52 protein-coding genes, 13 tRNA genes, 1 rRNA gene and 1 riboswitch (1 of these 67 running past the window's edge) are annotated in these 57,671 nt (G+C 47.6%); of the genes, 48 read left to right on the forward strand and 18 right to left on the reverse strand.

Annotated features, from left to right (window positions below; translation table 11 throughout):
* The 13 genes from rrf to EKM71_RS00060 form a co-directional block, all read left to right on the forward strand.
* Positions 1-85 (forward strand): 5S ribosomal RNA (gene rrf / locus EKM71_RS11325); the annotation flags it as partial.
* A gap of 6 nt (positions 86-91) precedes the next feature.
* Positions 92-164: transfer RNA gene (locus tag EKM71_RS00005), tRNA-Asn, on the forward strand.
* Between the two features lie 9 nt (positions 165-173).
* A tRNA-Ser gene (locus tag EKM71_RS00010) sits at positions 174-264 on the forward strand.
* 12 nt (positions 265-276) lie between these two features.
* Positions 277-349 (forward strand) — tRNA-Glu (locus tag EKM71_RS00015).
* 4 nt (positions 350-353) lie between these two features.
* Positions 354-426 (forward strand) — tRNA-Val (locus tag EKM71_RS00020).
* 20 nt (positions 427-446) lie between these two features.
* Positions 447-520, forward strand: a tRNA-Asp gene (locus tag EKM71_RS00025).
* 51 nt (positions 521-571) lie between these two features.
* Positions 572-644, forward strand: a tRNA-Phe gene (locus tag EKM71_RS00030).
* A gap of 5 nt (positions 645-649) precedes the next feature.
* Positions 650-732 (forward strand) — tRNA-Tyr (locus EKM71_RS00035).
* 4 nt (positions 733-736) lie between these two features.
* Positions 737-807, forward strand: a tRNA-Trp gene (locus tag EKM71_RS00040).
* A 14-nt stretch (positions 808-821) separates the two neighbouring features.
* Positions 822-894 (forward strand) — tRNA-His (locus EKM71_RS00045).
* 58 nt (positions 895-952) lie between these two features.
* Positions 953-1,023, forward strand: a tRNA-Cys gene (locus EKM71_RS00050).
* Positions 1,024-1,054: 31 nt separating this feature from the next.
* Positions 1,055-1,139, forward strand: a tRNA-Leu gene (locus EKM71_RS00055).
* A gap of 305 nt (positions 1,140-1,444) precedes the next feature.
* Entirely contained in the window at positions 1,445-2,161 is a 717-nt protein-coding gene (locus tag EKM71_RS00060; protein WP_125572655.1) for a hypothetical protein, read from the forward strand.
* Between the two features lie 812 nt (positions 2,162-2,973).
* Here EKM71_RS00060 and EKM71_RS00065 read toward each other — a convergent pair.
* Positions 2,974-3,537 (reverse strand): M57 family metalloprotease, encoded by a 564-nt coding sequence (locus EKM71_RS00065; RefSeq protein WP_125572656.1) that lies wholly within the window; start codon positions 3,535-3,537, stop codon positions 2,974-2,976.
* A 395-nt stretch (positions 3,538-3,932) separates the two neighbouring features.
* Positions 3,933-4,253, reverse strand: coding sequence for a heavy metal-binding domain-containing protein (locus tag EKM71_RS00070; protein ID WP_125572657.1), 321 nt, complete (start codon positions 4,251-4,253; stop codon positions 3,933-3,935).
* 315 nt (positions 4,254-4,568) lie between these two features.
* On the opposite strand from EKM71_RS00070, the gene EKM71_RS00075 reads away from it, so the two are divergent.
* Entirely contained in the window at positions 4,569-5,171 is a 603-nt protein-coding gene (locus EKM71_RS00075) for a hypothetical protein (protein ID WP_125572658.1), read from the forward strand.
* A gap of 47 nt (positions 5,172-5,218) precedes the next feature.
* Here EKM71_RS00075 and EKM71_RS00080 read toward each other — a convergent pair whose 3' ends face one another.
* Positions 5,219-5,563: a hypothetical protein gene (locus EKM71_RS00080; protein WP_125572659.1), complete on the reverse strand. Its 345-nt coding sequence runs from the start codon at positions 5,561-5,563 to the stop codon at positions 5,219-5,221.
* Between the two features lie 104 nt (positions 5,564-5,667).
* The gene (locus EKM71_RS00085; RefSeq protein WP_125572660.1) at positions 5,668-6,378 is read right to left on the reverse strand and encodes a hypothetical protein; all 711 of its coding nucleotides are present in this window, start codon (positions 6,376-6,378) and stop codon (positions 5,668-5,670) included.
* 126 nt (positions 6,379-6,504) lie between these two features.
* A riboswitch (SMK box riboswitch) is annotated at positions 6,505-6,623 on the forward strand.
* Here EKM71_RS00085 and metK point away from each other — a divergent pair.
* The 3 genes from metK to EKM71_RS00100 all read left to right on the forward strand — a co-directional run bounded on the left by metK (position 6,621) and on the right by EKM71_RS00100 (position 9,867).
* On the forward strand, positions 6,621-7,808 hold the full coding sequence (gene metK, locus EKM71_RS00090) for a methionine adenosyltransferase (RefSeq protein ID WP_125572661.1): 1,188 nt from the start codon (positions 6,621-6,623) through the stop codon (positions 7,806-7,808). Its footprint overlaps the riboswitch before it by 3 nt.
* A 187-nt stretch (positions 7,809-7,995) precedes the next feature.
* Complete coding sequence (locus tag EKM71_RS00095; protein WP_125572662.1) at positions 7,996-9,477, forward strand: MDR family MFS transporter; 1,482 nt, start codon at positions 7,996-7,998, stop codon at positions 9,475-9,477.
* Positions 9,478-9,543: 66 nt separating this feature from the next.
* Complete coding sequence (locus EKM71_RS00100; protein ID WP_057879091.1) at positions 9,544-9,867, forward strand: DUF960 domain-containing protein; 324 nt, start codon at positions 9,544-9,546, stop codon at positions 9,865-9,867.
* A gap of 111 nt (positions 9,868-9,978) precedes the next feature.
* Here EKM71_RS00100 and EKM71_RS00105 read toward each other — a convergent pair whose 3' ends face one another.
* Complete coding sequence (locus EKM71_RS00105; protein WP_125572663.1) at positions 9,979-10,626, reverse strand: deoxynucleoside kinase; 648 nt, start codon at positions 10,624-10,626, stop codon at positions 9,979-9,981.
* Positions 10,627-10,782: 156 nt separating this feature from the next.
* On the opposite strand from EKM71_RS00105, the gene EKM71_RS00110 reads away from it, so the two are divergent.
* A complete protein-coding gene (locus tag EKM71_RS00110) occupies positions 10,783-11,553 on the forward strand; it encodes a Cof-type HAD-IIB family hydrolase (RefSeq protein WP_125572664.1) in 771 nt (256 codons plus the stop codon).
* Positions 11,554-11,619: 66 nt separating this feature from the next.
* Here the strand turns inward: EKM71_RS00110 and pgmB are convergent, their stop codons facing one another.
* Positions 11,620-12,291, reverse strand: coding sequence for a beta-phosphoglucomutase (gene pgmB / locus EKM71_RS00115; RefSeq protein ID WP_125572665.1), 672 nt, complete (start codon positions 12,289-12,291; stop codon positions 11,620-11,622).
* Between the two features lie 13 nt (positions 12,292-12,304).
* On the reverse strand, positions 12,305-15,022 hold the full coding sequence (locus EKM71_RS00120; RefSeq protein ID WP_125572666.1) for a glycoside hydrolase family 65 protein: 2,718 nt from the start codon (positions 15,020-15,022) through the stop codon (positions 12,305-12,307).
* A gap of 267 nt (positions 15,023-15,289) precedes the next feature.
* Here EKM71_RS00120 and EKM71_RS00125 point away from each other — a divergent pair, with 267 nt between their 5' ends.
* Both EKM71_RS00125 and EKM71_RS00130 read left to right on the forward strand, forming a co-directional pair.
* Positions 15,290-15,559, forward strand: coding sequence for a hypothetical protein (locus EKM71_RS00125; protein ID WP_125572667.1), 270 nt, complete (start codon positions 15,290-15,292; stop codon positions 15,557-15,559).
* A gap of 298 nt (positions 15,560-15,857) precedes the next feature.
* On the forward strand, positions 15,858-16,532 hold the full coding sequence (locus EKM71_RS00130) for a CPBP family intramembrane glutamic endopeptidase (protein ID WP_225417964.1): 675 nt from the start codon (positions 15,858-15,860) through the stop codon (positions 16,530-16,532).
* A 34-nt stretch (positions 16,533-16,566) separates the two neighbouring features.
* Here the strand turns inward: EKM71_RS00130 and EKM71_RS00135 are convergent, their stop codons facing one another.
* Positions 16,567-17,046, reverse strand: a complete 480-nt coding sequence (locus EKM71_RS00135; protein ID WP_125572669.1) for a MarR family winged helix-turn-helix transcriptional regulator — start codon at positions 17,044-17,046, stop codon at positions 16,567-16,569.
* A gap of 475 nt (positions 17,047-17,521) precedes the next feature.
* Between EKM71_RS00135 and EKM71_RS00140 the strand changes: the two genes are divergently transcribed.
* From EKM71_RS00140 to EKM71_RS00160, 5 genes are all read left to right on the forward strand, one after another.
* A complete protein-coding gene (locus EKM71_RS00140; RefSeq protein ID WP_125572670.1) occupies positions 17,522-18,019 on the forward strand; it encodes a VanZ family protein in 498 nt (165 codons plus the stop codon).
* A 5-nt stretch (positions 18,020-18,024) separates the two neighbouring features.
* Complete coding sequence (locus EKM71_RS00145; protein WP_125572671.1) at positions 18,025-18,318, forward strand: heavy metal-binding domain-containing protein; 294 nt, start codon at positions 18,025-18,027, stop codon at positions 18,316-18,318.
* A gap of 52 nt (positions 18,319-18,370) precedes the next feature.
* Positions 18,371-18,454, forward strand: a tRNA-Leu gene (locus EKM71_RS00150).
* Positions 18,455-19,148: 694 nt separating this feature from the next.
* Complete coding sequence (locus EKM71_RS00155; RefSeq protein WP_125572672.1) at positions 19,149-20,897, forward strand: DUF5776 domain-containing protein; 1,749 nt, start codon at positions 19,149-19,151, stop codon at positions 20,895-20,897.
* Between the two features lie 288 nt (positions 20,898-21,185).
* A complete protein-coding gene (locus EKM71_RS00160) occupies positions 21,186-23,687 on the forward strand; it encodes an excinuclease ABC subunit UvrA (RefSeq protein WP_125572673.1) in 2,502 nt (833 codons plus the stop codon).
* A gap of 70 nt (positions 23,688-23,757) precedes the next feature.
* Here EKM71_RS00160 and EKM71_RS00165 read toward each other — a convergent pair whose 3' ends face one another.
* Both EKM71_RS00165 and EKM71_RS00170 read right to left on the reverse strand, forming a co-directional pair.
* The gene (locus EKM71_RS00165) at positions 23,758-23,997 is read right to left on the reverse strand and encodes a hypothetical protein (RefSeq protein WP_125572674.1); all 240 of its coding nucleotides are present in this window, start codon (positions 23,995-23,997) and stop codon (positions 23,758-23,760) included.
* 69 nt (positions 23,998-24,066) lie between these two features.
* Positions 24,067-25,476, reverse strand: a complete 1,410-nt coding sequence (locus tag EKM71_RS00170) for a C69 family dipeptidase (protein WP_125572675.1) — start codon at positions 25,474-25,476, stop codon at positions 24,067-24,069.
* A gap of 132 nt (positions 25,477-25,608) precedes the next feature.
* Between EKM71_RS00170 and EKM71_RS00175 the strand changes: the two genes are divergently transcribed.
* From EKM71_RS00175 to EKM71_RS00190, 4 genes are all read left to right on the forward strand, one after another.
* Entirely contained in the window at positions 25,609-26,313 is a 705-nt protein-coding gene (locus EKM71_RS00175; protein ID WP_125572676.1) for a Crp/Fnr family transcriptional regulator, read from the forward strand.
* A gap of 146 nt (positions 26,314-26,459) precedes the next feature.
* A complete protein-coding gene (gene asnB / locus EKM71_RS00180; RefSeq protein ID WP_125572677.1) occupies positions 26,460-28,343 on the forward strand; it encodes an asparagine synthase (glutamine-hydrolyzing) in 1,884 nt (627 codons plus the stop codon).
* 160 nt (positions 28,344-28,503) lie between these two features.
* Positions 28,504-29,760, forward strand: a complete 1,257-nt coding sequence (locus EKM71_RS00185; protein WP_125572678.1) for a carboxylate--amine ligase — start codon at positions 28,504-28,506, stop codon at positions 29,758-29,760.
* Between the two features lie 5 nt (positions 29,761-29,765).
* A complete protein-coding gene (locus EKM71_RS00190) occupies positions 29,766-30,479 on the forward strand; it encodes an aspartate/glutamate racemase family protein (protein WP_125572679.1) in 714 nt (237 codons plus the stop codon).
* Between the two features lie 146 nt (positions 30,480-30,625).
* Here EKM71_RS00190 and EKM71_RS00195 read toward each other — a convergent pair whose 3' ends face one another.
* The 3 genes from EKM71_RS00195 to EKM71_RS00205 form a co-directional block, all read right to left on the reverse strand.
* Positions 30,626-30,967, reverse strand: a complete 342-nt coding sequence (locus EKM71_RS00195) for a DUF1516 family protein (protein WP_125572680.1) — start codon at positions 30,965-30,967, stop codon at positions 30,626-30,628.
* 64 nt (positions 30,968-31,031) lie between these two features.
* Positions 31,032-31,562, reverse strand: coding sequence for a dihydrofolate reductase family protein (locus EKM71_RS00200; RefSeq protein ID WP_125572681.1), 531 nt, complete (start codon positions 31,560-31,562; stop codon positions 31,032-31,034).
* A gap of 162 nt (positions 31,563-31,724) precedes the next feature.
* On the reverse strand, positions 31,725-32,870 hold the full coding sequence (locus EKM71_RS00205) for a peptidoglycan recognition protein family protein (RefSeq protein WP_164504686.1): 1,146 nt from the start codon (positions 32,868-32,870) through the stop codon (positions 31,725-31,727).
* 320 nt (positions 32,871-33,190) lie between these two features.
* Here EKM71_RS00205 and EKM71_RS00210 point away from each other — a divergent pair, with 320 nt between their 5' ends.
* The 9 genes from EKM71_RS00210 (at position 33,191) to EKM71_RS00250 (ending at position 43,804) form a co-directional block, all read left to right on the forward strand.
* Positions 33,191-33,418: a DUF2187 domain-containing protein gene (locus tag EKM71_RS00210; protein WP_057879111.1), complete on the forward strand. Its 228-nt coding sequence runs from the start codon at positions 33,191-33,193 to the stop codon at positions 33,416-33,418.
* Between the two features lie 79 nt (positions 33,419-33,497).
* Positions 33,498-33,568, forward strand: a tRNA-Gly gene (locus EKM71_RS00215).
* A 315-nt stretch (positions 33,569-33,883) separates the two neighbouring features.
* On the forward strand, positions 33,884-35,575 hold the full coding sequence (argS, locus tag EKM71_RS00220; protein ID WP_125572682.1) for an arginine--tRNA ligase: 1,692 nt from the start codon (positions 33,884-33,886) through the stop codon (positions 35,573-35,575).
* Between the two features lie 157 nt (positions 35,576-35,732).
* Entirely contained in the window at positions 35,733-36,200 is a 468-nt protein-coding gene (locus tag EKM71_RS00225) for an arginine repressor (protein WP_057879113.1), read from the forward strand.
* A 170-nt stretch (positions 36,201-36,370) separates the two neighbouring features.
* On the forward strand, positions 36,371-38,464 hold the full coding sequence (locus tag EKM71_RS00230) for a PBP1A family penicillin-binding protein (RefSeq protein WP_125572683.1): 2,094 nt from the start codon (positions 36,371-36,373) through the stop codon (positions 38,462-38,464).
* Positions 38,465-38,555: 91 nt separating this feature from the next.
* On the forward strand, positions 38,556-38,900 hold the full coding sequence (locus EKM71_RS00235; protein ID WP_057879115.1) for a YlbF family regulator: 345 nt from the start codon (positions 38,556-38,558) through the stop codon (positions 38,898-38,900).
* A gap of 87 nt (positions 38,901-38,987) precedes the next feature.
* Positions 38,988-40,211: a metallophosphoesterase family protein gene (locus tag EKM71_RS00240; RefSeq protein ID WP_125572684.1), complete on the forward strand. Its 1,224-nt coding sequence runs from the start codon at positions 38,988-38,990 to the stop codon at positions 40,209-40,211.
* Positions 40,201-42,828, forward strand: a complete 2,628-nt coding sequence (locus EKM71_RS00245) for an ATP-binding protein (RefSeq protein ID WP_125572685.1) — start codon at positions 40,201-40,203, stop codon at positions 42,826-42,828. Before EKM71_RS00240 ends, EKM71_RS00245 begins: the two co-directional genes overlap by 11 nt.
* Positions 42,829-42,838: 10 nt before the next feature.
* Complete coding sequence (locus EKM71_RS00250; RefSeq protein WP_125572686.1) at positions 42,839-43,804, forward strand: 3'-5' exoribonuclease YhaM family protein; 966 nt, start codon at positions 42,839-42,841, stop codon at positions 43,802-43,804.
* Between the two features lie 71 nt (positions 43,805-43,875).
* Here the strand turns inward: EKM71_RS00250 and EKM71_RS00255 are convergent, their stop codons facing one another.
* From EKM71_RS00255 to EKM71_RS00265, 3 genes are all read right to left on the reverse strand, one after another.
* Positions 43,876-44,799 carry a peptidylprolyl isomerase PrsA gene (locus EKM71_RS00255; RefSeq protein ID WP_125572687.1) on the reverse strand — a complete coding sequence of 308 codons (924 nt, stop codon included), beginning with the start codon at positions 44,797-44,799 and terminating at the stop codon, positions 43,876-43,878.
* A gap of 112 nt (positions 44,800-44,911) precedes the next feature.
* A complete protein-coding gene (locus EKM71_RS00260; protein ID WP_125572688.1) occupies positions 44,912-45,232 on the reverse strand; it encodes a hypothetical protein in 321 nt (106 codons plus the stop codon).
* Positions 45,233-45,234: 2 nt separating this feature from the next.
* Positions 45,235-45,693, reverse strand: a complete 459-nt coding sequence (locus tag EKM71_RS00265) for an HIT family protein (protein WP_404819362.1) — start codon at positions 45,691-45,693, stop codon at positions 45,235-45,237.
* 133 nt (positions 45,694-45,826) lie between these two features.
* On the opposite strand from EKM71_RS00265, the gene EKM71_RS00270 reads away from it, so the two are divergent.
* From EKM71_RS00270 to EKM71_RS00310, 9 genes are all read left to right on the forward strand, one after another.
* Positions 45,827-46,561 (forward strand): ABC transporter ATP-binding protein, encoded by a 735-nt coding sequence (locus EKM71_RS00270; RefSeq protein ID WP_125572689.1) that lies wholly within the window; start codon positions 45,827-45,829, stop codon positions 46,559-46,561.
* Positions 46,558-47,784, forward strand: a complete 1,227-nt coding sequence (locus EKM71_RS00275) for an ABC transporter permease (protein WP_125572690.1) — start codon at positions 46,558-46,560, stop codon at positions 47,782-47,784. The genes EKM71_RS00270 and EKM71_RS00275 overlap by 4 nt, the downstream gene beginning before the upstream one ends.
* A 58-nt stretch (positions 47,785-47,842) precedes the next feature.
* Entirely contained in the window at positions 47,843-48,634 is a 792-nt protein-coding gene (locus tag EKM71_RS00280; RefSeq protein ID WP_125572691.1) for a phosphotransferase family protein, read from the forward strand.
* A gap of 61 nt (positions 48,635-48,695) precedes the next feature.
* Positions 48,696-49,343: a tRNA (guanosine(46)-N7)-methyltransferase TrmB gene (trmB, locus tag EKM71_RS00285; RefSeq protein WP_125572692.1), complete on the forward strand. Its 648-nt coding sequence runs from the start codon at positions 48,696-48,698 to the stop codon at positions 49,341-49,343.
* Between the two features lie 93 nt (positions 49,344-49,436).
* Positions 49,437-50,531: a competence protein CoiA gene (locus EKM71_RS00290; protein WP_125572693.1), complete on the forward strand. Its 1,095-nt coding sequence runs from the start codon at positions 49,437-49,439 to the stop codon at positions 50,529-50,531.
* Positions 50,532-50,593: 62 nt separating this feature from the next.
* Positions 50,594-52,411 carry an oligoendopeptidase F gene (gene pepF / locus EKM71_RS00295; protein WP_164504687.1) on the forward strand — a complete coding sequence of 606 codons (1,818 nt, stop codon included), beginning with the start codon at positions 50,594-50,596 and terminating at the stop codon, positions 52,409-52,411.
* A gap of 168 nt (positions 52,412-52,579) precedes the next feature.
* Positions 52,580-53,041 carry an FMN-binding protein gene (locus tag EKM71_RS00300; RefSeq protein ID WP_125572695.1) on the forward strand — a complete coding sequence of 154 codons (462 nt, stop codon included), beginning with the start codon at positions 52,580-52,582 and terminating at the stop codon, positions 53,039-53,041.
* Positions 53,042-53,044: 3 nt separating this feature from the next.
* Positions 53,045-53,791, forward strand: coding sequence for an FAD:protein FMN transferase (locus tag EKM71_RS00305; RefSeq protein WP_125572696.1), 747 nt, complete (start codon positions 53,045-53,047; stop codon positions 53,789-53,791).
* Positions 53,792-53,804: 13 nt separating this feature from the next.
* A complete protein-coding gene (locus EKM71_RS00310; protein WP_125572697.1) occupies positions 53,805-55,085 on the forward strand; it encodes an FAD-binding oxidoreductase in 1,281 nt (426 codons plus the stop codon).
* 59 nt (positions 55,086-55,144) lie between these two features.
* Here the strand turns inward: EKM71_RS00310 and EKM71_RS00315 are convergent, their stop codons facing one another.
* Both EKM71_RS00315 and EKM71_RS00320 read right to left on the reverse strand, forming a co-directional pair.
* The gene (locus EKM71_RS00315; protein WP_125572698.1) at positions 55,145-56,005 is read right to left on the reverse strand and encodes a DegV family protein; all 861 of its coding nucleotides are present in this window, start codon (positions 56,003-56,005) and stop codon (positions 55,145-55,147) included.
* A gap of 120 nt (positions 56,006-56,125) precedes the next feature.
* Positions 56,126-56,776 carry a DsbA family protein gene (locus tag EKM71_RS00320; RefSeq protein ID WP_125572699.1) on the reverse strand — a complete coding sequence of 217 codons (651 nt, stop codon included), beginning with the start codon at positions 56,774-56,776 and terminating at the stop codon, positions 56,126-56,128.
* Positions 56,777-57,092: 316 nt separating this feature from the next.
* Between EKM71_RS00320 and EKM71_RS00325 the strand changes: the two genes are divergently transcribed.
* Positions 57,093-57,671, forward strand: partial view of a GTP pyrophosphokinase gene (locus EKM71_RS00325; protein WP_125572700.1) — the 5' portion only. It continues 84 nt past the right edge of the window; 579 of the gene's 663 nt are visible here — the first part of the coding sequence; it begins with the start codon at positions 57,093-57,095; its stop codon lies beyond the right edge, outside the window.

Here is a 57,671-nt window from a genome sequence, read left to right on the forward strand (position 1 = left end):
TCCCATGCCGAACACGGAAGTTAAGCTTCAGCACGCTGATAGTAGTTGGGGGATCGCCCCCTGCGAGGATAGGACGTCGCTACGCGATTATTCCGGCATAGCTCAGTTGGTAGAGCACCTGACTGTTAATCAGGTTGTCGACGGTTCGAGCCCGCCTGCCGGAGCTTAATAATGGAGAGTTGTCCGAGTGGCTGAAGGAGCAGCATTGGAAATGCTGTAAACGGGTACTAACCTGTTTCGAGGGTTCGAATCCCTCACTCTCCGTTTTCAAAGTATGACCCGTTGGTCAAGTGGTTTAAGACACTGCCCTTTCACGGCAGTAACATGGGTTCGAATCCCGTACGGGTCATTTTGGAGGATTAGCTCAGTTGGGAGAGCGTCTGCCTTACAAGCAGAGGGTCACAGGTTCGAGCCCTGTATCCTCCATCAGTAACATAACTTATTATGGTCCGTTGGTCTAGTTGGTTAGGACGCCTCCCTGTCACGGAGGAGATCACGAGTTCGAGTCTCGTACGGACCGTTGTTATGTTATTATTAATTTAATACACAGCAAACATTATGATGGCAAAATGGCTCAGTAGCTCAGTTGGTAGAGCAATGGATTGAAGCTCCATGTGTCGGCGGTTCGATTCCGTCCTGCGCCATTTATGGTGGGGTAGCGAAGTCTGGCTAAACGCGGCGGACTGTAAATCCGCTCCTTCGGGTTCGGTGGTTCGAATCCACTCCCCACCATCATAGGGATATAGTTCAATGGTAGAACAACGGTCTCCAAAACCGTCGATGTGGGTTCAACTCCTACTATCCCTGTTTGTAATGTAATGGCGGTATTGGTGAAGTGGTTAACACACCGGATTGTGGTTCCGGCACGCGTGGGTTCGATTCCCACATACCGCCCTTAGGATTGGGCATCTTGATTTATTAGCTGATCCAATCAGATTGGATAGGCGATTATGGTGGTATAGCCAAGTGGTAAGGCAGAGGTCTGCAAAACCTTCATCGTCGGTTCAAATCCGATTACCACCTTTGACTGGGTGTATCCAATCAGTATTTTTTTGCCGGAGTGGCGGAATTGGCAGACGCGCTGGACTCAAAATCCAGTGACCGTTGAGGTCGTGTGGGTTCGAACCCCACCTCCGGTATCACAAGTAATACACGGCATATTTAAGAGGTCTCAGACGTTGATTTGTCAGCGTTTGAGGCTTTTTAGTTTGTATTCAGAATATCAATTCGGGTACAGCTTGATGGTGAGTGGTATGGTAAAATATGGGATGTAGCCCGTGGTGAGTGTATTTAAATCGATGCACCTGACAAATAACGATGAAGATCAGATATACAAATATCGGGATGTTAAAAATAGTGGCGATAAGATTGAAAAGAAATTGGTAGATAAATTTCAAAATCAACCTTAATTGGCTAAGATAATTAAGACAAAGAGGATTAAATAATGCGAATAGATTGCCGAGCGACAGATATTGAGATAGAACGTACACGCAGTATGACGGGGCAAATTGTCGCATTTGATTGTCCAGATATGCGATTGAAGGGGGATTTTCCGTCATATTTACGGTTAGCAGATTTTTTGTGGGATATTTTGTCTCAGCGAGCGTTACCATTAGGTATTAGGGACTTGGAAGACGCAGATTTTCAGGGTCCGTTCATTGAAGAGGGAGAGTATTTTCCGGCTACTATCACGACATTAGATGAGTTTACGGACGATTCCGCAGAATATTTAGTTACACGGATGTCTAAAGAAACCGGGACTATTTACCGGATCAGGTTCGATCTGGATAAAAATCGAGGAAGCCACTATGGGTTTATTCTTGATAATGCGACTGTCAGAATTAACGAAAAAGGTCAAATTCGCGAACTTAAACCCGAATGGGTTCAGGTCGATGGGTTTGAAATGTATGAAGACCTATCCAAAGTCATTCAATCCTTAGTTGACTGTGGTGTGACCTTAGAATTTTCCGGTACGGATGAAGAAGAGGATTCGATGGAGTATCTAATGCCATTATGGGTTGATAGAAGAAATCTACTGACAGACTTAAGAAAAGATGGGGAAGAGTATGAGCTATCGTACTGGTTGCCCGATGGTTCGTTCAGAGTGGATTTAACTTGTACGCTAAAGGAGATCACGGGTAAGGCTCTAAAAAGACTCTAGAAAGGAATTGTATCTTTACCATGGATAATCGAAATCTGTGCGTATTTAAGCATTTTACTCGAACTGTGGTTGGTCATTCCAGTTATAAATTGTCTGATTCCTTGGGGATTGGGCAATTTTTTTGAGTCTATAGGCAAATGGCTTCCAACTTTAAAGCTGGGGAACAGTCTAAATTCCCTGCAATTCGTTTGATGCGCCTTGATTACCAGCACGGCTAACTTATATAACAGTTTTAATACGATTTGGACGATTTCACTTGAGAGAAAGGCTATTTATCGTCTGAGTACCGTAAGTCACTGCGTAAAGTAGGTGACGCCAATTGATGGTTAAATTGGGGGGATTTTTGCAGCCGTCTGAGAGACTCCCTATACGGGCTGTATGAAGTAGGAGCAATGGCTATATGGTCGCCTCAACCGAAGCGCTATTCGCCGTCGTCGTTTTAACTTTTTTCTACATCGAATAACTTGAATGGATCTTGTAACGTTATTGGCAATAGCGATTTAACCGACGTGGGCACCATTGACTGCGCTATCAGGGACGGAGGAGAGATGCGCCAATAGTGAGTCAACTAGCCAGGTCAACGCCTAATATTTCAAATGTGCCAATTGGAGTGCCATAAAATGAACGTCTAAGGCGACTCTCGGGAATCGAGGATAGTTGATCATTCTAGGCCTCAGTAGACCGGCATGGTGGTTCGAGGGAGGAATGCGCCCAGTCCATTGACCACAGTCAGCAAAGTTAGACAAATAAAAAAACCTAGCTGGACTGGCTAGGCTTTTTGCAGGTTTTGTTCGAAAATTGTTTTAAAATGATTAGTCTTCGTAAGCTGATTGTAAACCGACTTTGTCTTGGTGGTCGATTGAAGCGTAACGGTCGGAAGCATACATCACGCTGTCTTCACTCTTGGAGTGGCTTAAACCAATGGCATGGCCAATTTCATGAGTGGCCACATTCGTCCGTTGGTTCTTGGAGTACTTGTACTTGGATAAGAGGCTCCGGTTAAGCGTAGACTTAGCAGAAACGATTTCGTTGTCGTTGCCACTCTTCTTTAAGTAAGAGTAGTTTGTGTAACCGGCAAGCTTACCGCTCTTGGTGCTCAATGACTTGGAAGAAGTTAATGTGATATCAGCTTTCTCGCCAGACTTGGCAGCTCTTAACTGAACCACACCGACCTTGTTCCAACGCTTAACGGCGTTCTTCCAAACACTCTTGTAATAGGAAGAAGTGTTTACGGTTTTGTATGTAATGGTGGTGTCGTCCCAATGACCCCAAGAAGGCGTCTTTGAAGCGGCGAGGATGGTGCTGGTAAAACTAGTGAGTGTTAAGACGATGGTTGCGATGACTAAGACTGTCCATTTAACAATTTTCTTTAACATGGTGATAACCTGCTTTCTTTTAATTCATTAATTTCCGAATAATCATTTTAAGTTGTTCGCTATCCTATTGACTATGGTTAGTATAAAACGAGTAGTGGATCAGTTGTTGAGACATATTGGTGAGTGTGGATAGTTTTCAGGGGACAATAGTGGCAATGTGGATATAAACAGGATATTTTAAAGAAGAAAGTCGTCTAAATGGTTACACAACAAGCTTTCTGGCTATACTGTTAAATCCGTGAAAAGCAGCGAAAACTCCGGAAAAGATCAAAAAAAGAGCCACACGAGTTGTCCGAAAATGGACGATTCATGTGACTCTTTTATGCTGTTGACGATCTAATCGGGTGATAGGCGACGAACGTTTATGGCGTTACACAACGTGAATGTTGTGGTAATTACCGAAATTTGACCGCGGTTCCATAGGCGGCTACGGATTGCATATCTGTGCCAATGGAACCGGAATCAAAACGCATCATGACGACGGCATCAGCACCCATTGTAACTGCATTTTGTCGGAGACGTTCGATAGCAATTTCACGTGATTCGTTAAGCATTTTCGTGTAATCCTTGATTTCACCGCCCACAACGTTCTTTAGTGAGGCACCAATATTTCGAAGAACGTTCTTGGACTGAGTGGTCAAACCAAAGACTTCGCCTAGAACCTCGTAGTCTTGACCGGGAATCTTTTCGGTAGTGGTAATTAAGATTTCTGACATGATGACTCCTCCTCTTGTGTTACCTTCTAATATACGCGACCTGATGAGAGAAGTACATCTGAGCGACGCGATAAAAAATACCAGCGGCATAATACTTATTTTTTAATATTAAAACCTGCATAAAGTGGCGATAAGTGGCTGATTATACGTTGCTTCAGCGTTGTATCCAGGAAACATTGTATGTTTTCAGTCGGGCATGCAACGACCACTGACCTATACCACACGGCTTATAAATAATACGGACTATGCATTTGATCGGCGATGTGCTAAGGTACCCTTGGATGGCCAACAAGGGCCACCAATAAGGAGACTTTAATGTCCGACAAAGAAAATGTGACGCCAACTTCAACAAAATGCCAACACGTTTTTCAAGAAGCAATGATGGATCCCTTGACGCGTAGTCAACGTGAACAGATTGCGAAGTTCCTGGTTTCCCACGAAAGTCACTTGGACATGACACATCATCTTGAAGATATTTTGGAAATGCCAGTCTATGATTATCGATTAAAACACTTGTTTTACAGTGATGTGAATGATTTGATTCATTTTCGACGTCAGTTCTTCTGCTCATTAGGAAACTTTTTGGTTCGAATGGCCGAGGCACGATACCAAATCGAGCTTTGGGACCGTGAGAGCCATCAGAAGCACAGTTTTCCAATCAACGAATTGAGTGAGGCTGACCACGTCACTGTCAGAAAAGGGACAGCTGTTGAGACATTAACCTATGAATTATATGGTCTCAAGTTACGCCGAAAGTTTGACATTGAACAGGGCAGGCTTTATCGGATTAAGACACAATTCTACGTGGCTGGCAAAGAAGTGGCTCTCATTGATGGCCTCATGTCACTGCAACAACGGTTGGATGAGAGTACCCCATGGCTTCAGGCAGGGCTGGTCGGCATTCAAGATTTTACGTAATTTACACCAAACAAAAAATCCAACCGCACTTAATGGGTTGGATTTTATTAATTTGGTGACGATTGAGCTGACAACACAGCCACCAGCTGCTCTTGAGTAGCACCTATTTGGCCGTGTAAGAGCTCAGCATGACTAACTGGAATCACGTTAGCTAATCGGTTTTGATGGCCACTGGCTGCCAGAATTTGCGAATCAATCACATAGACCTTTGTGGGATCGATGGTGAGGTCCCAGTGATGTTCCGCTTGTACGGAATTTGGAGTGAGTGCGAGCGCGGTGATGAGGCTTTGACAAAACCGATTGATGAGCGCCGCATCAACGATTGGGTTACCAGTGAGGGTGGGCTGAAACTTTCCGCTAAGAATATCGCCGATCACTCTGATTTCGGGCATATTTGAATTCCTCCATTGCTTGATGGGCCCATTCTAACACAGCCAAATCGTAGGATTTAACAATTGCTGGGAGTTTAGCGAAACTTTAAGTTTATATCAACAGATTAATCGAGAACCAGCAGTCCCAGAATGAGTTGGATCACGCTGGTGGTGACTAAACGGTAACGAACGTTGATACGTCGTTGTAACCACCAATAGCCAGCAACGAGTAGAATGGCGACAGCAATTTGCCAGGAGAAGGCCTGCGTGATCAGTAGCACTACGATCAAGAGTGCTGGGGTAATCAAAGTCAGACGCCAATCCCAGGTCTCGGGGATAAAGTGAAATTCATAAAATGCTAGGTAACTAAAAATAATAGGAAGTAATGGCAACATGAACTGCCATGCAAGGTAGTGATTCCTCAGATAAAATAGGATGACTGGCACCCCACAGCCACTGAGGGTACTGAAGACAATTAAGCCATACATAGACTGAAGTCCTAACTGGGGAACACAGACCAGAACGAGGAAGATACAGAGCAACAGGGCAAAGAGTTGGACCAGACGATTGTCTGGTGCCGCTAAGAAGCCCATCGTTGCGGCAGCCACGACCAAAATGGGACCGATGGTTGACCGGAAGTGATGATTGAGGACTAGGAAGCTTCCAGCTGCCAGAAACCCACCGTAGACTAATAGGTAGACTTTAACTGAGGTGGATAAGGGTGTTCCTGTAGCAGCGGTCGAACCAGCGACCCACCAGAGAATATTTTGAAAGACGGTATAAATAAACAATTGCTGGACCGTTCTGTTTTTTAAAAGGGCCATGAATTTAGTCATGGGATCGCTCCATTCGACGAATTATAGTATTGTCTTTAATCTTAGTAATTGTTGTACGCGGGGTCAATCATTCTTTCATATAAAGGGAAGCTTTCTTTTAAGGTTTAGGAATTTATGTTAGAATACTTGAGTTATGAGTCAATTCCCGATAGGATTCACGAACTCAGTGAAGCTGCCTTGTAACCGACTGGCGCGAGATTATCGGTCAACTCGTCGTCAACACTATCTAGGGGGAATATCCATTGCAAGAAAGACATTTATTTACGTCCGAATCCGTTTCGGAAGGCCATCCAGATAAAATTGCTGACCAGATCAGTGATGCGATTCTCGATGCGCTGTTAGCACAAGATCCAGACTCACGGGTAGCTTGTGAGACTTCTGTGACGACTGGGCTGGTCCTGGTCTTTGGGGAAATCTCAACGAAGGCTTACGTGGACATTCAAAAAGTGGTTCGTCAAACAATCAAGGATATTGGTTACACTGACGGTCAATACGGGTTCGACGGTGATAACTGCGCCGTATTGGTAGCGATCGACGAACAATCACCCGACATTGCCCAAGGGGTCGATGACTCCTTGGAAACGCGAAAGGGCGACGAAGATCCATTAGACAAGATTGGTGCCGGGGACCAAGGCCTGATGTTCGGATATGCCGTTGATGAGACGCCGGAACTCATGCCACTCCCAATCATGTTGAGTCATGCTTTAATGCAACGCATTGCCAGCCTGCGGAAGAATGGGGTCATTGATTACCTCCGTCCCGATGCCAAAGCAGAAGTCACTGTTGAATACGATGACGATGGCAAGCCAATGCGGGTCGACACGGTTGTCCTGAGTACGCAACACGATCCAGACGTTACACTGGACCGGATTCGTCAGGACGTCATCGACCAGGTGGTTAAGGATGTCATTCCTGCCAAATTCTTGGACGATAAGACCAAGTATTTCATTAATCCTACCGGCCGTTTCGTTATCGGGGGTCCTCAAGGGGATGCCGGATTGACGGGTCGGAAGATTATCGTGGACACTTATGGTGGGGCTGCTCACCATGGTGGTGGGGCCTTTTCTGGAAAGGACGCCACAAAGGTAGACCGTTCGGCTAGTTACGCCGCACGTTACATCGCAAAGAACATCGTGGCTGCTAAGTTGGCCACTGAATGTGAAGTTCAGATTGCCTACGCCATTGGGGTAGCGGAACCCGTTTCCGTTTCAATCAATACGTTTGGCACGGGGGTTGTGAAGGAAAGTAAGCTGGCTGAGGCTGTGCGTGCGATCTTTGACTTACGTCCAGCCGGTATCATTGAGATGCTGGATCTGAAGCGTCCGATTTACAAGCAAACAGCAGCATACGGTCACTTTGGCCGAACTGACGTCGACTTACCTTGGGAACATCTTGACAAGGTAGAGGCGTTGAAGGCTGCCTGCAAATAAACCCGATTAATGATAAAGATCCCGTTGCTGGAAATCTTCTGGCGGCGGGATTTTTGGGTTGGGGGTTGAAATTTAGACGCTCACCCTTGATAATATAAGGTATTACTGTTTTAATACAGACTTGGGAAGTAGCGCAATTGGCTACTCAGTTTCGTTGTGTGGTGGGGCCCAACGGTAGGAGGAAATTATGGTAAAGAAACAAACTAATGTCAAGGTTGTGACGGGGGCCGTCTTCGTCGCCACCTTTATGTCTGCGATCGAAGGGACTATCGTCTCAACTGCCATGCCCACTATCGTCGGTGATTTACAAGGGGTGGCCCTCATGAATTGGGTCTTCTCAATTTTCTTATTGACGAGCGCTATCGCAACACCCATCTACGGTAAGCTTGCTGATACTGTCGGTCGTAAGCTGGTTTTCTTAGTTGGTCTATTCATCTTTGTCGTGGGGTCGACGCTGTCGGGAATGTCTCATAGTATGGAGACATTGATTGCTTGGCGAGCCCTACAAGGGATTGGGGCCGGAGCCATTATGCCTGTGTCCTTCACGATTCTTGCGGATATCTATCCGGTAGAACAGCGAGCTCGGGTCATGGGACTTAATGGGTCCGCCTGGGGAATCGCCGCCGTTGTTGCGCCATTGTTAGGGGGCTTCATTGTTGATCATCTCAGTTGGCACTGGATTTTCTTCATTAACATTCCGATTGGAATTGTGACAATGGGGTTGATCTGGTTCTATCTGCAAGAGCGCACAGAACGAAAAAAGTTCAACATGGACTGGGCCGGTTGCTTCTGGTTGTCGCTGGGGCTGTTGGCTTTGATGCTGACGTTCCAACTATTGGGTGAAGGTCAATTGAATGTCCTATTCGTTGTCTTAGGTTTTTTAGTGTCTGCAGGTTCCTTCTGGGCTTTCTTACGCCAAGAGAAGCGGACGGACGATCCGTTGATTCCGTTATCTTTGTTTGCAAACCGAACGTTTGTCGTGCAAAATTTAATCGCCGCATTACTGAGTGGGTTTATTATGGGCTTTGAGGTCTACTTACCCACCTGGACGCAAGGCCTTCTAGGGTTAAAGGCTTCCGAAGCCGGGTTCGCGATTACACCTAGTTCATTGATGTGGATTGTCGGGTCGTTTATCGCCGGGAAGTTACTCTTGAGCCGATCACCTTATCAAATTGTGAATATCAGTTTAACGTTAGTTATGATTGGTGCCATTACAATGGCACTGTTACCGGCTACCACGCCGTTCTGGTGTTTCTTCGTCATTGCGGGGATTTGTGGGACTGGGTTTGGGATTACCATCACCACGACCACGGTAACTGTTCAGAGTCAAGTTGATGTTGACGAGATTGGAGTCGCGACTTCATTCAATACGTTGTCACGAACGCTCGGACAAACCATGATGGTGTCTATCTTGGGGATTATCATGAACCTTGCCATGACCCGCGGCGTGGCCAGTCATCATGGTACGAGTATGGCCATGATGAATAAGCTCATTAACCCGCAAACCGCATTGGGCTTGCCGGCTAACGTCTTGCCAACTTTACGTGGGATCTTGTATCAGGGCCTACACGCCATCTTTATTGCTGGGGTGATCCTGATTGTTATCTCATTTGCGGTTAACTTCTTTGACCGCCGTGAGACGCAACATCTGACCGACGACAAGGGGTAATTATTCCCGTTTTGAAAATAGTTACGGTATAATAGTTTTAAACGATCGAGAGTGGAGGCGAAGAAAATGTTTGAAAGTAATCATGCACGTTATGCCAGTTATGGTACCGTTGCGGTCCTACCCGGTGACATGATCGACGCCGTCTGGGATATCATTGACAATGACCTCCAGGGCCTCTTTCCGTTGGCAAACTTGCTAACGTTTAAGCTTCACAATAATCAGGGAATGACGACGTTTGAATATGTGCAGACGGACGATAAACGTGGGGCAGTCAGTGCCGGATTCGACACCGACTTTACCTACGCGCCTCAATTACCAGAAACCGTTCTGGCTTATGATGACGGTGATAGCCAAATCATTTTATTACCATCGGAAACGGCGGATCACTAAAAACCAAGGTGGCGAGAAGAGGGATGCGCTTAGGCATGCCTCTTTTTGTCGCTTCAAAGCACAATTAAAAACGCCACACCGCGCAATAGGGGGTGTGGCGTTTTTGATCGGTTAGATAGTGGCATCCGTCCGAATGTTCTTTAAGGCTTCATCAATTTGTTGGAGGACGAGTTCCGTGTTGCCGGGAACGTCCAGATCATATTTTTGTAAGTCGATCCGAACCTTAGGACTCACGTCGTAGTCTGCATACCAGCCTTGGTAAGCAGTCCACATCTTTTTGTAGTAAGCTTCCAAGCTTGGGTTATCGTCGAATTGTTCATAGTCACGACCACGCTTCTTGATACGGTGAAGAATAGTGTCAAAGTCGGCATCTGCATAGACTAATAAGTCAGGAGCCTTCTTTGGCAGTGCACTTAGTTCGTTCATCATATTATCCAGCAGGCTTAAGTAAACTTCCAACTCGGTATCCGTGATGTTCCCTTCAGCGTTATTTTCGCGCGTAAAGAGGGCATCTTCATAGATTGAACGGTCCAGAACGTTGTTGTCATCCGCCAACGCCCGCTTAATCATACTAAAACGTTTGTTGAGGAAGTAAATTTGCAATAAGAAACCATATTGTTTGGGATTTGCATAGTATAGTGGTAGAACCGGGTTGTCACCAACCGGTTCGAAAAATGCCTTTGTATCCAAGTGTGATGCAATCTTTCCAGTAAGAGTCGTCTTGCCGACGCCAATCATTCCAGCTGTAATTATCACCATGATAGCCCCTCTTTTATCAAATATACAAGATATAGTGTACCATAAAAAAGCTGGCTACTACATTTGCTTGACAGATATTTTTTCGCCATTTCGTGAAGTTTGGTCATTGTTGTATAATAGACTCGTTGGTATAAGTGGATTAGGAGGTTGAACGAGATGTATCAAGCAATCGTCTTTTTTGATTTGGATGGTACCTTATTTGACGATAACAAGAACGTTTTACCGACAAGTATCGCCGCCATTCACGAAATGCAACAACATCATATTCTACCAGTTATTGCCACTGGAAGAAACATTTTTGAAATTCAATATGTGCTCGATGCGACGAACATCGATGCTGTGGTCAGTGCCAATGGGAGTTACGTCCAGTATCAGGGGAAGCGGCTTACAGCCGCGGTGATTCCACAAGAGGAACTCGACGCGATTACCACCTTTGCAAACGAGCAGGGGGATCCGTTAGGTTACTTCAATAACCGGGGATTTCGGCTGAGTCAGGCTAACCAGGATACGAAGGATAACTTTAAGTTGTTACGGTTAGACGCACAAGTTGATCCAACCTGGTATCAGACCCAGGAGATTAATTTCCTCAATGTTTTCAATCGTGATAATGAAGCCCCATACCGGGAGAAATTTGCTGGGGAGCTGTCCTTTGTCCGCAACAACCCGCGGGCACTCGATACGATGGCAACAGGAATTAGCAAACAGACTGGGATCCGAACCTTCCTGAAGGAGGCTGGATTGCAGGATGTGAAGACCTATGCCTTTGGGGATGGGTTAAACGACTTGCAAATGTTTGATGAGGTCGACGTTCCAATTTCTATGGCTAACGGGGTTTTTCAGGCAAAGAACAAGGCAGCCTACGTGACGGGCAGCAACATGGACGATGGCATTGTCCAGGGGCTACGGCACTTTGGGCTCATTCAATAATTTTTACAGACTAAAAACGGCGTCACTACTTCAAAAAGTAGCGACGCCGTTTCGTTTTCACTGAGATTAACCTAATCTTTTTGCAATGTTTTCGAGAGTCACGCTGGCTGTGTCAGCAAAGACCATGTCAGCGGCGGCTAACTCGTGGGCATCCCCAATTCCAAGGGAGACCTCACCGGCGGCGTTGATGGCTTGGACACCGGCAGCAGCATCTTCAATGCCGATACATTGGGCGGGGTCCAGGCTGAGTAGCTGGGCACCCTTGGTATAGATTTCGGGATCCGGCTTGCCGTGAGTCAGGCTGGCTGGGTCAACAACTTGAGGAAAGTAGTCAGCCAATTGAAGCTTGTCGAGAACTCGTGGCGCATTCTTGGATGCTGAGGCAAGTGAGAGTTGGTAGCCTTTATCCCGGAGGTCATCTAAGAAAGCCTTCATGCCTGGCAAAATATTGGCAGGGGTCATCTTGTTAACCTCGGCAACATAATTGTCATTTTTCTGGGTAGCCAAGGCCACCTTCTGGTCTTGGCTATAGTCGTTTTCCTTGTGGCCCGCTTTAAGAATCATCTCGAGAGAATCCATGCGGCTGATTCCTTTGAGACCGTTGGCCAGGTCGTCACTCCAGCTCACGCCAAGAGAGTCAGCGAGTTGGTGCCAGGCATTACCGTGCAAGACGGAAGTGTCCGTGATGACACCGTCTAAGTCGAAGACAAAACCCTTAATATCCGCAAATTTAGTCATTGTTGAAAGCTCCTTAATATGAAATAGTTTGTGTTTGATTTGGTTTTAACGTGATCTCGTGATCGCCGATGGTTAAGACGGCGGTTTTATCTGCCGTGACCTGAACATGCTGGTGGTCAATCGTGAAGTGATACCGGATGCCACGAACCAACTGAGCGAAGTCTAATCGCTGCCATGTTGCTGGCAGATGGGGGTTAACCGATAGCGTCGGGGCTAAAATATCTACCCCTGCGTAATGCCGGGTCGTCATGAGGGTTACAGCCCCCATGACCCCCAGGTGAATCCCTTCGGCGGTAGTGCCGCCTTGAATGTCGTAATAGTCCGATAGGAGGGCCTGTGAGAAGAGTTTCCACGATTGGTCCATGTTACCCGCCATTGCCGTTAGAACAGCATAGACAATACGGGAGAGGGTAGATCCATGGGTGGTTCGGTCGAGGTAGAACTGAAGGTTCTTGTCGAAGGCGCCCTTCGGCAAATGATAACCCAGTTGGTCCAAGAGACCAAAGACTTGTTGTTCATCCAGACTGTAGAACGCCATTAAGGCATCCGCTTGTTTGGCAACCTGATAGGCGTCAGGCGTCTTGCCCTCGGCTTTTAAAATACGATCCATCCGGGAGATATCGCCGTACTTCTTCTGATACTTGGCGAAGTCGAGTCGAGGGAGCTTGAAGTACCCGTCAAACTGACCGATGATACCAGCTGAACTGATGTCAAGATGGAGATGATGACTGACGTCCGTCAGTTGATCGGTCGTCTTAGCCGTCCACCCTGTCTTTTGGTCACTTGCAGCGACCGCTTTAGCGGGGAGCTCATGGCGTAAAAGTTGCACTTGGTTGAAAAGCCAGGTGACCATGAGGTTTGTATACGCGTTGTCTGCTAGGCCGGTACTGTCAGCATTTGGGTAGTTTTCGTGAAATTCGTCAGGTCCCATGACCCGGTCAATCGTGTAGCGATGGGTTTGAGAATTTAGTTTGGCCCGGCTAAGCCAGAACTTGGAAATTTCACTCAACATTTCCAAGCCATAAGCGGTCATGAAGCTCTGATCACCCGTGATATGGGTGTACATGATGATGTTGTAGGCTACAGCTAGGGAAACGTGACGCTGGAGTGAGGAATAATCTGGATCCCAGGAATTCGTCAAAGGATTTAGGTGGACAACTTGTGATTGTTCGTCGCCAAATTCACCGGATTGCCAAGGGTACATAGCGCCGTCGTCACCATCAGCCTGAGCATTCTTTTTAGCTGCATCTAATCGACGATAACGATACATGAGGAGCTGCTTAGCCAACTCGGGGTCGTGAAGTGCGTAGATGGGAAGATCGAACATTTCATCCCAGAAAACGTGGCCACGATAGGCTTCTCCGTCGAGTCCTCGCGCATTGACTGAAGCATCGATTTTACCTGAGGCAATGGCTTGTGTCGCTGAGAAAAGATGGTACAGGTTGACTCGGGTTAGTTTCTGAGCGGTGATGTCGCCAGTGATTTGGATGTCGGCGCCGTGCCAACGTTTCTCCCAATAATGGCTATTGCTGGTGAGGGTGTCGGTGAAGGTTGCGGCATTAATTTCAGTCGTAGCCGCTTGATTCAAAGGACTAGTTGTTTCGCGCCCTGTGAAGAAGACCACGTTTTTTTCAAAGGTATAAGTCTGGTTTGGTTGAACTGCGACTGAACGCATCTGTTGAATATGCTGCTCGGCGTGAATTCGAGTGTCAATGGGGGCATCTAGCGCATCGCCAGGGCCAGTCAGTCGGGAACCGAAGATAAAAGGAACCTTTGACGACTGAGTCTGACCCTCTAAGAAGATCGTATCGGGTTGACGACTGGTACCGGTAACCTGAATGTGACGCTGATTGAAGGCCCGGTATCGTTCGACATTACCGTTAACGACGCTGCCATCGATTTCAGAATAGATCTGAAGCGACCCAGAAAAGTTGAGGGGGGTCACACTATAACGGATGGCCATGCGGTGCCAGTCTATCATATTGGCCAGCTTCGTGGTCTTGATTTGTAACGCATGGCCGGTGGAAAGTTGAACCAACATTGTTGTGGTTAACGCCCCGGTATGCAGATCAAGGCTACGATAGATGTCCTGGATGTCACTGGACCGAATTTGAAATGGATTTTGATGATCCACACCAAACGTTAAGGCCTGGGCATTTGGCAAATTGACCAAGTCTTCATTGACGACTTGACGGCCATTAATGTTGGTCGTCAGTTGGTCATACAGGCCCGCCGTGTACATGCCAGGATAGTTATCCTGGTCAGCGTGAGCCTCGGTATAGGCACCACGGAGGCCGAAGAACCCATTACCCACCGTTAACATTGCCTCTTGACCATAGTTTCGTTTACCCGCATATTGACCGTAGTAGTCCAAGTGCCAACTGAGGTACTCACGCTTGCTGGCGAGGGCATCTTCCAGGCCTTGTTCTGAGATAGCTTGGCTACTAACCACGGGAATATTCAGCATGTTGGTAATGGCTAAACCAATATCGATCCGTTGGTGATTAATCCCGACAACGGTGTCGGAGAAGGGATAACTCAGGGCGTTATCGACTACTGCGGCATCTACGTCGAGACCCACTAAGCGTACTCGTAAATTTTCAAGGTTTTCGCCGATGCTTTGGTCTGTGTTGTATGCGATAGTGAATTCGCGCTGTGCCTCCGGTTTTCCAGCAGGGGCATAGCTGACCTGCAGGGCGTCATCTGAAACGTGTAACGTAATAATTTTCAAACCCAATCGTCTTCCTTTCTATTAATTATTTGCACAATCATTCACTATTAATTTTAGGCTACCCCCTGGTAATTAGCAATTATTCTCCCCCTAGCAACGTAAAACAATCATCATTATAAATACCGATATTATGCAAATGCAAACGATTGCGCTTTTTGCTACTGGTTCGCTGAGTAACTATTCCAACGGGCGTGAAGAAAAGAGATTGTGAGAACGTATGAAAACGTGGTAAGATTTGACCAATGAGAACCGAGAGGGAGAGGCGACGTGGGAAAATTCATTCGAACGATGATTCTAATTGTGAGTTTGACTGTGGTGATTATTCTGGCGACGGTGTTGATCGCCGTGCACTGGGTCACCGGGATCTGGGCTCAGGCGGCCGTGAGCTTAGTGGGCTTTACTTTAGCAACGGCATGGGATTGCCGAATTCTCTTCAAACGTTGGGCAGTCATTGCACCGATTCTCCAACGCACCCCCAAGAAAAAAACGCCGACGGTTTCGGAAGAAAAAACGGCACAAAAAAAGCCATTACGATAAGTCGCAATGGCCAAAGAGTAAGGTTACAACATAATTGGGGGATTATGTTGTAAAGACTTCATCTACTTTGGGGGAGTAAAATGAAATCGTCTGTTGAATGAGGACAGAAGCCTCACGCGCAAGTCAAGTTTAACTCAAACTTGCCCGCAACCATATAGTAACTCATAATGAGAAAAAATGCCATTAAAAAATTAATATTGAAAAAAATGGCTTTTACTGACTAATTAAAAGTAACGGATCGTGAGATTCTGTGGGCTGTTCCACGGTTAGTTAAGCGAGCCAACAAAGGATGGGTATTGTGAATAGTGTGCAAAAACGAAACTTTATGAATATTGGGTGGTTTCTGGTCATGCTCATTCTGGTCACGATTGTCCAGATTCCATTGGCCTTCTTGAGTCGCGGCGCAAGCTGGCAACGCGGATTATGGGCCGTGGGTTATGTCGGCGGGTTCCTAGTGGCGATTGCTATCGGGTTGTGGATCTACCGCCGGCTGGTACCTGGTAGGTGGCAACGACTGACTGGCCAAGACTGGCGACTCATGGTGATAGGCTACGTCTTTATGGTGGTGGTTGAAATGAGTCTGAACATTGTGAATATGCTGCTTTTTAAGGAAACTAGTACGAAGAACAATGACCTCATTGCGACGGTTCTAGGCAGAAGTCCCTTATCCTTAATCATGTTGAGTCTGACAGCCGTGTTGGCATCACCCATTCTGGAGGAGTTGACCTTCCGAGGAATTTTGGTGAGCGGTTGTTTCTCTGAAGATCGCTTTTGGTTGCCAATTGTCGTGAGTGGGATCGTCTTCTCGTTAGTTCATCAAAGTGACAATCCGATTAGTTGGCTCATCTATGCCATCATGGGGGGGACCTTTGCCTACGTTTACCGGAAGACTGGCAAACTTCAAGCAACGATTTTTATGCATGGGTTTAATAATCTCATTGCCATGCTTCTGATGTTGACAACCATTCATTAAAAAAGGCTTAGCGGCTATCGACCGCTAAGCTTTTTTACTGGTGACTATCGATGTTCTTTGTAATCAGTCGCTGACGACTGACAGTATCTAATTGAGACTTAACAGTGGCCAATTCGGCCATTGTGTCGTCGATTTCCTTGTCGGTCATTCCCAATAAGTTTTGGCATTGGCCAATTCGAGCATAAACTTCTTCACGTTTGGCAGTAGCCATTTCGGTTAAGTGAATTAATACCTGACGTTCATCAGTTTGGCTACGAACACGACTCACCCAACCCTGTTTTTCCAGACGCTTCAACAGAGGTGTCAATGTGCCACTATCTAATTCTAAATGTTCACCGAGTTGATGAACGGTCAGGGGGGCATCCTCCCATAAAACCAACATCGCAATGTATTGCGGGTAGGTCAGGCCGAATGGGGCAAGGGCACTCTGATAGAAGTGATTAAACTTCTTACTAGCGGAGTAGATCGAGAAACAAAGTTGCTGATCGAGTAAGACTGGCGGAACCTTTGGCATGGCGCAGGCCTCCTTTCGAATGCTTTCAAAATATTGTATACAATTAAATTGTCATTATCAAGAAACTTACCTTGAAGAAGGACAATTAGGTCACGATCTGACCGTTAATCGACTAGAGATCGTCAGCTGCACGTCAGAATGATTATATAGCATGTAGACTGGTGAGTGCAATGATTATTGACGAATTGAGTTTTTTGCCCACCTAGAGGTTGGATAGAAAAACAACATGATTATGGGCTTAACTCGCTCAAGTATACCAGAAGACGTCTGTATAAAATGAAAAATTTTATGAGAATGATAATCGACAACTTAGAATTTGCTGAGTTTTCACTGGCAATGAAGAGGATTAGGTTCGAAAATCAGGTGTTACGGATTTGGTAAATTGCCTATAAGCTGGGACTCTTGTTGATGTCACAATAAGTATTGTCGCCGACGCCTAGAATCAGTATACTAAGGTTATCAAGGGGGCGATTCAATGGCACGGTGGTTACCATTTGTTCTGGTTAGCCTAGTTTGTTTAGGTCTAACGGTGCGGGATGGCCGTCGTCGGTCCTGGCCGCGAGTGGGTTGGTGGCTCGGATGTTGGAGCCTTGCAGCGCTAACTTGGATTCCCGTGACGGTGACGTTCGGATCACAGGTGGCAGGTATTCAGACCTTTCACTGGGCTAATGGTACCTGGGTCTTGTGGCCGCTTCAACCGGCGGGAATCGACGCCTCGTTTTGGTTGAATATTGTGATGACAATTCCGCAGGGGATGCTCTGGCAGTGGAACTTCAACGGTCGTTGGCCCCAATGGCTGAGTGCTGGACTCGTTACCGGGCTAACTTTGGAAACCGGACAGGCGATTGGCAACTATCTGGTTGGCCTGGGCCGTTGGGTTGATATTAATGATGTCTTGACGAATACATTGGGTGTCATCTTAGGGGCCCTTATCTTTGTATGGGGGCAGCGTCGAGCACAACTTAGGAGGTAAGTGTAATGTTTATGACAACTGGGGGGCTGAACCGGGCTCACGAGATTCAAGGGATTATGACGGCAACGCAACATGCGATGATGTGTTCTGAAAAACCGGATGAGTTTTCTTTGTTTGATGACTTATTTGATGCCGTTAAACAGAAACTAATGAAACAAGCCCAGGAAGCCGGCGCAGACGGTTTGATCGAAGTTCGTTTTAATACCGAAGTTGTTCGGATGAGCGTGGCTCCGAAATTTTTAGTCGTTCATGGCTATGGTACCGCGGTTAAATTCCCCAAGGCAAAAAAAACTGAATAAAAGGGTTCACATTTATTCACGGATAGTGTAATATATTACTTGTTGTTGAGTTGCCCCGATGGCGGAACTGGCAGACGCGCAGCGTTCAGGTCGCTGTTTGAGTGATCAAGTACAGGTTCGAATCCTGCTCGGGGCATAATTCAATAGTCTGGTTGACTCTAAAACCGTTTGAAACGTCTAGAAATAGACGTTTTTTGTTTTGAGCTAAATTAATTGTAATCAACTAAAATCATAGTTCGGTGAATAAATCAGGAACAAATCGACTTTTTTCGGTCTGTTTTTGACTGGTTCACCGAATTTTTTTGGCCCTGTATAAATGACGTCGTTTCCATTGCGTGGCACATGTAAAAGTAGATAGTCCTAGTCATCGTGTAATTGGCGTGACCTAATCGGTGAAAGACTAAAACGAGACGCTCTGATAGACGCAGTTGCATATCCAAGGTCGCAAGGCATGTGAAGATGACACGTTTGAGGTTGACTAATGGGGATGGCTATTACAGCGAATGAGGACCACGTCAAGAAATTGATGTAAGAAAGAGTCACCTCATCATTAGATGGAGTGGCTTTATTACGAGACGTGCTTGTGCGGAACATTAAGTGTTAATCGCGTCACTCGATGCCTTTAATCTTTAGAGGACGTTCCTTAGAGACGTGTTGCATCTTGGTCGTCAAATTACTGTAATCTGCCATGAGTGCCGATAGCCGTAATTTTCCAGTGGAATAGATGACATCTTGAAAAGTAAAAAATAATCATTAAATTGAAAAACTAATTGTATTATACTTACTAATACATAGGATGCGCGTTTTACTCAAAGTCGGGAGGAAATAAAATGCGATGGCAGCGTGGAATGATGGAAGTTGTTGCAACGATGTGTTTAGGAACTATAGTAGGGCTAACTGGTTCTGGAATGAAGGTAAAAGCTGATGATGGCGGACATGAATATAGTTTTCGCCTTGAACCAGTTGATGAAGCAACTGGTCAGCCATTTTATGTACCACTCGGTGATGATGGAAAACCATATATGGGAATTGGGACGGAAAATGGAATTTGGGCCAGTGATCATGGCACAATGGCAGACAGGAAAGCTATGATCTTACCATCCGGAATCGAGCCAACTTATCGAAATGCCCTGAAGGCAGAGGGGGATACCTTTGGCAATCGCATTGATTATGTTTGGGTTTATAAGTACTTATCTTTGGAAACGAATGATAGTCTCTCTGGGGGTAAATTGTCGGAGTTTGATTGGGAAGATTTAGGAGTTCCCGAAGGCAATGCGACTCAAAACCACGTTAATGATCTTTCAGGAAAGTTCGATGAGCTTGGTTCTACTTTTAATCAAGCCATCAGGTACACGTTGGATCTAGATAAATTTGAAGATAATTTGGATCAGACATTTAACTATGAGCCGACTTCGGATAAGGTCGATGTTATTCAAGTACCGTTTAAGCAAAGCACGGCGGCAATCAAACTAACGGTTGTTACTTATCCTGATAAGGGGGATAAGACAATACAAGCCGACTATGAAATGATTACCGGATTGAAAGGGAAAACAGTGCCATTTAAAGCAGACCTTGCCGATCAATACGATTTGAATCAATCATCAGTAACTTTCAATGGTTCCGCCGATCAGAAAGAAACGCTGGTCTTAATTGATAAGAATCGTCCAAGAACGGCCACCATTCATTTTGTTCATACCGATGGGACTCAGGCCGCTCCTGACCAAAAGGTAACGCGTGAAAATGGGCAAAAACAGACCGTTACATCACCAACTATCGCTGGAGAGACGCCTGATTCAAAAGAAACGTTCGTTGATTTTAGCGATGCTAAATTTAAAGAAGACCCTGACCAAGAAACGACGGTAACGTATACTAAGCCGACCGTACCGGCAACGAATACGGGGACAAGTCCAGTTCAAGGCTCATTTGTTCCTTTCCAGGTTTACGCTAAGCAGAAAATTTATCGGTATCAGCATATCGATTTTAAAAAGGGTGAACGCGTTCAAGGATACGTGAAAAAGCCACGAATCTATGCGCCTGTTTTCAAGGTGGTCGGAACCGCGACTTCTAAAGCTGGTAATCCGAGATATAAGTTAAGCGATGGCACTTATATTACGGCTAAAGAGTCACATATCGCTAAGCTGTTCTGGCAAGGTAAGACGTTCAAAAAACTTTATGTTGTCAATCCAAAGGGAATTTGGACGCATACGAAAACGACTTTTGATGACCAGTTAAAGCACTTGAACCAAGGAACAGTTATTTCAGTGGTTAAGCAAGTCAAGGATAAATCCATGACACGGTATCAATTATCAGATGGTACTTACATCACTGGTAATAAACGATATGTGACACCCAATAAGCCCAAGACTGTTACTAAAGTTCAGGCCAAGGGCGGTCGTAACCTATACAGCGACGTTAATTTGACCCGTCGACTTAAGCATTATAAAAGCGGACATGTTTTTGTCGTTGAAGGTTGGGATTATTCACATGGCAAGAACCCACAGATTTTTGGAACTAAACGTTATAAGGTTGCGGGTGGTTACATCACTGGTAATCAGGAGTTGGTCACTCTTGTTGAATAAATAGATGCGCTTTAGCCACTTAATCTTTTGACACAGGTGGTTTGGGGTTAAGGGGTGGTTGTGCTCAGAGTGGCTTAATATGATGAGCACTAAATTTTCTACACACCAGGGCTGTAAAAGCTACTGTGCCAGCATAATTCGTTAACAATTCGGAGAGGTTCGGTAAACATACTGTTTACTGAACTTTTTTTAGCTGCTATTGAAGAATACGGTATATCCGCTCCCTGAAATCTATGATGATCTGAGGTAAACTAGACCCATGACTCTTTGGAAGGGATTTGATTTTTCGTGACAACATTACCAACCAAGATTAAAGTTCGTGGCGCCAAGGTCAATAATTTAAAGGATCTGGACGTCGATATTCCCCTAAATAAATTCGTAGCGATTACCGGCCGGAGTGGTTCTGGTAAATCCTCACTGGCGATGGGGGTGCTCTACGCAGAGGGTGCGCGACGTTATTTAAATGCACTGTCGACCTTTACTCGTCGGCGAATTAACCAGATGGGGAAGGCCGCAGTCGATTCCGTTGCGTACTTGCCATCGGCTTTGGCCCTGCGTCAACGGCCACAGGTACCAGGTGTTCGGTCGACGGTGGGGACCATGTCCGAAAGTCTTAATGTCTTGCGGCTGGTCTTCTCACGGCTGGGATCGCCGGTATGTCCCAATGGTCACCGGATGACGCCAACTTTAGACGTCGCTGAAAATATGGGAAACCTGGTTTGTCCAGTCTGTGGCGTTCATTTTATGGCACCCGGTGCTGAGGATTTTGCTTTTAATTCCGGTGGTGCTTGTCCTGAATGTGGGGGATTAGGTGAGGTTCGCCAGCTCAATGCCAATCTTCTGATCGCAAATGAAGACCAGACCCTTGAAGAGGGCGCTGTGGGGTCCTGGCATCTTCCTGGACGAAGCTTTATGCCTTTAGTGGCTAACGCTATTGGTATTCCTATCGACGTGCCGTACAAAGATCTGAGCGATGCTGATAAAGAACGGGTACTCCATGGTCCCAAACAGACAGTGGAACTAAACATTGCTAGCAGCAAGGGTAAGATCTTCCATATGGATAACGCGGTTTATGAAAATGCTTTTGCTGCAGTGGAAGACAGTTTAGCCACCACAAAAAATGAACGAACGATTAAGCGGCTTAATCACTTTTACACTTTTACAACCTGTCCCACTTGTCACGGTACTCGGTTGAACCCAGAGCGTCTCAAACAGTTGTTAAATGGCCGAAATTTGGCGGAGGTTTGTGATCTACCGGTGGCGGAACTCCGTGAATTTGTCAAGACCATCGTGCCTTGGTTACCAAAGAAAATGAAGCATCTGGGTCAAGAATTAGTCGATGAGCTGGTGTTGAGTCTACAACCCATGATGGATCTGGGCTTGGATTATCTGACGCTGAGTCGACCGGGGGCAACTTTGTCCACCGGGGAACTTCAACGGATTCAACTTGGGCGAACGCTACGAAGTGCCACGACCGGCGTGCTCTATGTCCTTGATGAACCCTCGGTGGGGTTACACCCAGCTAACGTAGCGGGACTCATCAAGGCCTTCAGAGAACTGGTGTCCCAAGGGAATTCTGTAGTTGTTGTCGATCACGACACCAGCATTATTGGTGCCGCCGATGAGGTTATTGAGATTGGTCCTGGGGCTGGGAAGAATGGTGGAACTGTTGTCGATCAGGGTTCAGTCGCTGCCGTTGCGCAGAGTTCCCAGTCGCTGATTGCTCCATTTCTTAATGGAACGGCCACGTTACGCGAACGGCCCGTCCTTAGTGAGAAACAGTTGTGGGCCAAGGGCCAACTAGCGATTGAAGTTCAGCATCGATTTAATATTGATGATGTGAAGGTTCGTTTTCCGAAGAATCGGTTAACGACGGTGACGGGGATGAGTGGGGCCGGTAAGACGACCCTAGTGCTGGATAGCCTGATTCCCGGTATCGCGGCACAAGTGGCCCATCGACCCTTGCCAAATCACGTCACGTCATTGGACCGGGCCAAGATTCGCCACGTGGTTACCGTGGATTCCGTGCCAGTGGGGAAGAATGTGCGGTCAACTGTGGCCACGTATACGGATATCTTGAATCGTTTACGTAAGCTATTTGCTGCGACTCCTGAAGCCAAAGAACAGGGCTACACGTCTAGTCGTTTTTCTTATAATGTCACAGCGGGGGCTTGCCCGATGTGTAACGGAACGGGTCAGATCTCACTCGATGTTCAGTACTTACCAGATATCACCGAGGTTTGTCCCCAGTGTCACGGCCAGCGATACAATCGCGAAACGCTAGCTGTTAAATGGCATGACTATAGCATCGCAGATGTCTTAGCTTTATCAGTCGATGAAGCCTTACCGGTCTTTAACGATGAAAGTGGTATTGAAAGCACCCTACAAATCCTACACGATATGGGCCTCGGCTACCTCCTGTTAGGGGAGAGTACACCGGCCCTGTCTGGTGGTGAGGCACAACGGTTGAAGTTGGTTTCACGGATCGGCAAGCGTCAGACGGGGACGCTCTTCATCTTTGACGAACCAACCGTGGGCCTGCATCCGTTGGATATTCAACAATTGGTCAAGGTTTTTGATCGCCTGATTCAACAGGGCGCCACGGTCATTGCGATTGAACACGACCTCGATCTGATTGCTAACGCTGACTATGTCATTGACATGGGACCCGGCGGTGGGATTAACGGGGGCCATTTGGTGGCCACCGGGACACCACAGGAAATCAGTGAAACAGCAGATAGCGTCACGGGTCATTATCTTCATGACCATCTCACCCGATTTAAAAAGTAACAAAAAAGGAGGTCTGCCATTGGCAGACCTCCTTTTATAAGGATAAGTTTATTTCTAGTGGCGTGATTCCCTATAGTTTCTTAGAGATCGTGTAACGCTTGCTTGTGGACGGGTTCTTCTGTCCATTATCCAGCTGTCGCTCCGCTAAGAAAATATCGAAAGACGGCGCACCATTGTCGCTCTTAACAACGACGACATGACCGGATTCTGTATGGCGTTCTTGATAAATCTGCGCGGTCTGTACGGCCTCGTGATAATCGTGAAAATTCCCAATAGAGTCACCGGGATTGAAAAGTACAATTTCATCCATCATAACCATTCCTTTCGGGGCTAGCTGCTAAATTCATTATAGCGCATTTGTCTTTTGAGTGATACCAATTTACAGATTGGCGTCCATGGTAAAGGACAGATCTGAAAGGGCAGCGTTGGCCTGGACGAGTTTACCGGCCTGTGTCTGAATGGCTGTTGCGTAGACTGAGGCGGTTTCAACGTTCAGACTGCCAAGACTGGCAGGATTAGGTGTTGGTAGGGCATCCCCCGCGTGTAAACGCTGATAGCCTAAGGCCTGTGTTGACCCTAGAAAACTGTCAATGAGTTGGCGATTTTTGTGGTAGTGGTCTTCGCTGAGTACATCGAGCAGCTTGCTGGCCCAGTAGGGATTTTCACCCTGATAGTCGCTATTGTCGACGGCGTAATCGGCGGCAAGCTGGTCTCCCTGAGCATAGAAGGGGACGTAAGGATTGAAGGCAGGATTCCCGAAGCATTGCCAAACGATACCGGCTAACATTGGCACAACGTCGCGACGGAGTTGGAGAATGTGGGAGTTCTGTGTTCGTGACAAGCCCACTGCCCGGAACTGATGGCGTTCCGTATCGGTTCCGGTGCCCAGGGGATCGTAAGGTGTTTCCTGGTAATGGGATCCCAGAAAGTTGGCAATCTCAGGCAGGCTAATCTTCTTTTCGGCGTGTTGAATAAACGGCAATTCTTGGTCAGTTGGATTTTCAAAAGCACTTGGCGTAAAGAGCTTATGACCATACCAAACTCGTGGTGTGTTGTAGTGACTGTCCGTGGCGGTTGCCGTCCCAAAGATGTGTCGGGAGTTGAACCGATTGCCATCGGGATTGAGATGGTGGCCCTGGACGAATTGACGGATGTTAGTCGAGGTCATGAATTCTTGAGGGCGATCAAAGTCAATATCTTGAATAGCCAGTTGGTTAGCAACGACGGCATAGGCGTCATCTGGAATCCGCTGGGCAACCCAGTGGTGACCACTGACGATCTCCATGTACCAAACCTCGTTGGTATCGCCGAATAGGATACCGTTACTTTCTGCAGCGCCATTGGTTTCGACCAGGTGTCCTAGTCGTTGCACCCCAGCCTTAGCGGAGTCGATGTAGGGAAGCACGACAGTTAACATGGCATCTTCGGCGATCCCGTCCGCTACTAGGGGGTCGACGCCTAAGACGCGGCTATTGGCATACGCAGATTCAGTGGCACTCATGGCGACATTCTTGGCGTTGATCCCACTTTCCTCGTAGAAGCCAGCAGAGGGGTCGGTGTCGGGAACGGCCGTGTAGTGATAGGCCTTTTCGGGCAAGGTTGTTCTGAACTGATTGCCCTTCGAGATAAAGCTCAGGTTGCGTGGTTCATCGGCCACGTGGACCACGACACGTTTGGGCCAGATGGCGACGCCGTTATCCTCATTGCGGGCGATCACGGGGTTTCCATCAATCGTGGCGTTTTTACCGGCTAAAAATGAGGTACAAGCTTGATGTAGCATACGGGACATGAAAAATTCCTCCTTAATCGATTAGCGGTTTCATTATGGCAACTATAGCACAATCCGCTCGGGAAGGCTTTCTTTACCGGTTTTAGCCAGTAGTTTGCTAAAATAGAAGATATGAGAAAGGAAGATGTGGTCATGGAACAGGGACATCAGCATCAGCAACATTCAATCGAACGGGAACTGGAATGTGTGTCACAAGTGCCGATATTTCAGGGATTAGCGGATGATCAGATGACCTCTGTGGCCCAGGTTACTCGGCCGATCCATGCGGATAAGGGGGGTGCGATCTTCAGTACCGGTGAAGTTTCCCGGACGCTGTATATCGTGAACACTGGACAGGTTCGACTTTACCACTTGTCGGAGGATGGGCGAGAACAGATCTTACGGATTCTAAATCCTGGAGACTTTGTCGGGGAGATTGCGCTGTTCACGGATGAGATTCATACATCCTATGCACAGGCGACTCAGACGACTGAACTCTGCACTATTTCACGGGCAGCCTTGACCGATCTGATTACGGAACTGCCAACGTTATCGATGGCGTTATTGGGAGCCTTAGCCGATCGGTTGAAGACGGCCGAACGTCAGGCAACTCTGTTAGCGATTCCCGATGCTTTGCCACGCTTGGCAGGTTACCTGTTGGCGATCAGTGGGCATCGTGCGCAGTTACTAGAGTTACCGATGAGCAAACAAGATCTTGCCGCTTACTTAGGCATGACACCGGAGTCCATGAGTCGTAAGCTGCGTCAGTTGTCTAAACGGGGGGCCATTGAGACTGTCGGTCGCCGTCAGGTGCGCATTACCGATGTCGATCAACTGGCCGAGTTCGCCCCAGAATGATGGCAGTGTTTACTATCCGCTTAAGAATCTTTAATAATATGGTATTCACGAATTAAATTTGCTAAAATGATGGGTGTTGTGTTTCATTAAATATTAATGAACGTTCAAATCAAACTGACTATTAATGAGAAAAAGGGGATACGCACATGTGTGGATTCGTTGGCTATGTGAATCAAAAGGATGTTCCGTCTACCACGATTAACGATATGGCAGACCGGATTAAGCACCGGGGGCCGGACGACGAGGCATACTTTAAGGATGACCAAGCCGTTATGGGCTTCCGCCGGCTGTCAATCATTGACTTGGCCCACGGAAAGCAACCCATGTACAACCGGGACCAAACGAAAGTTTTGACTTTTAATGGAGAAATTTATAACTACCAAGAAATTCGGGCCGATTTACAAAAACTCGGTTACGAATTTCAAACGGACGTGGACTCTGAAGTCCTGATTCACGGTTATGACGCTTGGGGTCCTAAGTTACTGGACCGTCTGCGAGGCATGTATGCCTTTGTCATCTATGACAAGACCAAGAATGAAGTCTTTGGTGCTCGGGATCACTTCGGTATCAAACCGTTGTACTACTACGATGACAGCGAGACCTTCCTCTGGGCATCAGAGATCAAGGCTTTCTTGGAACACCCTAACTTCAAAAAGGAATTCAATGAAGCTCTGTTACCAATTCACTTGAGTTTTGAATTCATTCCTTCTAAGGAAACGATGTTCAAGAACGTCTACAAGGTTTTACCAGGGCAATATTTCATTCACCATGCAAATGGCGAAACGGAAACACACCGGTACTACAAGTTCAATTACGACCACATTGATAACAGCCAAACGGTTGAAGAAGATGCTAAGAAGATTCGTGGTATCGTCGACGAATCTGTTAAGACACATATGATTGCCGACGTTGAAGTTGGGAGTTTCTTATCCAGTGGAATCGACTCTTCTTACGTGTTGAACGAGGCGTCTAAGCTCCAACCTATCCAATCCTTCTCCCTCGGATTTAAGAATTCCAAGTACAGTGAATTGAGCTGGTCTACGGAATTTGCCAAGGAGATCAAACAAAAGAATACCCCACTTTACATGACCGGTGATGATTACTTTGATATCTTGCCAACCATCATGTACTACATGGATGAACCATTATCTAACCCATCTGCGATGCAACTTTACTACCTGTCTAAGGGAACGCGTAAGTCCGTGAAGGTTGCTTTGTCTGGTGAAGGGGCCGACGAATTCTTTGGGGGCTATAACACTTACCTCGAAGCAATTCCGTTCGAACGTTACCAGAAGTGGGTACCAAAGGGTATTCGCAAGATGATGGGTGGCATTGCTGAAAAGATGCCACGGTTCCATGGTCGCCGTTTCTTGGTTCGGGGGGCCCAACCTCTGAGCGAACGGTATTATCGGGTGAACTACGTCTTCGACTATCATGATCGTAACAAGATCTTGAAGAACCCAAGTCTCAATCAGGACGCGGGGGCTTACACCAAGCACCTGTTTGACGACGTTAAGGGCTTAGACGAAATGACGCAAATGCAGTATTTCGACATCAACACCTGGTTACCTTATGACATTTTACACAAGGCCGACCGGATGAGTATGGCGAACTCGTTGGAAGTTCGGACACCATTGGTTGATAAAGAAGTGGCCAAATTTGCGGCAACCATGCCGGTTAAGACGCGAATTCACGCGGACGAAACCAAAGTTTCTCTGCGGACCGCTGCCGAAGCCGAATTGCCAGAACGGGTTGCTAAGAAGGAAAAGATGGGCTTCCCCTCCCCAATCGCAACCTGGATCAAGACAGAACCTTACAAGTCACGGATTATTGAAGCTTTTAATTCCGACGTGGCCCACAAGTTCTTTAACACCGATGCGTTGATGGAGATTCTTCATGAACACATCAACGGTAAGTCCAGCATGCAAAAGATCTTTACGATCTACACCTTCATCCTCTGGTACGAAGTTTACTTCCCAGAAGACACGACGGCTAAGACCGTGGACCTTGTTCATCGGACGCAAATCTAACTGAATCCGGCCCCAGAAATGGTCGGCCGATAACGATCAAGGTTGCTATTGGACTCGTCCGCTAACAACCTTGATTGCGTTTACCCAGAAAAGCGAGCGAGGAAATTCGCTCAGTACTTAACCTAATTATTTAAATGTTGTGAAGGGACTTTAAGCCGTTATGGAAACCAAGGAAGTCAAGTTTACCCCTGTTCTCTTGGGGAGTGATTTTAACGTCTACGGCATGGCACGCTCATTCTATGATCTGTACCATCAACCCGTTCAGGCCTTTGCCAGCATTCAGTTGGCACCGACGCGTTACACCAAGATTGTGAATTTGGAATTGATCCCGGGATTTGATGAGGATCCCGTTTGGATTGAAACTATGCGTAAATTAAAGGAACGTTATGCCGATCATCCAGAACCTGTTATCTTAATCGGATGTGGGGATGGTTACGCTGAACTGATCAGTAAGCATAAGGCAGAGTTGGAAGACGTCTTCATCTGCCCGTACATTGATTACGATAAATTACGTCATCTGAATAATAAGGAAAACTTTTACAAGGTTTGTGACCAGTATGGCTTGCCATATCCGGCAACACGGATCATCACCAAGGACGAGGCCACGAGTGGTCAGCCCGTAGAGCAGCCCTTTGATTATCCAGTTGCATTGAAGCCAGCCAACAGTGTGGAATGGTTAGATGTTCACTTCGAAGGTCGTAAGAAGGCTTTTCGGATTCAGTCAGCAGCCGAATTCAAGGACATCGTCCAGAAGGTTTATGCCAACGGCTATACATCAGATCTGATTCTTCAGGACTTTGTGCCAGGGGATGACAGTAACATGCGCGTGCTCAATGCCTACGTTGATCGGAATCACAAGGTAAAGATGATGTGTTTGGGTCATCCTTTATTGGAAGATCCAGCACCATCGGCCATTGGAAACTATGTGGCCATCATTCCGGAATACAACGAAACGATTTACCAAAACATTCAAAAGTTCTTGGAAGCCATCGCATTTACCGGCTACGCCAACTTCGATATGAAGTATGATGTTCGAGATCACAGTTTCAAGTTGTTTGAAATTAACCTACGTCAAGGCCGGAGTAGCTTCTTCGTGACCTTGAATGGCTATAACTTGGCTGACTGGGTGGTTAAGGACTACGTGAAGGACAGTCTAAAGGATGCTTCTACGGTGTATGGTAACAAGGATGAGAACCAGCATGCGCTGTGGTTAGGTGTGCCAGTCAAGGTCTTCAAGCAGTACACGCGAGAAAATGCTGACAAGGATCGGGCACTGAAATTGATTGCCGCTGGTCAGTATGGCACCACCTATCACTATGATCAGGATATGAATCTGAAACGCTGGGCTTTGATTCAGTGGATGCAACACAATTACACGGTTAACTTTAAGAAATACTTCGCAGAAAATAAGGGGTAATCACCATGCAAAAATTCTTTACGATTATTGGCGGCATGGGCACCATGGCCACCGAAAGCTATATCCATCAGTTGAACTTACGGACGCCAGCGCACGCCGATCAGGAGTACTTGAATTATATTCTGGTGAATCACGCGACGGTTCCGGATCGGACAAACTATATCTTGGATCACAGTCAGCCTAATCCGTTACCCAGTCTGCTTGAAGATATTCGGCAACAGAGTCAGTTGAAACCAGCATTCTTTACATTACCTTGCAATACAGCGCACTATTTCTACGATGACCTGCAAGCGGCGACCGATGTGCCATTGTTGCACATGCCACGTGAGACGGTCAAAGAGATTCAGCGTCGCTATCCCAATGCTAAGCGTATTGGGATCACCGGAACGCAGGGAACCATTACGGATAAAGTTTATGAAGATGAGGTCGCGGCGGCCGGCCTCGAACCCGTCTTGCCAACGCAGGCGATCGAGGATGAGACCATGACGTTGATCTACAATCACATCAAGGAAAACAACGAAGTAGATGCTAAGCTGTACCATCACATTCTCAATGAGATGGTGACGGAACGTCACGCTGACGTGGTCATTCTGGGGTGCACGGAGCTTTCCTTAGCTCAGGAGCGCGAACCAGAACTCACCATTCCCGTGGCGGACAGTCAATCAATCTTGGTTGATCGGACGTTGGAGATGGCGTTGAAATTACGACAAGCTGATTAAGAGTGGGTTTAGTTGTCTGATAACGCACGATTTCAGTTGATTGGGATTGGAACCAAAAGAGAGGCACCTGGGATAATTACCCAGGTGCCTCTTTTTTGGACCAGAAAAGGTGTCGAGACACTTAGCCTCGACACCTTGTGAGTTTCTTATTTGAAAGCGAGGGTGAGTCCCAGGCCAACCGTAATCAGGGCAACGATGCCCAAGATCCAGTAAATCAAATGGGGCGTATCGCGTTCCATCTTCCGACCGAAACTAATTTCGATGAGGGCAATGGTTGCGATGCCTAGAATGAATTTCAGACTGATCAGAATTGGGGCGTGCACAAATGTCCGAATGGAGAGGACAACGCCACTGATGATCATGACCAAGTAGGCAATTCGGGCAATCAGTAGAAACTGCGTGACCCGTTTTTCAGAATGGCGTGTGAGCCCGAGAATAACGAGAATCGTCAGGACGATCCACGTCCAAAAATGTAAGGCCAACCACATAACTAGTGCCTCCTTAAAAGTTTCAACTAGTACCAGCCTACCATATTCGACCAGTTCAGTGGAACTAATTTTGTCGATGATAGACCATTTCGGCTAACGGCCCATACTGGTGAACTGCTTGGAGCTCGAAGGCCTGTGGCTTGGCAAGTTCACCAAATAGGCGTTTGCCATGGCCTAGCAGAGTAGGGGCCACTTGCAAGTAAAGGTCGTTCACTAGATTGGCGGCGAGGAGCGGCATCAAGACTTGTCGACCACCGATGATCCAGACATTGCCTCTAGCTTGCAAGCGTTGTGCTAAGTCCACGACTGGTTCTTGTGTGAAATGAATGGGGCCGTGATCGGGACGAGACTGGTGTGTCAGGACGTAGGCAGGCATCTGCGCATTAAAAGGGTTCAGTGTGAGGCCTTCGGTTACGTCGGCCGCAATGGTGTCATAGGTGACACGTCCTAGAATGGCACTGGCCATGTGACGCAAGACGTCTTGGCCGATGTCGGCGGGAAGCCCAGACAGACCCGTGAGCCAATCCAAGCGATCATCTTCGGTTGCTAGGAAGCCATCAAGTGAGATAGCACCGTAAAATTGAATTTTTCCCATTAAAAATCTCCTTAGGTGACATAAATGGGGCTGGAAAAGAGTCCAACCCCATTTATGATGTCATGTTAAATTTATTGTAGGCTCGTGGACTTCACCCAATAGGATTTACTGCCAATGGTTCCGCGATACCAAGTGGAGTTGTCAGAAGACTTCAGACCTTTTTTATTGAGTTTGATGGTTTGACCGGCCTGGAAATCTTGTGTGTGGGCCGTGATCGTACTCAGGTAGTCTGAGTACGATCACGTGGTTGTAAAGAGCTGAGTTAGAGGCCGTGTTCAGGGTCTTAGTTCCGCTGGCATCTTTATAGGTGACGTTGGGGAAGTTTAAGACATTGCTGCAGACCCAGTACTTGTAGCTAGAATTCTTAGCGAAGCGAATCCGATACCAGGTACCGCTCCAACCACCTTTTTTAACCCCACGGCTGTCAACATAAACCTTAGCGCCCCGGTAGTCAGCACTCAGGTTACCCCAACCGATCTTGCGGGCCTTAGCGGTGCCCTTAACGTGGTTATAGACGGTCCAGTTGGTATAGTTGTTCGCAAGAGTAGCCGTTTCGTTGTTGGTGCCAGCATAGTACTTGACCGTTTTGGGCTTGGCCGACGTGTGTTGATTGGAATCGTCGGTGGTGTTACCCGTGTTGTTATTATTACCTGTGATCTTGGCATACTGGGTGTTCACCAGACTCATGAAATCGGTCATCGTGTAGGTCGTGCCAAAGTAGGCCTTGGCATTAGCCTTCCAATAGCCATCTGGGTCGGTATGGTCTGTTCCACCTAAATTATTTGAAACATCGTGGTGAGAAAGAACCGTTGTATTACGTTTGGGTTTTAAGCCATACTTGTTGAGAATGTAGGCCGTGTAGTAGGCAGATTTGTTTAATTCGTTGGCAAATCCGGACTTGGAGTGCACCTCGACTTGTTCGAATTGAACGTAGCGTTGGTTGCCATAGTAACCAGAACCCCAACAGAGATACTTGGTGTTGGCCACGTTGATGATATTGCCGGCATCGATGAAGGTGTGGACAAAGGCGTTTTGGTAGTTATTTTTCATGTAGGCAATTTCATTGTAGATTGTGGAGTTTGGGTTGGCTGTTTCGTGAACCACGACGCCTTCGGGTTTTCCATAACGGTAACTATTCTTAGGAAAGCCACTCCAGATTTGCGTCTTAATCTTAGGTGTAGCATAGCCCTGGTTATTAATATAAGTATTAATTGAATTGGCGCTAGCCGGAGTGGTTGCCCATAACAAGCCCACCAGTCCTGCAGCAAAGGCGATTCCCCGAACCGCTCTAAGGTGCCATTTTTTCATAATTAAACGTCTCCTCCTCGTTTGTTTTGAGTCACTTGATTCGGCTGAAACACAACGACTTGATTATAACTTATTTTGAGAGAAAAGCGTACGGTTGGGAAAGTTAGATAAAGTAGGGGGGACGTTCGGGAAAACGCTATCTTGATGTGAATAGTGATAGTAATTGGGCACAACTATCGGTTTTTGGGGGAACGGCTCGAGATAAGTCACAGAGTGTTCGGAATTATCCGATTATTTCAAACTCCTTACAATTCATTTGCTTGCGATGACCCGTGAATTTGACTATAATGTTACTTTGCATACGAAAGGAGCGACGAACAATGGCTGAAGTTGAACTTAAAGTTGGCGATTACGTTGCGGCGAAAAAATTTGGTCCCCTGGAACACAGCTTTACTGGTGAAGTGACCAAAGTGTATGATAATTCAGTTTTAGTTGAGATCAAGGAATACGATCCAGCTGATAAGACGGCGGTTGGAGACATGAATAACCGCGCTGTCGTCCGTAAGTCGGCGGCAAAAATTACCGAGAAAAAAGTGGATAAAGACTAATTTTCTGTGGTGATTTTGAATTAATTTGCAAAAAAACAATGACAACTCACAAGAGGTATGCTATAATTTCTTGTGTTGTGCGGGTGTAGTTTAGTGGTAAAATTCAAGCTTCCCAAGCTTGCGTCGCGGGTCCGATTCCCGTCACCCGCTTTCGAATAGGCGGCCGATTGGTCGTCTTTCTTATTATTCGAAGGCTAAACTGATACGATTAGTAGGTTGTGCGTCTAAGTTAAGCGAGTCCGGAATGGTGTGAGCCGGATCACAGACTCTACCGAACGGACGTTGTCAGATCGAACATTTAAATGAATTTAAAGTGGACTTTCAAGTCAATCAGAGTGGTACCGCGGGTTTACCTCGTCTCTTACAATTTATTTTGTAAGGGGCGTTTTTTTGTCCCGGCGACTAGATGGTGTAGACTGAAAGTAGTTATCTGCGATGGACAATTGTTTAGGGAGGAAAATAAGGATGGATTACAAACAAAAAGTAACAGCAGCCTTGACGGCGGCATTAGACGGTCAGTTGACGGCCGACGAGATTCGTAACAAGATTGAACGGCCTAAGACGTCTGACAAAGGGGACTTAGCCTTCCCGACGTTCACGTTAGCAAAGGTCTTGCACCAAGCACCACAACAGATTGCCAAGGACGTGGCGGCTAAGCTCGACACGACTGGTTTCGAAAAGGTTGAAGTGGTTGGCCCATACTTAAATTTCTTTTTCGATAAGAACATGTTTAGTGAAGAGACGTTGAAGACAGTTCTGACCGAGGGCCCTGACTATGGTAAGAATGAAGAGGGTGCCGGCGGTAACGTCCCAATCGACATGTCCTCACCTAATATTGCCAAGCCAATGTCCATGGGTCACTTGCGATCAACGGTGATTGGAAACTCTATCGCCGAAATTCTCACGAAGAATGGTTACCACCCAATCAAAGATAATCATTTGGGTGATTGGGGAACACAATTCGGGAAACTCATCACGGCTTACAAGCTGTGGGGGAATGAAGCCGATGTTAAGCGCGACCCAATCAACAAGCTGGTGGAATACTACGTTCGTTTCCATAAGGAAGACGTAGAACACCCAGAATTGGATGACGAGGCTCGTGAATGGTTCCGTAAGCTCGAAGCCGGTGACCCCGAGGCACACAAGTTGTGGGCTTGGTTCCGGGAAGCTTCCCTTCAAGAATTTAGTGAAGTTTATGACGAATTAGGTGTGACCTTTGATACTTATAATGGGGAAGCCTTTTACAACGATAAGCTGGAAGAGGTTGTCCAGATCTTAAAGGACAAGAATCTGCTGGTTGAATCTCAAGGGGCCCAAGTGGTTGACTTGAGTAAGTACGACCTGAACCCGGCTTTAATCTTAAAGAGTGATGGTGCTTCACTGTACATTACGCGTGATATTGCCACGGCCCTTTACCGGGATCGGACCTACGCTCCAGCCAAGAATCTCTATGTGGTTGGGTCCGAACAAGCTTATTACTTTAAGCAATTGAAGGCTGTTCTGACTGAAATCGGATTGCCATCCGCTTCCAAGCTTCAGTATGTGCCATTCGGGTTGATCACGGTTGACGGGAAGAAGTTGTCGACTCGTTCCGGCCGGATTATCCTGTTGGCTAAGGTCCTTGAAGAATCCGTTAAATTAGCGGGTGAAGAAATCAACGAGAAGAACCCGGACCTGCCTAATAAGGAAGAGGTTGCTCACCAAGTTGGGGTTGGAGCCATTGTCTTCGGTGACTTGAAGAATGAACGGACTAATGCCATTGACTTCGTTCTGGCTGACCAATTGAAGTTTGAAGGGGAAACGGGTCCTTATGTCCAATACGCGCATGCCCGTGCCGAGAGTATCTTACGTAAGGCTGCTAGTGTCGACGTTAAGGCTGGCGGCAATGAAATCTCTGATCCCGAGGCCTGGGATACGATCAAGACCTTGGCAGACTTCCCAGCTACGGTTAAGATGGCCTGTGCCGAACTTGAACCATCCGTGATTGCCAAGTTTGCTATTCGCCTGTCCAAGACCTTTAACAAGTACTATGCGCACTCCAAGATTCTAGCTGATGATGCTGAGTTACCTGCACGTTTAGCTTTAGTCAAGGCTGTTTCCACGGTCCTGAAGGAAGCATTACGGCTCCTAGGGGTTCAAGCACCAGACGAAATGTAAATCAAAATCAAGCAAATCACCTCGCATATACGGGGTGATTTTTTTGCGTAAAAAAAGAATATTTGTTACACTTACTTTATAAATATGCAGAGACATGTGGCTTAATTCCGCATCCTTTGTTATACTTAATGCAATTTTATGCGGGAGGGTGGTCACAATGAAAAAGAGTATGCGACAGGCAAGAATCGAGCAGTTAATTAATCAGTATCCGATTGGTACGCAAGAGGAATTAATGGAGCACTTGGAGGAAGTCGGTATACAGGCTACTCAGGCCACCATCTCGCGGGATATCCGAGAAATGCAAATCGTGAAAGCTCAAGACGGTCACGGGCATCTCCGTTACACGATCTTTAAGGCGGGGAACCGGAGCGAAGAAGAACATCTCCGCGAAACCATTAACGAGGTAGTTACGGGCCTGACCCGCGTCGAATTCGTCAATATTTTGAAAACGCTGCCGAGCAACGGGAATCTACTGGCAGCTATCTTCGACGATTTGAATTTACCCGAAATTGCCGGAACCTTGGCGGGTCACGATACCATCTTTATCATCAGTCCGGATGCCAAGGTGGCTGCCCGACTTCATGATGAAATCGCGGCTGAGATGAATCCTGATATTATTCATTAATTCAATTATGAAAGCTCTGACACTCGGGAACCTATTTTCAACTGGTTTCCGGGTGTTTTTCATGGGCTTCAGCGAAGTTAAAGGTTCATAAAGTTTCAGTGAAAACGCGGCTAGACACAGTGTTTATGCTAAAATAGCCATAATATAACTGAGATAGAAGAGGCTATTGAATGAATACCCAACAACCTAATCAGACCAAGGGGTCAGGCTTTAAAGCCCACTTTAAACGGATCTGGCACCGGTATCAGTTGACTCGGTGGCTCATTGTGATCGTATTAAGTGGTTTTCTGGCGTTAAGTGGTTACATGACCTTTATGGCCAAGACCGCTAACGTGGGTAACCTGAAGGCGGCCCTGGAGAATCCCACCAAGATCTATGACCGGCACAATAAAAAAGCGGGGACGTTGTACTCGCAAAAAGGGACTTACGTGCCCTTAAAGCAGATTTCCTCGAACGTCCAAAGCGCCGTGGTCTCAACCGAAGATCGTAATTTCTACCACGAATATGGCTTTTCTTTTAAAGGCTATGCTCGCGCGTTTTTCCTGTACGCCAAGAATAAAGTACTGCGCCGTGATTACATTAGTGGTGGGGGGAGTACGTTAACCCAACAACTGGCGAAAAACGCTTATTTATCACAGGAACAAACCTTCACACGAAAGTTCAAAGAACTCTTTCTTTCTATCGAAATTGAGAATGTTTACAGTAAGAAGGACATTCTCTCGATGTACTTGAACAACGCCTATTTTGATAATGGGGTTTGGGGCGTTCAGGATGCCGCTGAGCGGTATTTCGGGACGACGGCAGATAAGTTGACCGTGCCGCAATCAGCCGTCCTGGCAGGAATGTTGACGTCACCGAGTGGCTATAATCCCATTAAACATCCGCAAGCCTCACGTGCCCGTCGGAATGTCGTTTTAGGGCTGATGGCCCAGACTGGTGCGATTACCTCGGAGCAGGCTAAGCAGTATCAGGCCACAGCTTTGACGACCAGTGACAATTACACCTATAAGAACACCTACAAATACCCTTATTTCTTTGATGCTGTGATTAATGAAGCCGTCAGCAAGTATGGCTTAACGGAATCTGAAATCATGAACCGGGGTTACAAGATCTATACAACCTTGGATCAGGGTAATCAGACGCAGATGCAGACACTCTTTAAGAATGACAGCTATTTCCCGGTTAATGCCAGTGATGGCACTAAGGTTCAGGCGGCCAGCATCGCCGTTGACCCCAATACCGGGGGCGTAGAGGCCGTTGTTGGGGGACGAGGCAAACACGTCTTTAGAGGATATAACCGTGCGACACAGATGCAACGGCAACCGGGGTCGACGATTAAGCCATTGGCCGTCTACACGCCGGCGTTGGAGAATGGCTACTACTATGATTCCGAATTGACGGATAAGAAGAAATCCTATGGGACGAACAATTACACGCCAGAAAACTATGGTCACCAGTATAGCGGGAAGATCCCAATGTATCAGGCGTTAGCACAGAGTACTAATGCGCCAGCTGTCTGGTTACTGAATAAGATTGGTGTGGATAAAGGGTACGACTCTGTGAAGAAGTTTGGCTTGCCGGTAACCAAGTCTGACAAGAACCTTGCGTTAGCATTGGGGGGCTTGAAGACGGGGGTTTCGCCGCAACAGTTAGCACAGGCCTACACTTCATTTGCGAATGGGGGAACCATGTCCTCGGCACACTATATTCGTAAGATTGTGGATGCCTCGGGGAATGTTATCGTGGATACTCAAGATAGCGCCCCAAAGACCACGAAGGTCATGTCGGCGAAGACCGCCAAACAAATGACCAGTATGATGATGGGGGTCTTCAACTACGGAACCGGGGCTTCAGCCAAACCATATGGCTACACGATTGCCGGAAAGACCGGGAGTACTGAAGCCGATGGGGATGCCGATGCCACCCGTGATAAGTGGATCGTTGGTTACACGCCTGACGTGGTCGTCACGACCTGGGAAGGTTTCGACAATACCAGTGATAAGCACCATTTAGAGAATGTAAGTGGGACGGGTGAAGGACCACTCTTCCAGGCTGAAATGCAGAGCATTTTGCCGAACACCAAGGGCACCTCATTTACTACGAAGGATGCATCGACCTTGGCTAAGGCCGAAAATTCCGGGTCTTCGTCGACTGACATTTGGGATCAGGTTCAACAGGGGATCGACAACGCCGGCAAAACATTTAACAATGCTGCCGACAAGGTGAAGTCCTGGTGGGAAAAGGCGAAGTCCGTCGTCAATTAACAAATGACGTTGGGTCAGTCCCTAAAGCATGGTACAATAGTTAATGGTTATTACCTAATGCGGGCCACGGCCCATCGAGGAGGAAACATTCATGGCTGACGACATGCACACGCTGGGCGAAAAGACTGCCCAAGTTCTGCAAGATACGCAAGAATTTAAGGATTTAAAGGCTGCTTTTGCAACAATGAAGGCAGACGAGGAAACCTTCCAACTGTTTAAGGAATTTGAACAAGTTCAATTGAACTTACAACAGAAGCAGATGACGGGCCAACAACCAACTGAGGATGAAATGAAACATGTCCAAGAAGTTGCAGGACGCGTCTCCAAGAAGGATGCCATCAAGGCTTTGATGGAAAAAGAACGGGGCTTAAACGACCTGTTAACCGAGTTAAACAAGACTATTACGGAGCCTATTCAAGATATTTACAAGGGCTAAGGACGAGATCGTCGGCGCAACCACTCACTTTGGAGGGTCGGTGCCGGCGATTTTTTTTACCAAGTGTTTGGGGAGGGAGCAGACATTATGAAATTTATTCACGCGGCGGATCTTCATTTAGACAGTCCCTTTCTGGGATTACAGGATCTACCCACGTCACTATTGACCCAGATTCGAGAATCTACCTTTACCGCGGCGACCCGGGTCTTTGACCGTGCACTGGCTGAACAGGTGGATTTTGTGCTCTTGGCGGGTGACCTCTTTGATCGCGCGGAACAGAGTGTGGCTGCCCAGGCCTATCTGATTGAGCAGTTCGATCGCCTGAATCAGGCAAAAATTCCAGTTGTTGTAGGTTTTGGGAATCACGACTATCTAGCCGATCAACACCTGTCGATTACTTATCCGGATAACGTCACGGTCATGGGACCACAGGTGACGACTGTAACGCTGAATCTACGGGATGGCCAGACAGTGGCTATAAGTGGTTTTAGCTATGACCAACGGTGGGTGACCCATGACCCTCTGGCGGCGTTTCCAGAACATGCTGAGACCGATTGGCATTTGGGAATGCTACATGGAGCCGTAGCCACGGGGAGTGGTGATCACTATGCACCATTTACGGTAGCTGAATTACTAGCAAAACGCTACGATTACTGGGCACTCGGGCACATCCACCAACGTCAGTTCTTAAATGAGAACCCCCCAATTCTATACGCCGGGAATACTCAGGGACGCGATCGCACAGAGACTGGAGAACGGGGAGCCTACCTGGTGACCAGTCAGGATCACCGGCTAGTCCCAGTGTTTTTTCCAACGTCTGCGTTGGTGTGGACCAACCCAGCCTTAACCATTGAGACGCCCAACCCGACGTTGGCCGAGATTAGCGATCAACTAGCCACTTGGCTGACACAGAATTTTGCAGCGACGCCTGAACTGGTCGTGCCAACCCTGGCATTATCAAAGTCGTTGTCGGCCGCTGACCAGGCTCAGATGGCGAATGGTGATTGGCTAGCCTTATTTCAGCGGACACATCGGCGTACGATGCAAACGGCACAACGAGTCGTGGTGGCTGTGCGTTGGAAATTACCGGTCGCCACCGCTGAGACACCGCAGTTGGACACACGGTACTGGGCCACCAGTGCGGACCAGATTTTCACACCGGGAAATTTACAAGATTTATTTGGCAAATTAGTTCAGGAGCCAGCCTTGGCAGAGTGGTTTGCTGACCCCACGACGGCGCCGGAACTCCGCGAAGGCGCCGCGAAGCTGTTAGCCGCTTTGGCGGGAGAGGAGGATGATCATGCGTCTTAATCGGTTAACGATTTATGGATTCGGTCAGTTTCATGATCGCACCTTTGACTTACGTCCTGGGCTCACCGTTTTTTTAGGGGCCAATGAGGCTGGAAAGTCGACACTGACACAATTCATTAGTGCCATCCTCTTTGGGTTTCCCACGAAGAAACATCCCACACTGCGCTATGAACCACTAGACGGTAGTCGTTTTGGCGGGGAGATTTCGTTTACACAGGATGGGCAAGACTATCTTGTGACGCGCGTGGATGGTCCCCATGGGGGCAAAGTAACCTTACATAATGTGACCAGTGGTCTCAAGCTTCCCGCGACGAGTCTGTCCCATCTGTTGGCACCCATGGATGCCACGCTTTTCCAGCAGGTCTATGCGATTAATGAACCCCGTTTAGCTGCAGTCTTTGCGACCTCGAAACGGGAACTAGTGGATCACCTGCGGCATGTGGGAGCGGTAGGGAGTGACTTCTGGTTAGCGCAAGCTAGTCAATTGGATGAAGCCGCTAACGCTCGTTACAAGCCACAGGGGAGAAATCCTGAACTGAATCGCTGGTTACTGGACTATCGTGAACTGCGGGCCAAATTGGAGCGGGCTAATGCAGCTTATCCCAAGTATTGGGAGCTACTCGATCAACGACAACAGCTTACCCAAGAGCAGGCCACATTACGGGCGACGCTACAGGCAGCACGCCAACGGGTCACGACTAGTGAACAACGCCTGGCCAAATGGCCCATTTATCAGCAATGGAGAGCCTTGACCACGGCAGATGTTCCAGTGACGACAGGGTTTGATCCACAGGATGCGGCTACCTTGGAACACCTGGTTAATCAAAAAAAAGTGACGCAGGAGAGTTTGAACCACGATCAACAAGAATTGACGACGCAGCGACAAGCGGCCCAATTGACGCCCTTGTTTCAGCATTATCTGGAAACAACCGATCAGCTGGCGTCAACTTTGGCAGGTATTCCGGACACCTTGGTTGCAGCACATACGGTCGAACAAGCACGTTCTCAGCAAGCCGATCTTGAGGAGCGTGCAGGGAATCTGGAACGACAGTATGCCCATCAAGGGCAGATGCCTCAAGCCTTCTCCTTGGCGACGCTACAGGAGGTTACTCAGCTACGAGAGGAGCTGACCACGGCGAACCAGAAGCGGCGACGGCTCCAGCAGAATTTAAATGACCTGAATGAACAGTTCCGCCAACAACAACCGTCACGGCAACAACGGCGCAATCCTTTGGCAGACAAGCAGATCGGCTGGCTGGCTGCAGGACTAATTGTACTGATTGGCTCACTATTTTTGCCCTCAGCCTTTCTGAAGTTAGGCGGGGCCTTGGTAGGGGTGGCCGTTGGGTATTATGGGGCGTTTATTGTGTCTAGTGGAACGCCAGCGTCGCAGCAGACCGACGAACTGGAGGCAGAGATTCGTGATCTTCAGGCGCAGCTGCGTGAGGGGACAGGTGCTACGACCGAGTTGACGAATCGGTTGGATGCCATTGGTGAGAGTCATGGCATGGCCGATGTTCCGCTGGCAGAGTGGGCCACGGCACAGGGAGCAATCGCGGAATGGGAACGGCTGACACGGCAATTAGAAGTCGTGACCACGGATCTTCAGGCGGCTCAGCAGGCGGTTACTGACTTTCAAAAGAAAGTCGGGGCGATTTTGCCCGAATTGGGTGATCGTGATTTGCAAGACCAAGTTAACCAGTTGATGGATCTGCAACGCCAACAACAGCGTTTGGCCACTCGTGACAGCGATCTCAGTGCGCTAAGCGAACGAGTTAAACGTGATCACACCTCACTAGAACAGGCGACCAAAGCCGTGATGACCTTTCTCCAGACGCGCAATGTGCCGGATTCACAGGCTTTCTATCAGCAGTATCACGCGGTTCAAGAACGTGATCAGAGACAGCAACGTCGAGCCGATCTGGCCCATCAACTGGGTGAATCTGATTTAGCGGCTCTCAAGGGGGTGGCCAATGAGGCCGCTTTGCAGGCTACATTCGCGCAGGACAAACAGCAGTTGACGGCGATACAAGCCCAGATAGATTCTGGGAATAAACGGTTAGCCACGTTAGCTGGTCAGATTGACCAGCTAACAGCGAGTGGGACCCAGGCGATGTTGCGGCAGAAGCTAGCCGACCTGGAAACTCGGATGATTGCGACGACGCAGCGATGGCTGGTTGATCGGCTGGCAAGCCAGTGGATTGAAGCTGCCTTGGCCGCGGCGTCCAGTGATCGGTTACCACAGATCGTCGCTAAAGCTAGTGAATTTTATGGTAAATTAACTGAAAACCGGTATACTGAAATTGAGTTAACGGAAACAACGTTACGTGTTCGCCGGCAAGACGGTGAGTGGCGGACTGTCAGTCAGCTGTCACGAGGAACCGCAGAACAACTCGACTTTGCCGTCAAGTTGGCATTTGCCATTGTGATGACCCAACAGGTTCAGATGCCAGTGGTCATCGATGATGGGTTAGTGAACTTTGATGTGCAACGGCGTCATCAGGCCTATCGCTTACTCAATGAGATTAGTCGTGACACCCAGGTGATTCTGCTGACGGCCGACACCGCCATTGCTGCTGACATCGACGAACAACAGATTAGCCAATTAGTAGACTAGGAGGGGTATTATGGCAGCAGTCAAACAATTGATGGACTACGCCGTCGACGAGGCGGTTGATTTATTCGTTCTTCTGAAGTCGGCCGACGTTCGGACGGCCAAAAATGGGAAGCAGTACATTGCCATCGTATTTGAGGATCGTTCCGGTGAAATTTCTGGTAAATACTGGGATGCCTCTGATGAAGATGTCTCCAACTATGTCGCCGGACGAGTGGTCCATCTGCAAGGGAAGCGGGAGAATTATCAAACCCATCCCCAAATTAAGATTTTCCATCTGCGTCTCAGCAAGGCGGGTGAGCCAACCGATCCCGAAGCCTTTATCGAGCAGGCCCCTATGTCGCGTAAAGAGATGGAAGACTACATCAACCAAACAATTTTTGAAATTACGCAACCAACTTGGAACCGATTGGTCCGCAAGCTTCTTGGTGAATACCAGGAACAATTTTTCACCTACCCGGCGGCGAAGAGTAACCACCATGCATTTAAGGGGGGCTTGGCCTTCCATACCATTTCTATCCTGAAGTTAGCCCATTCAGTGGTTAACCAGTATCCTGACCTCAATGGGCCGCTGTTATATGCCGGAGCTATCCTGCATGACTTGGGAAAGACGATTGAATTGTCGGGCCCAAAGTCAACGGTTTATACGTTAGCAGGGAATCTGATTGGGCATATCGTTCTCATTGACGGCGAATTGGTTCGGGCTTGTGATCCGCTGAAGTTGGATCCACAAGCCGAAGATGTGTTACTTTTGCGTCATATGATTCTTAGTCACCATGGCTTGCTGGAATACGGGTCACCCGTTCGTCCAGCCTTACGTGAGGCGGACGTCTTGCATCAACTCGATGAACTCGATGCCTCAATCATGATGCTGGACACAGTGGTCGAGCACACCGAGCCTGGCGAGTTCTCCGAACGAGTCTTTGCCATGGATGGTCGGCGTTTCTATCGGCCATCGACGGACAAGCCCGAAGAATAGGGCGTTACGAAAATAACGAAAAAAGGCATCCGATTTCCAACTGAAATCGGATGCCTTTTAAGTTGTGACGATTACTTAGATGAAGATGATGAAGTCGTCGAAGTGCTGGAACTTGATGACAAGTAGTCAGCCAGGATGTTCTTCATATCCTTGTCCTTGATAGAAACGTCACCCTTCTTTAAGACCTTAGCAACCACGTTGTGCAGAATAGTTGAATCATTCATGTCATTGTCGATGATTTGCTTCGTCAATTCGGCCTTGTGTTCCTTGATAGTTCCCTTACCAGGGTTCTTTAACATCAAGATAACATGGTAACCGTATTGTGTCTTAACAGGTGTTGCAGTGTATTCGTTTGTGTTCAGCTTGAAGGCAGCTTTCTTAAAGGTTGAGTCTAAGGAAGTGTCGGTACTGTCGAAGGCACTTAACTTACCACCCTTGTTCTTGGTAGCAGTATCAGTGGAGTACTTCTTAGCTAACGTGGTAAATTCGCTAGTCAAGTCGCTCTTCTTTGTGCTCTTCAACTTGTCGATAACGGTGTTAGCGGTCGACTTCTTGGAAACCAAGATGTGTGCAACCGTAACTTCTGGTTCGTAGCTCTTGAATTGCTTCTGGAGTTGCGCATCGGTTACCTTCACGTTGTCCTTTACGGCTTGCTTCAAGAGTAAGTTCGAACGGATTTCAGTCTTTAAGCTGGATTCCGTCATCCCACTCTGGGAAAGAACACTCTTAAAGGATGAGCCATATTGTGCCTTGTATTGGTTGAATTGCTTGGTAACTTGGGACTTCTTAACCTTGTCACCGTATTGCTTTTCCAAGACCTTGTTTAAGATCATTTGTTGCAGAACTTGCTTACCAGAAGAAGTCCCTTTAAGACTGCTATAGTAAGCACTTTCTGTGACCTTACCACCACTAGTAGTGGCAACGGTTTGGTTCCCACAACCAGCAAGCGTTACAGTCAGTAACACACCAGCGAGGGCGATTAACCATTTCTTCATATTGCTCAACACATCCATTCATCAAGATTGGTGTAAACACCATACTCAGACATCATAACACAAAAAAACGCAAACCCAAAAAGGTACGAGAAGCTTTACAAAAAGTTCAAATTTAGTCCTGTTCCCAGCGATCCAACGTTTCCTGAATCACGGCAACTCGAGGGGCAATCTTGAATTGAAACTTCTCAATATCCTTTTGGATATCTTCTAGAGCGGGGGTACTGGCGTCGACAGCTGCTCCAAGCTTTTGAACACTTTGCGTGAGGCGTTCCTGCGCGCTCTGCGCCTCACCAATCTTGGTGGCAGTATGCTGGGCTTGGTCTTTCAGGTGTTTTGACCAGGTGATTGGGTCCTGTTTGGTTAAGGTAAGGTAAGCGGCCAAACCAACGCCGGTGGCAAGGGTGAGACCGCCAATGAATCGGCTAATTCTCATGGTTAATCCTCCAATTGTTCCTTGATTTTAGCTTGAATGACGCCATATGAGGCAGGTGTGAAGTTCGCGGCGTTGTCCTTGAAGATCATCTTGAAGTCATCCTGATCTGTGTAACGTGGAATCAAATGGAAGTGGGAGTGAAGGACAGATTGGTAGGCCACTTCACCATTGTTATTGACGATGTTCATTCCCATGATAGTTGGATCGGCTGCCTTGATAGCCCGAGCAATTTTGGGAATTCGGGTGAAGACTGCCGCGGCGAGGTCTTCATCATAGGCGAAGATGTCTTGCACGTGGGTCTTGGGAATGACCAGCGTGTGGCCAGGGGTGCCTTGGGAGATATCCAGGAAGGCCTTCACAATGTTGTCCTCATAAACGGTATAACTAGGAATATCGCCCTTTAAGATTTTGCAAAAAACACAATCATCATCGTAATGTGGTTCTAACGTCATAGTCGCCATTAAATCTCCTTCTTTCACTATAGTTTCTTCATTATACACCAGCATTCACTGCTGTTTCACCTCAACCGTTCGTTTGTCGAGTCGCCTATGGTATAATGGTGCGGTTAAATTATGAAGAAATGAAGGGATGTTTATGGCTTTAGAAGTCAGCCATGTTGTCGGAGGTTACTCCCAAATTCCCGTCTTAAAAGATATTAGTTTTGATGTTAAGGACGGCGAATTGGTAGGATTGATCGGACTGAACGGTGCCGGGAAGTCCACCACGATTAATCATGTCATTGGCCTGTTAACGCCTCACCAGGGGACGATTACCTTGAATGGGGTGACGATTGATCAGGATAGTCAGGCTTATAAACAGCAGATTGCTTATATTCCGGAAACACCGGTTCTGTATCAGGAACTCACCTTGCGAGAACACCTCGAGGTGACGATGATGGCCTATGACTTGGACCACGAGAAAGCCTGGACCACAGCCCACAAACTTTTGAAGACGTTCCGCTTAGACAATAAGCTTGACTGGTTCCCCGCAAACTTTTCTAAGGGGATGAAGCAAAAGGTCATGATCGTCTGTGCCTTTCTGACACCAGCGAAACTTTTTATCATTGATGAACCTTTCTTAGGGCTTGACCCATTGGCTGTCAACGATCTGTTGACTCTGATTGAGGAACGCAAGCGGCAGGGTGCCAGCATTCTGATGTCCACTCACGTCTTGGATACCGCCCAACGATATTGCGATCGCTTTGTGTTACTCCACGACGGTCAGGTGAAGACAGAAGGAACCCTCAGCGAATTACAAGCCGCTCTTCCGGAAGCGGGGGAATCGTTGAACGATATCTATCTTTCGATGACGAAGGTTGATCGCTCATGACCGGTTTATTTAAGACCCGATTGCAGCGCCATCTCCGGGAAATGGCGAAGTACCTGCGGTTGGTTTTCAATGACTTCTTTGTTTTTGCCTTACTGTTCTTCCTTGGTGGATTAGGACTGGGTTACTCGAATGTGTTGAAACAACTTCGTGGGCATGAATGGTGGGCGCCACTGGTGGCCTTATTGGTTCTGACCATTGTGGCCCAGATTGGGCGGTTGGCGACCCTTATCGAGGATGCTGACCGAGTCTTCTTGCTTCCCAAGGAGCGGGCCATGCATGCTTACCTGATCGCCGCTCGACGGTACAGTCAGGTGATTGCACAGGCTACGCAGGTTATTGCCATTTTCCTCTTGTCACCATTCTTAGCGGTGACCCTTGGCTGGTCCGTGACGCCTGTACTGTTTCTGTTAGTTGCCCAAGTGGTCTTGAAGGACACGCTGTTACGGTTAGATCTCGCCAGTGCCTATCAGGTGACGGGCCAGGGTCGGATGAATCGCTGGCCGATCAAATGGGGCCTGAGTCTGATTATTCTGGCTTGTGGACTGTGGATCACGCCCATCGTGGCCGTTATTCTGGCGATTGTGGCTGATGTTGCCGTGGTTGTTTGGTTCCAACAACATTGGCAGACGCAACAGATTCGTTGGCGTGAACAGATTAAGATTGAGGATAATCGAATGCTGGGAATTTATCGATTCTTCAATATGTTTACCGAAGTGCCCATGTTATCTGGAACCATTAAACGGCGCCGTTATCTTGATGGAATTTTCCATCTGATCAAGCCAACTCACGAGCAGACTTATCTCTATCTGTTCAGCCGGGGGATGGCGCGGGGCACTGAATTCAGTGGCCTGATTGTCCGCTTGACGGTGATTGGCATGTTGTTGTTGTACTTTATTCGGGGGAAATGGTTGCCTGTGATTCTAGCGGCACTTTTCATCTATCTGATCGGGTTTCAACTATTACCATTCTTCCATCAGTATGACGATATTGTTTTTACGCACGTCTATCCGGTCGCGGCTGTACAACGGTTGAAGAGTTTTGTAACGTTGATGACATTGATTCTCAGTGTCACAGCAGTGTTGCTGTGGCTTGTGGTGGTTTTCGCTAACCAACAACTCTTGCCAGCGGTGGTAACCTTGATTGTTGAAGCGCTGGAAGTTTGGTATCTGGCACGAATCTATACACCGCAACGTTTGAAGCGTTCGGCTGAAAATAGGGCTTGACGCGGCCTCGATTTCCCAATAGAATTAATAATAGCTGACAAATCGAGGAGGAGTGGACATGGCACTGGACATCAGTGATGGCTGGAGCTTGTATCCGCTGGGCGGTAATACCGGCACAGCGTATATGGGCACTAAAGCCTCACAAAAAGTGTTTCTAAAACAGAATGCATCACCATTTCTGGCTGCACTCTCCATGGAAGGCATTACACCGCGGTTAGTGTGGACGAAACGCTTGGCATCTGGGGACGTCATGACCGCTCAGGAATGGTTGAATGGCCGGACACTGCATCGCGAGGAAATGCGCGAGCAACGTGTGGCACGGTTATTACATCGCGTTCATCATTCTCATTTATTGCATGATATGTTATTAAAAGTCGGCGGACGTTTCACCACGCCCGCCCAGCTATTGACGCGCTTGCAACCGGCGCTGGCTTCGGATTTACGGCGTCATCCGTTAATCCAGTCGGCATTTGCCACATTGCAGAGTGAACAGCCACAGCTGCCCAAGACCCGTTATGAAGTTTGTCATGGTGATTTGAATCATAAGAATTGGCTGTTGTCCGACCGTAGTCGCCTTTACCTGGTGGACTGGGATGCGGCAACCTTTGCTGATCCAGCGTTTGATCTCGGTGCTTTACTCTGCGAGTATGTGCCCGTCGAGGAGTGGCAACGTTGGTTACAGGATTACGGTGAACGCGTGACCCCGGACTTAACGGCTCGAGTGAACTGGTATGCCAGGGTTCACTGCTTGACCGTAATTGCGGAAAGCTATCACCAACAACGGTTTCAAATTATGAATCAACATTTAATTTTACTCGAACGACTGACCCGAGAGGCAGTCACAGACTGATTTTTTTGGCGGGAGCGAGGATAACCTTGCGCCCGCCGTTGTCATTAAAGGAGGATATACGATGCGTGTACGTAACAAGCCATGGGCGAAGGATTATTTGGCTGATCACCCCGATCAAATGGTAGAGACCCCAGAAGCATTGATGGGTAACTGGCAAAGCCGTTTTCCCAAGGACCAACCCCTGAGTGTTGAAATTGGGACGGGAAAGGGGCAATTCATTGTTGAAATGGCCCGGCAACACCCTGACTGTAACTTTATTGGGATTGAAATCCAGATGTCGGTCATTGCTGCGGCCCTGAAGAAGGTTGTCGCCAGTGAACTGACGAATATTCAAATGGTTCGGACGGATGGTGAGGCGATCAATACCTTTTTTGCCAAGGGTGAAGTTTCAAATATTTACCTCAACTTTTCCGATCCATGGCCAAAGTCACGTCACGCTAAGCGTCGTTTGACGTCTCCCGTCTTTCTGGCCCATTATGCGGATGTTTTGGCTCAGGAGGGTCGGATTCAGTTCAAGACCGACAATCGTGGTCTGTTCGAATATTCCCTGTGGAGTCTTAATAACTACCCAATGATTTTTGATGGTGTCTGGTTGGACCTGCATGCTGCAACCGATGGTGTCGAAGATATTCAAACTGAATACGAACAAAAGTTTTCGGCCAAAGGGCCTATCTACCAAGTGATCGCCCATTTTCCAACCGAAGCTTAATTGCCAAAGTTAGGTCATCCAGGCCTAACTTTTTTATTTTGGTTGAAATTTTTGACCCGTAACCACGGAGTTAGTTGGTGAGGGGGTGAGGTCATGTTGATTGCGTGGCTCGCAGGAAGACTAATCGATGCGAGTGGGGCGGATCGACACCCGGGGTATCAGTGCCCGGCTTGTCATGAGCGGGTGGTCTTGCATCATGGCCGGGTAGTACCGCCGTACTTTGCCCATCATACACTGGGGGATTGTGTCGTGGCGACGGAGGGCGAGTCGGCACAACACATTTGTGGAAAACGGCAATTAGCGACATTCTTCGCCCCTTGGGGTGTCGGCAGGCTTGAAAAAATCTTGCCAGAGATTGATCAGCGTGCGGATTGTTGGCTTGACCGTCATGATCATCAACCGGTAGCCATCGAGTTTCAGTGTAGTCCCATTGGTCGCGATCAAGTGGCCGTACGCACAGCAGGTTATCAGAAGATCAAAGTCTTTCCGTGCTGGATTCTTGGTGAACGATATCATCGTCAACAGTTAAATTGGGGGCTTGTTGATCGGTTTGCTTGGGAGATGCCAGGCTGGGGACTGTGCCTTCTGTTCTGGGATGTGAACCGCCAGCGATTACGGTTAGACCACCATTTACAGCAGATGGCGACCGGAAAAATTATGGCGACTACCAATTGGCTAACTGCGATAGATGACTTGCGTCGACCGCAACCTGCCTCACGACTGCCATCGATATCTCTACCAGCCTATCGGCAACGATTGACGCTGGATTTATTGCGAGGCAATACCGGTCTTCGTGACCTACAAGAGACACTCTACCGATTGGGAAAGAACCTACCGGGGTTTCCACAAGTTTTTGGGACGACCCGTAGTTATTTGCCGATCTTTGGTCGCGGACCGATTCCATGGCGAATTGTCGTGGGGGTGTGGATTTTTTCACGGAAAACACAGTGGACGGTTCCCGAGCTCTGGCAATTGGCACAAGAGGGCCTAGTATTAGTTGGCGGCCATAGCGAGGGTGGCATTCGGTTTGCCGGAGAGAAAACGCTGCGCTTAGCTCTGGCAGACCTCGTGACAGATTTGGCGACGGGCCATTATCTGCAGCGAACGGAAACCGGGTGGCAAATTCTAGTGATACCGGCGTGGGCGCGTGATGGTCATGAATGGTTAGAAAATAATGAGAGAAAATAACTTGTGGTCGCCAAACGTCGCGGTAAAAGTGTTAAACTATCTATATGTAAAATTAAAGGAGGATGAGGATAGTGAAACAAATTCCCGAACGTTCAGCGGTTCCAACGGCATTGACCTGGGACCTGACCACGATTTATCCCGATGATAGTGGGTTTGACCAGGCGGTAGCCACGGTCAAAGCGCAAGCCAAAAAGGTGGCACAATTGCAAGGTAAACTTGCCACGAGTGGTGAACAACTGTACCAGGTGACGACGGCCATTTTCGATCTCAATCGACAATTAGAGCGGCTTGACGTTTACGCCTCCCTTAAGAATGACCAAGATACCAGTAATGCTCACGCGCAAGACCTTTCTGGTCAAGCTGAGAGTCTGGTCGCGACAGTGGCTGCGGCTACGGCTTGGTTCGAACCGGAAGTTCTGAGCTTGGAACCTAAAACCTTGCAGAGCCTGATTGATGCTGAACCACGGTTAGCTGATTACCAGCATGTCTTCGATGTGTTGAGTGAACGTCGTGACCATACCTTATCAGCACCAGAAGAAAAATTGTTAGCTGGCGCGGGTGATATCTTCGGAGCCTCCGCCAAGACCTATAGCGTTTTGAGCGATGCTGATCTTCAATTCCCAGTCGTCAAGGATGAGGAAGGTAACGATGTCCGCCTGTCCGAGGGCCTCTACGGGGTCTTGTTACAATCGACGGCACCTGAAGTTCGTGAACAAGCTTTTAAGGCCCTTTATAGCGTTTATCAGCAGTTCCGTCATACCTTTGCTTCAACCTTAGCTAGCGAGGTTAAAACTCACAATTATATGGCGCAGGTCCGGCATTACGGGTCTGCTCGTGATGCGGCCATGAGTAGTAATGAGATCCCCGCTGTTGTCTACGACACGCTGGTGAAAACCGTTAACCAACATTTAGATTCCTTACAAAAGTATGTTGGGTTACGTAAGGAAATTCTGGGCTTACCAGAGCTCCACATGTATGATCTCTATACGCCGATTACCGGAGAACCTAGCTTAAAATACACTTACGCTGAAGCCCAACAAGAAGCTTTAAAGGCCTTGTCCGTGTTAGGACCAGACTATGTGGCTAATGTGCAGAAGATGTTCGATACCCGAGCTATCGATGTGGTTGAAAACAAGGGTAAGCGAACTGGCGCATACTCCGGTGGGATGTATGACACGAAGCCATATATTCTTCTTAACTGGCAGGACAGCCTGGAGAGTCTTTACACCTTGGTTCACGAAATGGGTCACAGCATGCACACACATTACACCCAATCTAACCAGCCTTACCAGTACGGCTACTATTCCATTTTCGTGGCTGAAATCGCCTCGACAACTAATGAAAATCTGTTAACAGATTATCTGTTGAAGACACAGACCGATCCGCAGGTTCGGGCTTACGTCTTGAATCATTATTTGGATGGCTTCAAGGGAACCGTTTATCGTCAGACTCAGTTTGCCGAATTCGAAGATTACATTCATACGCAGGCCGCAGCTGGACAGTCGCTTACGGCTGACTTCATGAGCAAGTTCTATGGCGACTTGAATGCCCGTTACTATGGCGGCAATGTCATTACCGATCCACAGATCGCTGATGAGTGGACACGGATTCCACACTTCTACTACAATTATTATGTTTACCAGTACGCCACTGGTTTCGCGGCAGCGACTACCTTGTCACAACGTATTTTGAGTGGTGACTCTGCTAAGCGCAATGCCTACTTAACCTATCTCAAGTCCGGCAATTCCGCCGCACCACTTGAAGTGATGAAGCGTGCCGGGGTCGACATGGCCCAATCCGACTATCTCGATCGGGCTTTCCAGACCTTCGACGAACGACTAGCTGAGTTTACTCAGCTCGCGCGTGAGCTGAAAAAATAAGTTCGATTGATCTCAAACAGCACTTTGACCCTCGCGGCCAAGGTGCTGTTTATTTCGTTTGTTGCGGACTTTGTCTACTTTCTTAACAAACTTAGACGGCTTGTAAGTGCTTCTTCATGAATAATTCACGATTGCTTTCTATACTTCAAATCAAATGAGGTGAGGAAAGTGAAAAAAATTACGCAAGCCTGTTTGGCCTTAATTGTTACCGTTGCGATTGTCATTGACGGGTACCTCCTCTTCTTTAAGAATCGATCTGGCACAGTCCAGACGGTTTTATCCAGTGCTTCATCATCTTCTACGGTATCTGCAACGAGTCAAAGTAGTGCCACTTCTAAGCGGCAGTCCTATCAAAATGGAACCTATACTGGTAAGGCTACCGCAACACGGTGGGGTGATGTTCAAGTTCAGGCAGTGATCAAGGCCGGCAAGATTACCACGGTAAACGTTCTCAAATATCCGAATGAAAATGCGCATGACAAGGAGGTTAACAGCCAAGCATTGCCGGTTTACAAGTCGGAGACTTTGACAAAACAAAGTGCCAAGATTCAATTGGTTTCTGGGGCGAGTGAGACTTACAAAGGGTTCAAGGGCTCCTTACAGGATGCCTTGGATCAAGCGGAGGCATAGGCTATGACAAATTCAAAGCTGTTGACGCATCATATTAAAGCCATGGGCATGCCTTTTTTAGTGAAGATCGTGGTCCCAGTTGGTCGTAATTTTCGAGCTGAGAGGCTGTTACAGGAGCTGACACAGTATCTGCAGCGTATCGATCGCGACTTCTCGCCGTTTAGGCCCAGTTCGCTGGTTTGCCAGTTTCAACGTGGTGAACTCGCAGCAATGGATTTTACCTCAGAATTTCAAGAGGTCTATGGCATTGCTAGCCAAGCACAGAAGATTACAGGTGGGGCTTTTGATCCGTTCTTTGACGGCACTTATGATCCGACGGGAATTGTCAAAGGGTGGGCCATTCAACGGGCGTTTACCCGCTATCTTCAGCCATTGTTGACGAATGAAACGTTAGCAGCTGCGGCAATTAATGGGGCAGGGGACATGCAGGTTGGCATTTCAGAAACGACTGATTTTCGTTGGCAGGTTGGTGTGGAAGATCCGCAAGACCGACAGCAGCTATTAGCCCGTTATCAGCTGGGTAACGGGGCTATGGCAACTTCTGGGACCAGTCAACACGGTGAACACATTGTCCGACAAGGGTCGCAATGTCAGTTACAACAGGCCACAGTTCTGGCCGATGAGTTGATTACGGCCGACGTTTGGGCCACAGCGGCTATCGCATTGGGGGCAGCGAGGTTCAATCGGTTGACCAACAATCAGTTTTCAACGATCTTGGTCGATCAAACCGACCGAATCGTTCACGAATAAAGGAGAAATGACTATGCTCAAGAGAATGTCCTACGCGCAGGGTGTGATATGGCTCATCCTCCTCTTTGTGGTGCCGTTACCCTTGATCCAAGCTCTCGCACTGGGCTTGCCTTCAGCATATGCGAGCGAGTCTTTGGCGATTCAGTGGGGGTCGATTGCTTATGTTTGGTTTCTAGTTGTAATCTATCTGAGCACCCGGCCAAAATGGCTGGATCGATTGATTGGTTTACCCAACATCTACTTCATTCATGGCACCCTGAGTCTGTTGGCGATTGGCATGGCCTATCTGCATAAGACGGGAACCCAGTCATTTGGTCTAATCAGACAGACTGGGGACTGGGCCTTCGATCTCTTTATCGGGTTGATGGGCTACTCGTTAATTTTTATGGCAGGATGGCTAACCAATCGTAGTCGTCTGCTGCGACAACTCAAACACACTTTGGAGCGTTTTTTCCATCATGAGCTGTCCATATGGCTTCATCGTTTGAACCTGGTCGCTGTTTTATTAGTCTTTGTCCACGTTCAGCTGATCAGTTATATCACGGCCATTACGGGCTATATTTGGCTATTTAACGGTTATACAGGGGTGGTGATCGTGCTCTATCTTTGGCAGAAATACTGTCAGGTCTGGCGTTTGCCTCGAGCCAAGCTGGTGGCAAGTCGGCAACTAGCACCGAATTTTATGGAATTTACCTTTCAGATGCGGCAGCCACACCAGCTCACGGTGTTACCGGGAGACTACGTGTTTCTCAAGTTTCCAACCATTCGCGGTCTAGGAGAACTACATCCATTCTCTGTGGTTAATACAGTCGATGATTCGGGAAAAATTGTCTTGGCGATTCGCGGTGATGGTGATTTCACGCTTCAGGTGCAGGACGTGGCAGTGGGCAGTCAGGCACGATTGATTGGCGGGTATGGTCGTTTCTCCACTCTCCTAGAGAGCCATCCAGATCGGCCGTTGGTCTTAATTGGTGGCGGGAGTGGTGTGGTTCCCCTGCTGGCCGTAACGGCGGCTTTTCCTGAGGTTCCAATTGACTTGTTTTATACAGCTCACAAGCAGGAACAGTTTATTTATTTACCGGAATTACAGGCGTGGGCGGCTCGCCAATCCCAACTTAGATTACATGTCCAAACTACTCGTTTCGATGTAGCCCAAACGGTAGCAGAGTTGACGATGACCCCGGCGTTATACTTGATCTCTGGGCCACCGGCCATGGGACGTGCCTGGCGTCAGGCCTTGATACAGCACGGGGTAGCAGTCGATGATGTTTACTATGAAGAATTTAATTGGTGAGACTTAAGCTTAATAAAAAGGCCAGTGCTTTGAGAGCACTGGCCTTTACTAGATTCAAGTTAAATGGATTGCCAATCTTGTTGCCATAGGATACCCATCGTTTTCTCACCTGTGTGGACACTGATTGCGGGGCCGAGCTGACTCTGGCTCACACGAATCTGTGGAAAGAGGGTGTGGAGGTCAGTGACCCACTGGTGGGCAAGTTCAGGGTCGTTGGCATCAATGACTGTCGCATGCATCGGATAGTCGTTCGCTGCCAGGTCCTTAGCCAGAGCCGAGGTCATGTAGTGAAAGGCCTTCTTCATCGTCCGTTCCTTGCCAATCGCGACGATCTTACCAGCTTCGTCGAAGGTGAGGAGGGGTTTGATATTGAGGAGATTTCCAATCATGGCGGACCGATTACTCAAGCGGCCGGTTCGAGCCAGGTGACTGAGGTTATCAACAGCGAAGAATACTTGTTGCGTATCACGAAGGTGTTCAAGTTGAGGCACGATCGTTTCGCCGGTCTGGCCAGACTGAATGAGCTTACCTGCGAGGAGACAAAGGTTTGCCTCACCAGCGCTGGCTACCAGAGAGTCAACCGGGAAGATCTTGGCCTTAGTGTAGTCTTTACAGAAGACCCGCAGGTTATTCATGAAGGAAGTGATGCCACTCGAGAGGTGAATTGAGATGATCTCGTCAAATCCGGCTGCTGCCAAACGGTCGTAAGCCTCTTCGATCTGTCCCAAGGAAACCTGTGCGGTCGTTGGTAATTCCTGATCACTCTTGAGATAATCGTAGAAAGTCTGGCGACTTAGCTGTGATTCCGGGTACTGATGACCACCTAAAATGACCGTGATTGGAAGTACGGTGATGGGGTTGGCCGCAATTTGGTCGGCGGTGAGGTACGCCGCGGTATCGGTGACAATGGCTGTTGGCATAGGAATTGCTCCTTTTTCCAAAAATTAATGGCTCAATCATACCATAATCCAGGCATAATGCCAGTTATTCGAGATCAAAAAAACCAAGTCAAATTGACTTGGTCTATGGGGTAAAACGATTTATAGCACTCGCAAATGAGGATGCAGTCCTCCAGTAAGTGATGAGGATGCTTGGCCATTGGCTGGGTAATTAGGTTCACCCATTAACATCTCTTTCGTTGCAACTCCCTGACTCTCACAAACGTCACAGAGAGAGTCATAGGTGACATCATTCAATAGCAAGCCATATTGAGAGACGTCGCAGTTGAAGATGACAGCGGAAGAAGACTGTTGAATCTTCATTTCGGCAGCTAATTTCTGATCGGTCTTAAACGCTTGTTTGGCAAGGTCAGACTGACAATCTTCGTTGAACATGTCGAGATCGAGGCGGCAGTCCTTGGCTAATTCAAGGGCCAATTCTTGAGAGAAGGACTCGTGGTGGTTAACCACCGCTGTTTGCATGTTTAAGAGAAAGTCACGGCCTTTGTGCTTCCCTTGGAACAAGGCAGCTTTGTAGGCTAGAATCGCCTGGTAGTAAACACCAAAGTAGGCATTCCGTTCGGCCAAAGTTGGTCGTTTAGGCAGAGCCTGCTCAATAATCTGCTGATTGAGTAAGGGCACAAACTGAAATGAGACCTTGCTATTAAGATGATCGGCCAACTTCATGATGTTACGCTCGGAACGCATGCAGCGAGCGCCTAATGGGTTGACGAACAAATAGACTTCTAACACATTGCTTCCTCCTATAATCTGTCCTTATTGGCAATCAGCAAGGGTTGCCAAACAAAAAGTAACAATAGCACTACTTTAGCAAAATTTCAAAAAATAGCAATCCGGAACATTTGTTTGAGATAATAATCGTCCATTTAAAACGCACCCTAATCATGCAACATTTTTCGACTTAGGTAAAGCTAAACGCCTCGTGACCGGGAACCTAGTGGCAGAAAAAATTACGTGTCTCAAATAAAACGTAATTAGTCTCGGTAAACTGTGAAATATGGTAAAATTTAAGGATGAGACGTGCAAACAAGGTTGGGGGAAAGTCATCATGATAGCAAATTGGGATCAATTTTTATTACCCTATCAACAAGCTGTAAGTGAGTTGAAAGTTAAACTCCGTGGCATTCGGAAACAATTTGAAAATCAAAATCAACGGCCACCCATTGAATTTGTGACAGGGCGGGTGAAGCCAGTTCCGAGTATCGAAGAAAAGATGACGCGCCGGCACGTCGCTGAGGAACGTCTTGAGAAGGACATGCAAGACATTGCAGGTTTACGAATTATGTGCCAATTTGTTGAGGATATCTATCAGGTCGTTGATTTACTGCGCCAGCGAACCGACCTCACGATTCTTGAGGAACGAGATTACATTCATAATGAAAAGCCTAGTGGCTATCGGTCCTATCACATTGTGATTGAGTACCCGGTACAATTGGTCACGGGAGAAAAGAAAATTTTAGCTGAGATTCAAGTGCGGACGTTGGCGATGAACTTCTGGGCCACCATCGAGCATTCATTAAATTATAAGTATCAAGGTGCCTTTCCGGAACAACTCAGCCAGCGTTTACAGCGGGCTGCGGAGGCCGCATTTAAGTTGGACACGGAAATGTCAGAAATTCGAGAAGAA

Origin of the sequence: Levilactobacillus huananensis (assembly GCF_003946145.1) — a bacterium.
Classification (GTDB): domain Bacteria; phylum Bacillota; class Bacilli; order Lactobacillales; family Lactobacillaceae; genus Levilactobacillus; species Levilactobacillus huananensis.

Coding starts and splice junctions, on each gene's coding strand:
- EKM71_RS00245 (WP_125572685.1), top strand. CDS start 40,201: ATGCGTCTTAATCGGTTAACGATTTATGGATTCGGTCAGTTTCATGAT.
- EKM71_RS00250 (WP_125572686.1), top strand. CDS start 42,839: ATGGCAGCAGTCAAACAATTGATGGACTACGCCGTCGACGAGGCGGTT.
- EKM71_RS00075 (WP_125572658.1), top strand. CDS start 4,569: ATGTCCGACAAAGAAAATGTGACGCCAACTTCAACAAAATGCCAACAC.
- EKM71_RS00200 (WP_125572681.1), bottom strand. CDS start 31,562: ATGGGAAAAATTCAATTTTACGGTGCTATCTCACTTGATGGCTTCCTA.
- EKM71_RS00275 (WP_125572690.1), top strand. CDS start 46,558: ATGACCGGTTTATTTAAGACCCGATTGCAGCGCCATCTCCGGGAAATG.
- EKM71_RS00110 (WP_125572664.1), top strand. CDS start 10,783: ATGTATCAAGCAATCGTCTTTTTTGATTTGGATGGTACCTTATTTGAC.
- EKM71_RS00135 (WP_125572669.1), bottom strand. CDS start 17,046: ATGCCAAAGGTTCCGCCAGTCTTACTCGATCAGCAACTTTGTTTCTCG.
- trmB (WP_125572692.1), top strand. CDS start 48,696: ATGCGTGTACGTAACAAGCCATGGGCGAAGGATTATTTGGCTGATCAC.
- EKM71_RS00070 (WP_125572657.1), bottom strand. CDS start 4,253: ATGTCAGAAATCTTAATTACCACTACCGAAAAGATTCCCGGTCAAGAC.
- EKM71_RS00210 (WP_057879111.1), top strand. CDS start 33,191: ATGGCTGAAGTTGAACTTAAAGTTGGCGATTACGTTGCGGCGAAAAAA.
- EKM71_RS00100 (WP_057879091.1), top strand. CDS start 9,544: ATGTTTGAAAGTAATCATGCACGTTATGCCAGTTATGGTACCGTTGCG.
- EKM71_RS00305 (WP_125572696.1), top strand. CDS start 53,045: ATGACAAATTCAAAGCTGTTGACGCATCATATTAAAGCCATGGGCATG.
- EKM71_RS00175 (WP_125572676.1), top strand. CDS start 25,609: ATGGAACAGGGACATCAGCATCAGCAACATTCAATCGAACGGGAACTG.
- EKM71_RS00225 (WP_057879113.1), top strand. CDS start 35,733: ATGAAAAAGAGTATGCGACAGGCAAGAATCGAGCAGTTAATTAATCAG.
- EKM71_RS00190 (WP_125572679.1), top strand. CDS start 29,766: ATGCAAAAATTCTTTACGATTATTGGCGGCATGGGCACCATGGCCACC.
- EKM71_RS00290 (WP_125572693.1), top strand. CDS start 49,437: ATGTTGATTGCGTGGCTCGCAGGAAGACTAATCGATGCGAGTGGGGCG.
- EKM71_RS00230 (WP_125572683.1), top strand. CDS start 36,371: ATGAATACCCAACAACCTAATCAGACCAAGGGGTCAGGCTTTAAAGCC.
- argS (WP_125572682.1), top strand. CDS start 33,884: ATGGATTACAAACAAAAAGTAACAGCAGCCTTGACGGCGGCATTAGAC.
- EKM71_RS00155 (WP_125572672.1), top strand. CDS start 19,149: ATGCGATGGCAGCGTGGAATGATGGAAGTTGTTGCAACGATGTGTTTA.
- EKM71_RS00065 (WP_125572656.1), bottom strand. CDS start 3,537: ATGTTAAAGAAAATTGTTAAATGGACAGTCTTAGTCATCGCAACCATC.
- EKM71_RS00185 (WP_125572678.1), top strand. CDS start 28,504: ATGGAAACCAAGGAAGTCAAGTTTACCCCTGTTCTCTTGGGGAGTGAT.
- EKM71_RS00315 (WP_125572698.1), bottom strand. CDS start 56,005: ATGCCAACAGCCATTGTCACCGATACCGCGGCGTACCTCACCGCCGAC.
- EKM71_RS00080 (WP_125572659.1), bottom strand. CDS start 5,563: ATGCCCGAAATCAGAGTGATCGGCGATATTCTTAGCGGAAAGTTTCAG.
- EKM71_RS00205 (WP_164504686.1), bottom strand. CDS start 32,870: ATGAAAAAATGGCACCTTAGAGCGGTTCGGGGAATCGCCTTTGCTGCA.
- asnB (WP_125572677.1), top strand. CDS start 26,460: ATGTGTGGATTCGTTGGCTATGTGAATCAAAAGGATGTTCCGTCTACC.
- EKM71_RS00240 (WP_125572684.1), top strand. CDS start 38,988: ATGAAATTTATTCACGCGGCGGATCTTCATTTAGACAGTCCCTTTCTG.
- pepF (WP_164504687.1), top strand. CDS start 50,594: ATGAGGATAGTGAAACAAATTCCCGAACGTTCAGCGGTTCCAACGGCA.
- EKM71_RS00255 (WP_125572687.1), bottom strand. CDS start 44,799: ATGAAGAAATGGTTAATCGCCCTCGCTGGTGTGTTACTGACTGTAACG.
- EKM71_RS00105 (WP_125572663.1), bottom strand. CDS start 10,626: ATGGTGATAATTACAGCTGGAATGATTGGCGTCGGCAAGACGACTCTT.
- EKM71_RS00280 (WP_125572691.1), top strand. CDS start 47,843: ATGGCACTGGACATCAGTGATGGCTGGAGCTTGTATCCGCTGGGCGGT.
- EKM71_RS00145 (WP_125572671.1), top strand. CDS start 18,025: ATGTTTATGACAACTGGGGGGCTGAACCGGGCTCACGAGATTCAAGGG.
- EKM71_RS00095 (WP_125572662.1), top strand. CDS start 7,996: ATGGTAAAGAAACAAACTAATGTCAAGGTTGTGACGGGGGCCGTCTTC.
- EKM71_RS00235 (WP_057879115.1), top strand. CDS start 38,556: ATGGCTGACGACATGCACACGCTGGGCGAAAAGACTGCCCAAGTTCTG.
- EKM71_RS00060 (WP_125572655.1), top strand. CDS start 1,445: ATGCGAATAGATTGCCGAGCGACAGATATTGAGATAGAACGTACACGC.
- EKM71_RS00085 (WP_125572660.1), bottom strand. CDS start 6,378: ATGACTAAATTCATGGCCCTTTTAAAAAACAGAACGGTCCAGCAATTG.
- EKM71_RS00170 (WP_125572675.1), bottom strand. CDS start 25,476: ATGTCCCGTATGCTACATCAAGCTTGTACCTCATTTTTAGCCGGTAAA.
- EKM71_RS00270 (WP_125572689.1), top strand. CDS start 45,827: ATGGCTTTAGAAGTCAGCCATGTTGTCGGAGGTTACTCCCAAATTCCC.
- EKM71_RS00140 (WP_125572670.1), top strand. CDS start 17,522: ATGGCACGGTGGTTACCATTTGTTCTGGTTAGCCTAGTTTGTTTAGGT.
- EKM71_RS00195 (WP_125572680.1), bottom strand. CDS start 30,967: ATGTGGTTGGCCTTACATTTTTGGACGTGGATCGTCCTGACGATTCTC.
- EKM71_RS00260 (WP_125572688.1), bottom strand. CDS start 45,232: ATGAGAATTAGCCGATTCATTGGCGGTCTCACCCTTGCCACCGGCGTT.
- EKM71_RS00165 (WP_125572674.1), bottom strand. CDS start 23,997: ATGGATGAAATTGTACTTTTCAATCCCGGTGACTCTATTGGGAATTTT.
- pgmB (WP_125572665.1), bottom strand. CDS start 12,291: ATGACTAAATTTGCGGATATTAAGGGTTTTGTCTTCGACTTAGACGGT.
- EKM71_RS00310 (WP_125572697.1), top strand. CDS start 53,805: ATGCTCAAGAGAATGTCCTACGCGCAGGGTGTGATATGGCTCATCCTC.
- EKM71_RS00265 (WP_404819362.1), bottom strand. CDS start 45,693: ATGGCGACTATGACGTTAGAACCACATTACGATGATGATTGTGTTTTT.